Raw genomic sequence first — 44,819 nt, forward strand, 5'->3', positions numbered from 1 at the left:
ACGGTCAGCCAAAACGATATCGCCGTCTTATCATGATGCGTGTCGTTAACCTGGCCCAGCGCGCGAAAGCTGTGTCCGGTATGCACCGCAACGGGAAGTCCGGTGTCGTTAGCCGCGGCCCAGATCGGCTCCATGGGCGGATCGTCGACTCGCACGTCTCCGGTGACGCCGAGGAGCATTACGCCGACAGCGCCGAGCTTTTTGCCGCGCTCGATTTCGCGCACCGATGATTGCGGATCGATGGGGTCGATCACCGTGACCCATTTTAGGCGCTCGGGACATTGGCTGGCGAGGTCGGCGACCCAGCTATTGTAGGCGCGCATCATCGCCACGGCCAACTCCCGATCGTAGGTGACCGGATAGGACAGAAACATTGTCGGATAGATCACCTGAAGCGCGGTGTTTTCCCGGTCCAATTGTTCAAGACGAGCTTTGACCGAGCGCATTTCCGCGCTTTCGACGGGATCATGGGGACTGATTCCCGGCGTGACTTTTGCCGCGACGCCGTTCTTGCTGAGGGGAAAGCCGGCTTGCTGATAAGGCCCGCTGCGCACCGGAAACGAGCGCGTATCGATCATCCAGTAGAGCGGCCCGTTCGGACCGGTCTCTAGAATACTCGGTCTGCGATCCTTCAGTTTAGGATCCCAGTATTTGTCGGAGAACGTCACTTCGGATTCCGATACATGGCCATCCGCGTCCCACGCCTTAATCATTTTCATCTCTTCGTTCAAATTGATCTTCATGCTCCATCGGGTTCAAGCGTGTTTGGTTGAATCTAAAATTCCCCGCTGCTTGCGGCGGGCACAACTAAATGGGGTTTCCAAAGGGGGCGAGCATCCCCTTTGGTCGCGAGCGGGGTTCATACCCCGATCGCGAAATGCCGAGTTGAATTGGAACGTATTTTCGGGGCCGGTGTTTACTCCTACGCTTTTACCTTCGGCAACACCTTCTCGCCAAACAAATCCAACTGCCGCGGATCGGGATCGGCGACGCCGATGATCAGCGTGTCGAGACCTTTGCTGAGAAAATAATTTATCTTCTCGACGCATTGCTCGGGGCTGCCGAGGATGGAGACCGGTTCGACGGCGGTTCGGATCCGGCCGTAGTAGCGCATGGTGTAGTCTTCGACGACTTTGATCGCTTTGGCTTTGTCGTCGTTGATCGCCATGAAAGCCAAGCTGGCTTTTTCAATGTCGTTGGGATTTCTACCTGCTGCCGCGGCGTAGCTGGCGACTTTGTCCCAGGTGACGTGGAAGTCGGCGATGGCTGAGCTGCCGGAGATAAAGCCGTTGGCCCAAGTGCCGGCGCGTTTGAGGGCAGCTTCGGCGCTGCCGCCCGTCCACAGCGGCGGATGGGGTTTTTGCACCGGTCGCGGGCCGACGCTCAAGTTCTCCACGTTGTAAAATTGCCCTTTGTGCGTGACGTTATCTTCGGTCCACAGCCGTTTCATCAGTTGCACTTGTTCGACCGCGCGGGTGCCGCGATGTTCATAAGGAATCTCGACGGCTTTGTAGTCGGGTTCGCGGCTGCCGAAGCCGAGACCGATGGTCACGCGGCCGTTGGAAATAAAATCGAGCGTCGAGATGATTTTCGCTAGATGCGCTGGGTGGCGCGTGTTGCCGAGCAGGACTGAAGTGCCGAGACGAATTTTCTGCGTCGCGCCGGCGGCGGCGGCGAGGATGGTCAGCGGTTCTAAATTGTCATAGGCGATGCGGTCGATGGTCCACATCGAGTCGCAACCCATGGCTTCGCATTTCTTGGCGAAGTTGACGACGTTTTCCGGTTTGGTGAGCGGTGCTGGGTTGACCCAGGCGAGTCCGATTTTGGCCATTGTGTTTTCCTTTCAGTTTAACCGTCGAGTCAAAATAGACCAGGCGATCGACTCTTTTCAAGGAGGATGGTCTGCGATATACGAGACAGCAGAGAAATCGTCTGCCGACTTTAACAGTGGAGGAACCAAGTTATGGACGCGTTTACTTATAAGCTCAAGACGCCAAAGATCACCGGTGGGAGAAGTCACATTCCGCTCGCTGACACTGAAATGATGTCGGTGGGGATTAATTATTATGCGGTGGGACGTATAAACAAACTCCATGCCCATTTCGGCGAGGATCATACGTTTGTTGTGTTGGACGGCCAGGCGACGTTCTACAACAAGGATCATCAGCCCACTGTGCTGAATAAAGGCGAGGCGATCATGTTGCCGGTGGGCACGCTTTACTACTTCGGCAATTCCGGCGATAAGCCGTTGGCGCTGTTGCGCGTGAGCGCGCTCAAGGGCAAGCCGGAATTTACCCGGGTGGACGCTGAAGGTAACAAGCGAACGGAAGTGGAAGATAAATATATTACGGTGGACGGCGAACCGATCCCTGGACAGTTTTGGGAACTGTCGTGATGGTTTGGCGAATTATCGATTGAGGATTGTCGAAGGAGGAATGGCGAGATGCAAGCGTCGACGTTTAAATTAAAAACCAATCTGCTCACCGGCGGACGGAGCCACACGCCGCTGGCAAAGTCCGGCGGCCTGACCATGGGACTAAATTTTTACACGCCGGGACGAAAAAATAAGCTGCACACTCATCCCGGTGAAGATCACGCCTTCGTGGTGATCGAGGGACAGGCAACCTTTTTCGATAAGGACAACCAGCCCACGGTGCTCAACAAGGGCGAAGGCATCATGCTGCCGGACGGTTACTACTATTACTTCGAAAGCACCGGCACGGTGCCATTAGCGATCCTGCGCTCGAGCGCGGCGCGTAAAGATCGGCCCGCCGTGCTGCGCGTCGACGTCAAAGGCGACAAGCGTATGGAAGAGGAGGAAGGTTTCGCGGTGGCGGATGGCGCCGCCATCGAAGGTCAGTATTGGGAGATGAAATAGTCGGTGAAGTCAGTATTGTCGCTACTGCTTGTGTTCGGGCTTGACGCTGGCAGTTCTGCTCACGCCCAATCACCTGCGGAGCGCACGAAGCTCATTGAGGAGGCCAAGAAGGAAGGCAAGGTGGTTTTCTACACCGGCTCTTCGGCCAACGATGGCAATGCGCTCAAAGCGGCGTTCGAGAAAAAGTATCCGTTCATCAAGATGGAATATTTTCGCGCCGGCAAAGATAAACTGCTGGGAAAATATTTAACCGAAGCGCGCAACAACACTTTTCTCGCCGATGTTTACCAGGGCAGCGTCTTTCCATTAGCCACTTTGCAACAGCGCGGCTTGCTGGCGCGCTATCGATCGGCGGAGCGCGAGGCGATTCACGACAGTCTGCGGCCCAAGGACGACTACTGGGCGCCGGTGGTGTTGAACGCCATGACCATTGCCTACAACACCCGGCTGGTCAAAGGCGACGACATTCCCAAAAGCTACGACGATCTTTTATTGCCGAAATGGAAGGGCAAGCTCGGCCTCGATCTCAACAAGACCGAATGGTATGTGGCGATGTTGCAGCTGCTTGGCGAAGAAAAAGGCCGCAAGTACATGGACGCTTTGAGCAAGCAGAACGTCCAAGCGCGCGACGGCAACACCATTGGCGGCCAGCTGCTCGCCGCCGGGGAATATGCCATCGTCGTGTCCCAATATCCGACCAGCGTCGAAGAGATGAAAAAATCCGGCGCGCCGATCGAATGGATCGCGCTGCAGCCACATCTAGTTTACGCGCAGGTGTTGGCGTTGACAGCGAAGAACTCGCACCCGGCGGCGGGAAAGTTGTTTATCGATTACTGCTTGTCGGTCGAAGGCCAGACTGTGCTCAAAGGGCTGAGCCGTATCACCGTGCGCAAAGATGTTTTGCCCAACCCACCGAAACTGATCGAAGGTCATAAGTTGCTAGTCGTCAATCCAGTTGGAGCCGAAGACTACAACCGTTACAATAACGAGTATCACAAATACTTTAGGTGAAAGATGAAAATCACGGACGTAAGAACTATCCGCTTGCGCGCGTCGATACCAACCGAAGGACAAGTGTTCAGCCGCTCAGGTGTGCGCAACACGCGGTCGACGACGCTCATCAAAGTGGAAACCGATGACGGTGTCTACGGTCTTGGTTCCGCGTCGGGAAATGGCGAGTTGATCGAAGTGATCGTCGCCCGAGTGCTGAAACCGCTGCTCATTGGCATGGATCCCACCGAGATCGACGCGATTTGGGACACCGCTTATTTTCGCGGTGGGCATAAAGAGTTCGGCACTCGCGGCATCGGCGTCGTGGCGCTGAGCGGGATCGATGTGGCGCTCTGGGACATTCTCGGCAAAGTGCGCGGCGTGCCGCTCTATCAGCTGCTCGGCGGCAAAGTGCGCGACCAGGTGCCGGTGTACGCCACTGCACTCTACCCAGAAGAGCCGTCAAAAGTTGCCCGGCGCGCGCGCGGCTTTGCCGATCAAGGTTTTCGCGGCGTGAAGATCAAAGTCGGTTTCGATTTGGATCAAGACATCCGCATCGTTCGGGCGGTGCGCCAGGAGTTGGGCAAAGACTTCATCGTTATGACCGACGCCAATCAAGGCTACAGCATCGACGTTGGCATCAAGGCCGCGCAGGCTTTCGCCGACGCTGGCGCTTTCTGGCTCGAAGAGCCGCTGTTCGTCGAAGACATCGCCGGTCACGCGATTCTGCGTGAGCGTGGCAATACGCCCATCGCCGTCGGGGAAAATTTGCACATGTGTTATGCCTTCGAGAATTTCATCCTGCGCGGTGCGGTGGATTTCATTCAACCCGATGTCGCGCGCGCCGGCGGCATTACCGAGATTCGTAAGATCACCGCGCTGGCGGCCAAGCACAAAGTCCCGGTGTCGTTTCACACCTGGGGCGATGGCGTTGCGCTGGCGGCGAGCGTTCATCTTTCGGCGGCATTGCAGGACTGCATCGTCATGGAGCTCGATTACACTTACAACCCGCTACGCGAAGAACTATTGCGCGAGCCGTTCAGAGTCGTGAACGGTTGCCTGATTCCGCCCGACAGACCAGGCTTGGGTATTGAACTCAATCAAGAGGCGCTTCAGCGTTTTGCTTTTTCTGGCGCCGAAGATCTCGCCGTTCGCCAGAAAACATTATCGTAGCGGTTATCCAGTCTCCCAGTCGCCGGCGTATTACATGTGCTGAGAGTTCTTGCCGTTGCACCACGCAGCAACGGATAATTGTCACGCCTGTCCTTTTCGCTTACCCAGTTTTCGCACTTCTGGTAGTGGAAGCGTCATCGCTTGTCGTTGGTTTGCTGGCATAAAGCTTGCGCGCTTTCCATGGGACTCAAATTATCGCCCGTGGGAGGTGTCATGAAATACTCTTTAGCGGTTTTGGCTAAACGGTCAAAATTAGTTTTCGCTTGGATAACGTTACTAACTTTTCTCTCCAGTTCCGCGCTGCCGGCGTTGGCCATCAACGCTAGTCAAGGGGGCGCATTGCCGCAACCTTTGCCACTATTTCCTGCCGACAATTGGTGGAATTTGGATGTCAGTAGCTGGCCGGTGGATTTGAATTCGGCCGGTTATATCAGCTTCATTAATAACGGTGGGACGAGACGATTACATCCCGACTTCGGCGGCGACGCGGGCGGCAATTCGATCTACGGCATTCCCTATGCTGTGATTACCAACGTGACTGATGTTGATTTGAAAGCGGTGGAATTTCTTTATTCCGATGAAAGCGACGGTGTCAATCAGACTACCAATAGCAGTTTCCCTTTTTATCCAATTCCACCTGCGGCGATCACTGAGGCTCATTGGATCGAAGGCGGCAATCCCGGCAACATCGACGAACGTTCTTTTTCCGATCGCCATTTGTTGATCGTCGATCGCGACCGCAATTATCTCTACGAACTTTATAATGTCTTTTATGATTCGGCGCAGGCGAAGTGGCTGGCGGGTTCCGGAGCGTTTTTCGACATGAACACGAATAATCGCCGGCCCGATACTTGGACCTCGGCGGATGCCGCGGGGTTGGCGATCTTGCCGGGACTGGTTCGCTATGATGAGTTCAGCGATCCGACAATGACGGAGATCAAACATGCGTTTCGCGTCACTGTGCGAGCAACCAACGGTTACGTCTTTCCAGCATCCCATCGCGCCGGTTCGACCGCTGGGGCATTGCCCATGGGTGCTCGCCTCCGTCTGAAGTCGAGCGTGGATGTGACTCAGAAAACTAGTAATCCAAATATCCAGAAGATTTTTAGAGCCATGCAGAAGTACGGTTTGATCGTCGCTGACAACGGCACCGACATGTACATTACGGGGACTTACGACACACGTTGGGACAACGGCATTCTCAATCCTGCCTTCAGCAATTTAACAGCAAGCGATTTTGAGGTCGTCCAACTCGGTTACAATCCGACTGCAAGCGCGCCGGCATTGAGTTCGGTCACTATCAATCCAGCGACGGTGACGGGCGGACAAGCAACCAACGGAACGGTGAGTTTGACCAACGTCGCGCCGGCGGGCGGAGTGTCGATTGGTCTTACCAATGCCAATCCGGCCGCGACGGTTGCCAATTCTGTAACCGTGCCGGGAGGGATGACTTCTGCTAATTTCGCGGTGACAACCGTCGCGGTCAGTTCGATAACCGTCGGCAATATCACGGCGACCTACAACGGCACTAGCAAGACGGCATCGCTAGCGGTGAATCCGGTGGCGTTGCCGGTGACGACATTGTCTGCATTGACCCTTAACCCGGCGAGTGTGCGTGGCGGTTTTGCGTCGATCGCTACGGTGACACTCAGCGGGCCGGCACCGACGGGTGGTTTCGATGTCAGTATTTTAAGCGGCAATCTAAGCAAAGCGACGGTTCCATCGACGGTGAAAATTCCAGCGGGTAGCTTGTCGATAAATTTCACTGTGAATACGGCGGCGGTCAGTAAAAAAACTGTCGTTACGATCACAGCTAGTGCTGGTGCGATTAAGAAAAGTGCTACGTTGACGCTCAACAGACGATGAGTCTTTGTTTGTTCACAAAAAAAGCGCGCTGGGTGAGCACTGTCACTCAGCGCGCTTTTTTATATTCTATCCGCGTTTGCCAGTTTCGGTGTTGTGTCACCGCAATAAACTTCAATTCAATCCCCCCTTTTTCCCACTGGCATTTGGCCAGCCGTGGCGTTGCCTAAACGGGTCGACTTGTTATGATGCTGTCTTCCTATGTACGAGCAAGATACGATTGCGGCGATTGCGACGCCTCCGGGAGAAGGCGGTGTGGCGATTGTCCGCGTGAGTGGCATTGAGGCAGAGAGAATTGCCCAGCGCGTATTCAAACGGTCCCATGGCAAAGACGGCAAACTAAAATCGCATATGCTCTATCATGGTAGTATCCGTGATCCGCAGTCGCAAAATGTGGTCGACGAAGTTTTGCTGACCGTCATGCGTCAGCCCCATAGTTACACAGGCGAGGATGTGGTCGAAGTGCATGGCCACGGCGGAGCCATTGTCTCGCGGCAAGTTCTCGGCGTGATTCTCGCTCAAGGCGCACGCCAGGCAGAAGCTGGCGAATTTACCAAACGAGCGTTTCTCAATGGCAAGCTCGATTTGGCGCAAGCCGAAGCGGTGCTTGATCTGATTCGTGCGAAAACCGTCAAGGGCGCCGAGTTGGCGCTCAACCAAGCCAGCGGCGCATTATCTAAATTTGTTAGTGAGCTGCGCGAGGAACTTCTCGATATCTTGGTTCAGGTGGAGGCGGCTATAGACTTTCCTGACGAAGATATCGAACTCCTTCAACGCCCAAAGCTAATCGTAAAAATCTCTACTCTTGCTCGTAAAATTAACGAAATTTTAGCTACTTATGAATGGGGCCGATTGTTCAGAGAAGGTGCCACGGTGTGTATTTGTGGCCGTCCCAATGTCGGCAAGTCGAGTTTGCTCAATGCTTTACTTGGTGCGGAGCGGGTGATCGTAACTCCGATTCCGGGAACCACCAGAGATGTGATAGAAGAGTCGCTGAACCTGGACGGCCTACCCGTGGTAATTTGGGATACCGCAGGGATCCGTGAGAGCGGCGATCAAGTTGAGCAGTTGGGTGTGCAACTATCGCGTAAGCATTTGGCGAAGGCCGACGCGGCGATAGTTGTGCTCGATGGCTCAGAGAATATCACCGCAGGTGACCTGGAGCTACTTGGCTCAGTCATCGGCAAGAAACGTTTGCTGGCGATCAATAAGATGGATCTGCCACGAGCGTTTCCTATCGACAAAATTGGCTGCAATGATTCAGAAGCAATGCTGGTCGATGTTTCAGCAAAGACTAGCGCAGGCATCGACGCGCTGAAATCAGCGCTCCGAGAGATCTTACTGAATCACCAAACGGAGCCCGAGATAGCCATAACCAACGTGCGCCATCGCAGTGAGCTGATACGCAGCGCCGAGTCCTTGGAGCAAGGCGCAAGCGCTCTGGCCACTGGCTTCCCTCCTGAACTCGTCGCAGTCAACTTGAACGAAGCTCGTGAGGCCCTCGAAGAGATCATTGGTATCGTAAACAATGAAGATGTTTTAGAACGTATATTCAAAAATTATTGTATTGGAAAATAGTTATCTATAAAATACAATAAATTGATTTAAATAACATAAAATTACCAGTTGCGACTCTGTTTCACGTGAAACTATGAAAAGCGAACAGATATTCGATGTAATCGTTGTTGGCGCCGGCCATGCCGGAATTGAGGCGTGCTTGGCAGCCGCTAGGATGGGTTGTAGCACGTTGATGCTGACCTTGAATCTCGACCATATTGGTCAGATGTCATGTAACCCCGCAATTGGCGGTATTGGCAAGGGCCATCTGGTTAAAGAAATCGACGCGCTCGGTGGTGAGATGGGGCTGGCTATTGATGAGACCGGAATTCAATTTCGAATCCTCAATACCAAGAAAGGGCCTGCGGTTAGGGCGTCTCGGGCCCAGGCTGACAAGGCGCTGTATCGTCTGCGCATGAAGCGTGTCTTAGAGAACTGTCCAGGGCTGACTTTGCGCCAGGGAAGTGCGGAGGCTCTGCTCGTTGAAGATGGTGAAATAAAAGGTGTTGAAACTCAGATCGGTGAAAAATTCTACGGTCGGAGCGTCATTCTCACTACGGGGACCTTTCTCAAGGGTTTGATCCATATAGGCGATAGAAACTATTCGGCGGGCCGGGCTGGCGATTTCGCAGTGCAAGGATTGAGCGAGTCGATGGTGCGCCTAGGGTTCAAAGTCGGAAGGCTTAAGACGGGAACTTGCCCAAGGTTGGATAGCCGTACGATTAACTACTCTCAACTTGAAGTTCAGCCTGGTGATAACCCACCGCAGCCATTTTCATTCTCCAGTCGCGGCGTAACGCAGCGGCAGGTGCCGTGTCACATCACCTATACTAACAAACAGACCCATGATGTAATTCGCGCGGCGATCCATCGCTCTCCGATGTATTCCGGAGTGATTAAGAGTCGTGGGCCACGATATTGTCCGTCGATTGAGGATAAGGTTTATCGATTCGCGGATAAGGAGCGGCATCAAATTTTTCTAGAACCAGAAGGTTTGGATACAAATGAGGTTTATCCGAATGGATTATCGACAAGTTTGCCATTAGATGTGCAACTTGAAATGGTGCACTCGATTAAAGGCTTGGAGAATGCCGAGGTGATGCGACCTGGCTATGCTATTGAGTATGATTACTTCGAGCCGACCCAGCTTCATCCAACACTGGAAACTAAGCTGGTCAAAGGCCTCTACCATGCGGGCCAAATCAACGGTACTACTGGCTATGAAGAAGCTGCGGCCCAAGGCATCATGGCAGGAATCAATGCAGTGCTTAGCTTGCGGGGTGAGGAGCCTTTAATCTTTTCTCGCGACCAGGCTTATATTGGAGTTCTTATCGACGATTTGGTGACTAAAGGGACCGACAGCGAGCCCTACCGGATGTTTACCTCCCGAGCAGAATATCGACTCTTGCTTCGAGAAGACAACGCCGATCTGCGCTTAACCGAGATAGGCTATAGAATAGGCCTAAACAGCAGTGAGGCTAACGCTCGGTTGATAGATAAGAAGCGGGCGGTGGAGATGCTGATCAGCCACTTGAATCATAATCAGCTAGCATCTAATGCCGAGATTGATGTTCAATTGGACTCGTTCGGATCGGCCTCGCTTAGTGGTCCGGTTGCTTTGTCTCAATTGCTACGCCGGCCGGAAGTCACTATGGAACGGCTCCGTAAGCTAGTTCCCAATATTCCCAAGGTGGCGCCGGATGTGGAAGCGCAGGCCGAAATTCACATCAAGTACGAGGGTTATGTCAATCGGCAACTGGAGATCGTCGAGCGCTTTCAAAAGATGGAGCATGTCCGCTTGCCAGAAGACATCGACTACGCAAAGATCAGCGGCCTTTCGCGCGAAGTCTGCGAGAAGTTAACTCGCATCCGGCCGCGGTCTATTGGCCAAGCTTCGAGAATATCCGGCATCACACCAGCTGCATTGACGCTTCTTTCGTTTTATATGAAGAAGCGAAAGAGTGCGTAGTTTTCTCCGCCGCCAGGTTCTAAAAGCGATCTTATCCGGCCTAGGTTGGGGCCAGTTTCTTTTGTTTCACGTGAAACGGAAGAAAATGCTTCTAATTCCATAAATTGTATGATACAAAATAGCAAATCCGCAATGATTATATAAATCATTGAATTATAAGGTTATTTTAGTTGTTAAGAATAATCGCTATTGCGAATCAGAAGGGTGGAGTTGGTAAGACTACCACGTCGATTAACCTCGCAGCTTCACTGGCGTTGGCCGCCAAACGGGTTCTGTTAGTCGACCTTGATCCGCAGGGTAACAGTACAACTGGGCTCGGTGTCGATCGGTCGCAGCTAATGGCGAGTCTCTATCACGTGCTTGATGGGACGCGATTTATCGGCGAAGTGTTGTGCCAGACCGCTTTACCTCAGTTGCTTCTAGTTCCGGCGACTAAGGATCTGGTTGGTGCGGAAGTTGAATTGGTCAGTGCCGATCGACGCGAGTATCGCTTGAAGGAAGCGCTAACGTCGGTCTCGGCCCATTATGATTATATCCTGCTCGATTGTCCGCCTTCTTTGGGATTACTCACTTTGAATGCGCTAACGGCCGCTGATGCGTTGCTGATTCCAATTCAAAGCGAATACTACGCGCTTGAGGGGCTGAGCGCGATTTTAGAAACCATGAATCTAGTGCAGAAGGTTTTGAATCCAGGTCTGCATTTAGAAGGCATCGTCATTACCATGTTCGACAGCCGTAATCGCCTATCGCACCAAGTCGTCGAAGAAATACGCGCGCACTTTCCTGACAAACTATTTACCACGATTATCCGCCGCAATGTTCGGCTAAGCGAAAGCCCGAGTTACGGCAAGCCGATTTGTTTGTACGATCCGGCCTCGACGGGCGCACAAGATTATCAAGATCTAGCAAAGGAGTTGATTACCCGTGGAGAACACGTTGTCGACGCAGAAGCGGGGCTTGGGTAGAGGTCTCAGTGCGCTGATTCCCACAGCGGCGGAGCCGATCGTCCCAACGCCTCAAGATAGTTCACCGAAAGAAATCGCCGTCGATCGTATCACCGCGAGTCCATTTCAGCCGCGGCGCAGCTTCGATGAAGCGAAGATCGAAGAACTGGCGGTGTCGATCCGCAACCAAGGCATCATTCAACCGCTAGTGGTCCGGCCCATGGGCGACGGCTACCAACTCATCGCCGGCGAACGGCGTTGGCGCGCGGCGATGCGCGCTGGATTAGCGCGAGTTCCGGTGGTCATTCGGGATGCTAGCGATCATGAAGCGCTGCAACTGGCGCTGGTGGAAAATCTTCAGCGCGAGGATTTGAATGCCATCGAAGAAGCGGCGGCCTATCGCCGACTCCAAGAAGAATTTCACTGGAGCCAAGAAGAGATGGCGGACAAAGTCGGCAAGAGCCGCCCCGCCATCGCAAACTCGCTACGCCTGTTGACTCTGCCGGCGGAGGTTCAACAACAGGTGACTTCCGGCAATCTTCCCGCCGGCCAAGCGCGGGCGCTCTTGGGACTGCACACCGAACCGTTGATTATTTCCGCTTGCCGGGAAGTGATCGCCAAAGGATTATCGACGCGCGACACTGAGAAAATGGTGCGCACGTTATTGGTTGGACGCAAACGGCGCGGTCACCTACCTCTGGTCGATCCGGATCTAAAAGCGGTGGTGGAAAACTTGCAACGTTCCCTCGGCACAAAGGTTCGCTTACTACCGAAGGCGAGATCGGCCAAAGGTAAGATTGAAATCGAATACTACACCCTGGTGGATCTCGAACGGATCATTCAAGTAATTACGACGCGCTTTGTTGCTGCTTAGCGGCCAAGTCAATTAGAAGAAGAATTGAAACCGTCGAGAAAACTAACTTTCCAGCAACGGCTTCAGAGCCGACCACTCGGTGACTGGCGGCGAACAAGTGTAGTTGTGGCAAACGTAAACCGTCGCTTTGCCATCGATCTGCATTTTATCTTGTAGCAGTGGCGATATGTTTAAGAGCGGTTCGCCGGGCGGCGCTAACTGAAGTGTCGAGTTAGGTAGATAGAGAGAATGAATGTCAGCTAACATTTCCTCCGTGCGCGAATCTTGCCGCTCGCCGATGACGACAATTTCCTTCGGTTTCGACAAATAAAAATCCAGCGCGCAGAGCAAATGGGCGAAGCCGAAGGGTTGGCTTTCCATGCCGTCGTAGTAAGCGCGCAGAGTTTTTTCGGCACGCTCGCGATACTCTTCTTTCCCGGTGATGTGATGCAAGCGCAACAACAACTGAGTTGACATGGCGTTGCCCGAGGGAACCGACGCATCGAAAATCGTTTTAGCGCGGCTAATTAACTGCTCATGCGACAAACCGGTGAAATAGAAGCCGCCGTCTCGATCGTCCCAGAACTCGCGCACCATGATGTCGCATAACTCAAGCGCGCGCTCCAACAGCGAAGGGTCGAACAACACTTCATAAGCGTCGAGCAAGCCGATCGCGAGAAAAGCATAATCGTCGAGATAACCGAGGAGCTTGGCTTGGCCGTCTTTGTAAGTGTGCAACAAGAAACCATCGCGAAACAATTGGCGAAAAATAAAATCGACGGTGCGCTTGATCGCTTCGTCGTATTCTGGACACGGCGCAACCTTCATCGCCGCGGCGAAACCGGAAAGCATCAAGCCGTTCCACGCCGTGATAATTTTCTCATCGCGAAATGGTTTGACGCGCTTTTCCCTTTCGGCGAACAATCTCTTTTTCACGTCGGCGACGATCGTTTCGATCTCAGCCGGCTCTTTGCGGAAATATTTGCTCGCTTGCTCGACCGTGAGAATCGGGTGAAGTATATTTTTCTCTTCGAAGTTGCCATATTTACTGACGTCGTAGATCCTACCGAATACTTCAGCCGACTCCGCGCCGACGATGTGATTGACTTCGTCTTCCGTCCAGACAAAGAACTTGCCTTCTACACCTTCGCTGTCCGCATCCTGGGTGGAATAGAATCCGCCTTCAGATTGAAGCATTTCGCGAATCAAATAACTGCAAGACTCATTGACGACATTCAGAAACAACGGGTTCTTGGTGATCGTGTAGGCTTGAGCATAGATGCGAACCAGCTGTGCGTTGTCGTAGAGCATTTTTTCAAAGTGCGGCACGAGCCACTTCGCGTCGACCGAATAACGATGAAATCCGCCGCCGACGTGATCGTAGAGGCCGCCTTGGGCCATCTTAGTCAACGTGTGCGTGACCATTTCTAAATAGCGCTCGTTCCGCGAATGGTGATAGTGGCGCAAGAACAGTTCATATACGCCAACGTTGGGAAACTTCGGTGCTTTTCCGAGGCCACCATTTTCGTCGTCGTAGGCGCGGGCGATGCTTTCGACACCCTCGGCGATAACATTTGGCGAGAATGGTTTTTCGCTATGCACCGATTCCGACATGCGCTGCAATGCGGCTAAAATTTCGCCGACGCTTTTTTCGACGTCCACCGGCCGCTCCCGAAAGGCTTGATTGACTCCCATCAAGATACGTGGAAAGCCCGGCATGCCACCACGGTCTTGCGGTGGAAAATAGGTGCCGCCGTAAAACGGCTTGCGTTCAGGAGTGAGAAACATGGTCATGGGCCAGCCGCCGCGACCGGTGAGCAGCTGCACCGCACTCATGTAGATTTCATCTAAGTCCGGCCGCTCTTCGCGGTCAACTTTGATGTTGACGAACAGTTCGTTCATCAGCCCGGCGATTTGTTCATTCTCAAACGACTCGCGCTCCATCACATGACACCAGTGACAAGCCGAGTAGCCGATGCTCAGTAGGATCGGTTTATTCTTCGCTTGAGCTGCGGCAAAGGCCTCTTCGCCCCAGGGAAACCAATCCACCGGATTGTGCGCATGTTGAATCAAGTACGGACTGGTCTCGCCGATCAGCCGATTGGTGTGTTTGTGTTCCATGGAGTCTTGGGAATCAGCGCACTTTCAAGTCGAAGGCCACCGGACCCTTGTCGCCCTTGCGGGTTTGAAACTGCACGGTGTCGCCTTCATTGATGTCTTCGATCTGCACCCGCGGCGCTAAACTGCTGCGATGAAAAAAAACATCTTCGCTGCTATCGTCCGGCTTGATAAATCCGAAACCTTTGTCGCGCATGATTTTTTTGATTACGCCAGTCATTTTATTCTCTCTTCCCTGCGCACGGCGCAGCGTTGGCTTGACAATTCTTGAGCCGCTCCCTAGTTTGAGCTTTCGATTTCATACAACCAAAAGCCGCTTGAGTTCAATTCTTTATTACATTACCGGTCATGGCTTCGGCCACGCCGTGCGCTCCCATCAGGTGATTCGCGCGCTGTTGCATGCCGATGACGCTTTGTCGGTTCACGTTCGCACCAGCGCAGCGCCGTGGTTGTTTGCCAATTCACCGATGCCGGTCAGCCATTCACGCCAATCCCTCGACGTCGGCATTATCCAGCGCGATAGCTTGCGCATGGAGCTTGCCGAGACGCTGGAATCTTGCCGAATGCTTTATGGCCGCGCCAGCGAGTTGATCGAGCAAGAGTTAGCATTTATCAAGGCGCACAAAATTCAACTCATCGTCGCCGACACACCGCCGCTCGCCTTTGAGATCGCGGCACGAGCTGGACTTCCGTCGGTATCGATTACCAATTTTACCTGGGATTTTATTTACCGCGCTTACCTCGATGAACATGCCGATTTTGCTCCGCTGATCGAACAGATGACCGCGTACTATGGTAAAACTTCGTTGGCGCTGACGCTGCCTTATCCTTGCGACACCAGTATGTTCCCGCGCCAGCAAGCCATCCCCTGGGTGGCACGCCGTTCGACGTTAACCAAAGAGAGAGCGCGCGACAAATTCGATTTGCCTCGGCACGCAACCATCGTACTTATAAGTTTCGGCGGTCTCGGTCTCGATCGTATACCGTGGGACAAGCTCAAACAACAACGACAGTTTATCTTCGTCACCACCGGCGCGACGCAACATGCCGAAGATAACGTCGTCGTTCTTGCCGACACGCAGAATTCCTACGAAGACTTAGTCTGCGCGGTCGATTGCATTGTCACCAAGCCGGGCTACGGTATCGTTGCCGATGTGCTCGCTCATCGTCTGCCAATTCTCTATACCGACCGTGGCGACTTCGCCGAATTTCCCAAGTTAGTCCAAGCGCTGCGCGACTGCGCTACTTGCGAACACATTCCTCAGCAGGAACTACTCGCGGGCAATCTAGAACCGTACTTGTCGAGACTCCTGGCTACACCACCGCACTGGCCGGCAGTTGATTTGCGCGGCGCGGAAGTCGCTGCGGCGGAAATCATGGCCATGCTCTAATTGCCGGTTGACAGCGTACAGCGATTCCTCCAGACTCCAGTGCATTATGGCGATTGAAAAAGTCATCCTCGCTAAGCCGCGCGGCTTTTGCGCCGGCGTCGAAATGGCGATCGAAACGGTGGAGCGCGCACTCAAGAAACATGGCGCGCCGCTCTATGTGTTTCACGAGATCGTGCACAATCTGCATGTCGTCAACGATTTCAAAAAACGCGGTGTGACCTTCGTCAACGCCATCGACGAAATACCCAACGGCGCCAATGTGATCTTCAGCGCCCATGGCATCGCGCCGGCGATCTGGCAGCAAGCTAAAAATAAACATTTGCAATTTGTCATCGACGGCACATGCCCGTTGGTGGAAAAAGTCCATCGCGAAGTGCGCAAGTTCGTTCTCCAGGGCTATTGGATTATTCTCGTCGGCCATCGCAATCACGACGAAATCGTCGGCACCGCCGGCGAAGCGCCGGAGCGCACTTTGGTGGTCGGCAATATCGCCGAAGCGAAAGTTCTCAATGTCCCCGATCCTGACAAGGTCGTGGCCTTGACCCAGACGACTTTGAGCATGGACGACACCAGAGAAATCATCGAAGTTCTCAAGCAGCGCTTTCCACAAATGATCACACCGGCGAAAGACGATATTTGTTACGCGACGCAAAACCGTCAGGATGCGGTGAAACAATTGGTGCGCGCGGTGGATTTGGTTTTGGTCATCGGCTCGAAAAACAGCGAGAACTCCAATCAACTGGTCAGCGTCGCGCGCGCCAACGGCACGCCGGCGCATTTGATCGACGATCACCACGCTATCGATCCGCACTGGCTCGAAGGATTGTCCCGCGTCGGCATCACTTCCGGAGCCTCGGTGCCGGAGCAATTGGTCCAAGCGACTGTCGAATTTTTCCGCGCTCAAGGCGCGCAAGTGGAGCAGGTGGGAATGGTCGAAGAGAATATTCATTTCGCTTTGCCGACGGAGATCGCAGCTGTGGCGAATTAGTTGTTATTTAAGGGAGGCCTTATGGCTCGTATCGTGCACATCGCCGTCAAAGTTGACGATCTGGAAAAGGCTACGGAGTTTTACGAAAAAACTTTTGGCTTCGCCGAAGTTCACACCGGCCAGGTGCGCGATCACACTTCGCGCCATCTGACCGATGGCACCATCGATCTGGCGCTGATCAAATATGACAGCGAAGAGTCCGCCGAATCCCGCGCCGCCGGTCTCGGGCCGTGCATCCACCACTTCGGCATTGAAGTCGATGATATGAAAAGTTCCGCTGCGGAGCTGGCCAAGTTCGGTTGTGAAATCATCAGCGCGCCCGGCGTGATCCCGATCAAATTCCGCGCCCCCGGCGGCACCGTGGCGGAAATCTCGCCCAAGGCGCGCTACGAAAAGCTCAAGCAAGTTTCCTAGACGAAGGCATACTATCGGCGTGGCAATATATCAGTAATGCCAATCAGCAAGTTTCGCTTATGAATGAAACTCAAAAGCTGGCGCGCTATGCGCACGAGTTAAAGTTCCGACAGATTCCCAGTGAAGTCATTGCCCGCGCTAAGGACTGCATGCTCGATACCTTGGCGGTGTCGCTCTACGGCTCGACCAAGCCGTGGAGCAAAATGGTCAGCGGTTTCGTTCTCGCTTCTGGGGCCAAGGGCAACTCCACGGTATTCGGCAGCAAGCACAAGGCGCCGGCAGAGCGCGCAGTGTTGGCAAACGGCACCATGGCCCACGCCTTCGAGCTCGACAACGTGCGCCAGCCGGGCGCCGGTGTGCATCCCGGCGCGACGGGTTTTTTGCCCGCATTTGCCGTGGCTGAACAAACCAAGGCGGACGGTAAGGCGTTGCTCACGGCTTTCGTCGCCGGCTGCGAAGTGATGTCGCGCATCGGCGTGGCCGCAGGAAATTCTCTCGAGCGTAGAGGTTTTCACGCGCCGGGATTGACCGGCACCTTCGGCGCCGCCGTAGCGGCGGGCAGATTGTTGGGGTTGAACGAGAAAAAGTTGGTCAATGCTTTAGGCATCGCCGGTTCCTATTCCGCTGGCCTCATTGAATTTTCCCGCTGTCAGGAAGGCGCCATGATCAAACGGCTCCATCTCGGCAAGGCCGGCGAAGGCGGCGTCACAGCGGCGCAATTGGCGGCGCGCGGTTTTGCCGGACCGGAGAGCGTGCTCGAAGGCAAGTTCGGTTTTTGCCAGAGCTTTTCCGATTCGCCCAAACTCGATTATCTCACTTATCGTTTGGGGCGAGTGTGGGAAAGCATGAATATCTGCATCAAGCGCTGTGCGGTTCATATCAATGCCCACGCGCCTATCGAAGCGTTGCAAGCCCTGCGCGCTGAATTCAAATTCAAGCCCGAGGACATTCGCGAGATCGAAATCGGCGGTATCGAAAAGTTAGTGACACACCATGGCAATTATCAGCCCAGCGATTTGATGATGGCGCAATACAGCATTCCCTTCTGCGTCGCCTTGAGCGTTTTTTTCGATCCCACCGATCCGGCCAATATCACCGAACAAAAACTCAGGGACAAAAAAATTGTCGCGCTGATGCGCAAGGTCCGCCTTAAAGTCGACCACGAGATCGAAGCCAAAGGTTGGGACCGCGCGGCGCGGGTGACCGTCGCGCTGGGCAACAAACAGCGCCATTCAAAGTTGGTAATCCACTTCAAAGGCACGCCGCTCAATCCCATGACCGGCGCGGCAGTCGAAGATAAGGCGCGCCAGTTGACCCGAGGAATTTTATCACCGCTCAAATTGGCCCGGCTCGTCGATACCGTGGCCAACTTGGAAAAGCTCGACGATGTGTCGAAGCTCGGTGACTTGTTGCGCATTACATCGTGACGCTTTGCGCTAGCGCACCCCGCCGCCAAAAATATATTTCTAACTCTGATCACTCGGTAAAAAACCTATTGCCCGCTCACTAGGCATTCGCCTTTTTTGTAAGCACCAGTTTTTTCGATTTCCGACACTGTGCTGCAAAATTCTTTTAAAATTAGCTAGACAGAGAAATTGTTTTTGTGGCATAAGCGTTGCTTTGGTCCGTGCGAAGGGCTGTTTTCAAGCTTTGAACGCCTAATTATCTTGCAACAAACGAGGAGGTTGGTTTGTGAAGCCACAAAAACTGGGTTACTTGGCGATGTTTCTTTTAGCGCTATTAATGTTTTGTCAATTTGCCGTTTCGGTTAGCGCCCAAGAGCCTACGGCTCCCGCCGCTGCGCTACCTGCTGTGAATGCTCCAGCAGCAACAACTCCGCCTCCCACCGCGGCGCCCGCGAAGATCGACAAAGCTGACAACGCGTGGATGCTCACCTCGACCGCGCTGGTGTTGATGATGACGATTCCCGGATTGTTTCTCTTCTATGGCGGCTTGGTACGCAGCAAGAATGTTCTCGCCACCATCATGCAAAGCTTCATCCTGGTCGGTGTCGTCACCGTTCAATGGGTGTTGTGGGGCTACTCCGTGGCCTTTGGACCTGACATTGGCGGCTTATTCGGTTCTCTCGCCTGGGTTGGTTTGAATGGCGTCGGCGTAGAGCCCAACGCGGATTACGCTGCCACTATTCCCCATATGACTTTCATGGTTTATCAGATGATGTTCGCCGTCATCACGCCGGCGTTGATCACTGGCGCGATCGCCGAACGGGCCAAGTTCAGTACGTTTCTGGTGTTCATGCTCCTATGGTCGAGCCTGGTTTACGATCCTCTCGCACATTGGGTTTGGGGCGTTAAAGGCTGGATGCGCGAGATGGGCGCGTTGGATTTCGCTGGCGGCACAGTGGTGCATATCAGCTCGGGCGCGTCGGCGTTCGTAGCTGCGATCATGTTTGGCCGGCGCATCAATTACGGTCAAGAAGCGATGCCGCCGCATAATCTCCCGTTCAGTGTCATCGGCGCCGGCCTTCTTTGGGTTGGTTGGTTTGGCTTCAACGCCGGCAGCGCGCTGGCGGCCGATGGCTTGGCGACTTCGGCTTTTGTCGCGACTCATGTGGCCACCGCGGCGGCGGCGCTTGCCTGGATGGCGATGGACTGGCTACGCGGCAAACCAACCATGCTTGGCGCGGCTAGCGGCGCGGTCGCTGGCTTGGTCGCGATCACGCCAGGTGCAGGCTTCGTCAGTCCAATGTCAGCGCTGGTGATTGGCGCGGTTGGCGGCGTGCTTTGCTCCATTGCTTGCAGCCTCAAACCAAAGTTCGGCTACGACGATTCGCTCGACGTTGTCGGGGTGCACGGCGTCGGCGGGACGTGGGGCGCGTTGGCGACCGGACTATTCGCGTCGAAAGCGATCAATGCGGCTGGCAACGACGGACTATTTTTTGGCAACCCCGGACAGCTTTGGATTCAGTTCGTGACTGTCATCGTGACCATTGTTTTTGCGATGGTTATGACTGTCGTCATTCTGGGAATTTTGAAAGCAACCATGGGTCTGCGCGTCGCCAACGATGAAGAGCGCATGGGCTTGGATTTGACCCAACATAATGAGCGCGCCTACGAGTAAACGATCGGTTCCAAGGACTAGTTCTAAACAAAAGAATGTGATAACTGAATTGCGACTTCAAATTATATTCACCCATTAAGGAGAGGAGCAAAGCCAAATGTCAGTCAAAGACGCCCTAGAGATGGCGAAGAAGAATAAGGTAGAGATCGTCGATTTCAAGTTTATCGACGTACCGGGATTGTGGCAGCACTTTTCGATACCGGCGACGGATTTCGACGCCGACAAGTTCGAACAGGGGCTGGGTTTCGATGGATCGAGTATTCGTGGATTTCAGAGCATCAACGAATCCGACATGATTCTCATCCCCGATGCCGACACCGCCATGATGGACCCGTTTAGCGAACACCCCACGTTGAGCTTCGTCTGCAACGTATTGGACGCGATCACCCGTCAGCCCTACTCCCGCGATCCAAGATATATAACTCAGAAAGCCGAGAAATATTTAAAGTCCACCGGCCTCGCCGACATCAGCTACTGGGGCCCCGAGATCGAATTCTTCATCTTTGACAGCATTCGGTTCGACCAGAACCACCACGAAGGTTACTACCACATCGACTCCAGCGAAGGGTTCTGGAACTCCGGCGCTGGCGCCCCCAACCTAGGCAACAAGATCAGATACAAAGAAGGCTACTATCCCGTGCCGCCCATGGATCAGTACCAAGACCTGCGCTCCCAGATGGTCTTGAACTTAGAGAAATGCGGCATCAAGATAGAAGTCCATCACCACGAAGTCGCCACCGCCGGCCAGACCGAGATCGACATGCGCTTTGACACCATGACCCGGATGGCCGACAAGGTGTTGCTGTATAAGTATGTCGTCAAGAACACCGCCAAACAAAGAGGCAAGGTTGTCACCTGCATGCCCAAGCCGCTGTTCCAAGACAATGGTTCCGGCATGCACTGCCACCAGAGCCTGTGGAAGGCCGGCAAGAACATATTCTACGACAAGAAGGGCTACGGCCTGATCAGCGAGACCGCTCGCTACTACATCGGCGGCCTACTCAAGCACGCCCACGCGCTGTGCGCGTTTATCGCGCCGACGACCAATTCCTATCGCCGACTGGTTCCCGGCTACGAAGCGCCGATCAACTTGGTCTACTCGGCAAGAAACCGCAGCGCCTGCGTGCGCATCCCGATGTATTCCACCAGTGAGAAAGCCAAACGGTTAGAGTTCAGAACCCCCGATCCAAGCGCCAATCCGTACCTGGCGTTTCCAGCGATGATGATGGCGGGGTTGGACGGGATCAGAAACAAGATCGAGCCGCCCAAACCGATCGACAAGAACTTGTATGAGTTAGAGCCCGAAGAAGCGGCCAAGGTGAAATCGATGCCGGGGTCGCTGGACCAAGCGTTGGACGCCTTGGAGAAGGATCATGACTTCCTGCTCAAGGGCGACGTGTTCACCAAGGACGTCATCGAGACCTGGCTGGAGTACAAGCGCAAGCATGAAGTTGATGCCATCCGGCTGCGTCCCCATCCTTGGGAGTTCGCTCTCTATTTCGATATTTAAATAGCAACTGCGGCCGCTGGCGTGACCAGCGGCCGCACCCCAATCTAAAACTAGGGGGAAGCGATGAAAAAAATCGAAGCGATCATTAAGCCGTTCAAACTCGACGAAGTGAAACAAAAACTGACCTCGGTTGGAATTACCGGTATGACGATCACTGAGGTTAAAGGCTTTGGGCGCCAAAAAGGTCACACCGAACTTTATCGTGGCGCCGAGTACACGGTGGACTTTTTGCCCAAGGTCAAGATTGAAATTCTCGCCTCGGAAGAGATGACGCCGAAGATTGTCGAGGCGATTCTCGACTCGGCGCAGACCGGCAAGATCGGCGACGGAAAAATTTTCGTCTCCGATGTCGAAGATGTCATTCGCATCCGCACCAACGAGCGGGGCGAAGAAGCGATCAGTTAGTTTTACGCTTTTTTCTCAGAGCCAATTCCGGGCACGCAAAACATCACAGAATGGCCCTGACGCGTTCCCACGCGACGGGGCGTTCTTCTATCGCGACTCGATAGCGACTTTACACTCAAATTGCTTCTAACGTTGATAGGTCTCTACTGAGCTTGTCTTAGCTGTGACAAGAGGCGCCTGCTGCTCGTAGAGTCGCTTAGAATGCTCCAGTTTGTGAGCTCACCGCTGGGGCGAAATTCTGATCGATTAATTCTTTATTGCTCGCTGCAATCGATCCATGCACCCACAAGTGACGAGATTCGTCACAATCGCAATTCTCTTCTCCCATCATCGCACAAATAATTAATCTGAATTTGGCATTCTAGCGATGCTTCTCCTCAGTACGGTAATTCATGTGCAGAATCGCGTCACGCCGTTGCTTTGGCATGTACTCTGCGTATCGGCATTATCACTAAATTCTTTAACGGAGGTTCTCGATGAAAAAATCTCGCATTGTTTTGGCAGCGTTGGCAGTTGGTGCGATGGCATTTACAGCCAACCCTTTGCTGGCGGCAACCACGGTGAGCAGCACATTTTCGGTGACGGCGACGGTGAACGATAAGTGTACGATCAAGACGGGTCCGGCGACCTATGCGTTTGGCGTTTACGATCCGACCGTCGCCACCGATCTCGACACCGGTTCAGGATCAGCCGTGATTAAATGCACCAAGGGGACGACAGCAAGTATTACACTCACCACACCCACCGTGATGACTAATGGTACGGACAACCTAACCCATTCGTTTTTTCAGGACGCTAGCCGTGCTACTGCTTTCGGCACCGTAACTTATAGTTCGACAAGCAACGCCGACCATACGGTAAACTTTTTCGGACGCATTCCGGCTTTGCAGGATGTCACCACGGGTAGTTATACCGGGACATCGAGCTTCAACGTCACCTATTAATAAATTCTTCTCTCACTGCATGGAGAGAGGCGGGCGCTCAGTTAATTCTGGGCGCGCCGCCTTTTTCGCTTTTTTGAATAGCCTGCGATTTCTTATCGCTCCCTCCTTAAGACGCCCGATAACCAAGGAGGATAATTCTTCTTAATAGCGCCTCGATGCAGATAATGGCCAAAAACGGCCATTGCCATCTAAGCGTGAACAATAAAGTCGCTGACTAGCTCAATTCTCCGCTCTACATCCAGTTGAAATTCAAGACCTTACTCAACCCGAGACGGGTTTGGCACATAATCTGCTCAATCGTTACAGTTGGTGTTCAATCACTGCCGTTACGGCTCCGGCTTCGCCTCAATGGCGAGTAAATTTCTTGGAGGAAGTAAATGCAACCTGTCTGGTTCCGACGGCGATCCACCATAGCTTTCGCTTTGGCATTCGTCGCATTAGCGTCCACCCCTTTTGGACTCGCGGCGTCGTTTGAAGTGTCGCCAATTCGCGTCACCTTTCAGCCCAATGAGTCGAGCGCGTTAATGACAGTGCGCAATGACGGTGACGAGAAGCTGCGCCTGCAAGTGAGCGTGATGGCCTGGGATCAAAGTAAGGAAGGCGAAATGGTCCTCAACCCACCGACGACATTATTTTCTATCCGACGTTGCTCACGGTGGAGCCCGGCGCGCAACGCAATCTTCGCGTCGGCAACAAAAACAGCATCGTCCTCAATGAACAAAGCTATCGCATTATCGTTGAAGAATTGCCGTCAAACACCAAACTGCAAGGCGCCGGGGTGCGCATCGTGACCAGGATGAGCATTCCGATCTTCATCAAACCGGCAAAAGCGGAAGTCAAAAATTTGATCGAGCGCATCGCGCTGCGCGGAACGAGCGTAACTTTTGATATTAGAAACTACGGTAACATCCACATACAACCGCGCGAACTGCGCATTAAAGGTACGGGGACCGACGGCAGTGTTCAGCTCGATCGCAAAATTCCCGGCTGGTACATCCTTGCCGGCGGCCAACGGGAGTATCGTCTCGACGTAGCGAAATCCGAGTGCGGCAAAATTAAGGATCTAACTGTTGAAGTGGACATGGATCCGCAACCGTTCAAAGAGACCGTCTCCGTGCCTGCTGGGTCGTGCGCGCGCTAAGGCCAATCGATGGGCAAATTTTTGTAGATCCTAAATGTTGCGCCGACTCTGGATAGCCTTGGTGATGATCGCGATGGCGCTGATGCCCAGCCTTGTATTGAGCGCTGAGCAGCGGGCGCGACTAGAGTTGCGCGTCGATCAGAAACGATTTGGCACTATCGAAGTGGTATTTCGTGGTGAAGATATCTTGGCACGTCTCACCGATCTTAAAGCGGCAAACATCGATTCGTTCGGTGGGCGGGTCGAAACCATTCTTGGCGTCGAGCATGTTTCGCTTAAATCGATGAACCGCGCCTTGTCCTATGAACTCAACGCAACGGATCTCAGTTTGCGACTGACGTTAAAACCGCCGCCGGTAAATTCACAGCTCGCTGCTAAAACACCGGCGCTGGAGCTACCGCCCAGCGACAGCACACCGATCATCGAGAAGAAATCGTTGCAAGTCCTGCGACCGGCGCGCTTGGCTTTAAAAATGGACGGCAAAAGGAGGGGCGATATCAACGTGATATTGCGCGGCCAAGAAATCCTCGTGCGCCTACGCGATTTGACGGCTCTAAGCGTTAACGCAGAGTCGGCGCAAACTGAGGCGATCCGCGGTGAAAGATATGTTTCACTCAAATCGCTTACCGGCCAAATCAGTTACTCGCTTGATTCTTCGGCGCTTACTCTAGCTTTGACCTCCAGGCCAAATTCCGCGGAAACGCAAATCGCCATCGCTACTCCCGCGGCGCCAACGACCGCGCCGCCGCTAGCAACCGAACAGCGGGCGATTTTAGAATTTCGCGTCAACGCTGAAAGTAAGGGCGAAGCGGATGTCATTCTGCGCGGTGAGGACGTGCTCGCGCGGGTGAAAGATTTACAGTCGGTGGGCATGGTTGTGATCGACGGCCGAAAGGAAACCATCGCCGGCGAAAGTTACGTCTCGTTGCGTTCGTTGGCGCCATCTTTAACGTTTGGTATCAATGACAGCGATCTTTCCTTCGATCTTACGCTGGTGCCGGAAGTATTTGGCGCCCATGTCTTGAGTGGTCGCGATTACCGGCCGGCAAAACTGGAACATCGTGAGGACACCAGCGCCTTTGTCAACTACGCGGTCAACGCCAACGATTTCAAAAAGGTCAGCGCCTTCAGCGAGATCGGCTTGACCGTGAAAAATGCGCTGGTCTACAACAGCGTGTCGCGGAAATTGAATGGCGATATCGTGCGCGGCTTGACCAACGTTACACTTAGCGACCGCAACGTCAACGTGCGCACGATGATCGGCGACCGTCTAGTCAACTCCGACTTTCTCGGCAGCAGCATCACTATGGGCGGCCTGAGTTATTATCGTGAATTCGGACTCGACCCCTACTTCATACGCAATCCAGGCCTAAATTATTCTGGCGCGGTGGCGACGCCGTCGACGCTCGACGTTTACGCCAACGGCCGGCTCGTGCGCCGTGTGCCGTTACCGCCGGGACAGTTTCAACTGAACGATCTGCCGGTGCCGACGGGCAGCAACAATGCTCGTTTCGTGATTCGCGATGCCTTCGGCCGCGAGAGAGAATTAGGATCGCAATTTTTTTATTTCACGTCTGGATTGCTCAAGCCCCGCCTGCACGATTTCAGTTACAACGTCGGCTCGCGCCGGGACGATCTTGCCAACAAAAGTTGGAGCTACGATTCACCGGTGTTTCTCGGCCATCATCGCTATGGCTTTTCCGACGCCGTCACCGCTGGTGTGCGGATGGAAGGCGGACGTAGTTTGGTGAGTGGCGGACCGAGCGTTTCGTTCTTGTTGCCGGTGGGTGAGATGGAAGTTACCACGGCCGCGAGTAACGAACATGGCCGCCCTGGCGGCGCAGCATTTCTCGGCTACAGCTACATCGACCGGCGATTTAGTTTGGGCAGCTCGGTCAAAGTGCAGAGCGAAAGTTACGCGACCACCAGCTTGAGTTACAAGAAAGCGCGTTCGTGGTTGGAGTCAGGGGTTTATGTCGCCTTTCCGGTCACCGATCAGACAACTATTAATCTTCGGTACGCCTTCGCAGATTCTGCTCAGAATGGCATGGAGCATCGCGCTCAATGGTTTACAGGAACGCGCTTGACACAGAATCTAACTTTCATAACCGGCACCAGCTTCGATCTAAAAGGCGGCCGCCATTCACTGGGACTTAATGCCGGACTAAGCTTCAACCTCGGCGAAGTCGGCGGCGCGGTGTCCTTTCAACACGACGACGACACCAAGGGAAAAGGCACCTTGGATTTTCGCAAGAGTTTACCCATCGGACCAGGTTACGGTTACGGTTTACAAGCGACGAGCCAAGGCGATCTCGATAGCGTTTTTCAATATCAAACCTCCTTCGGCCGCTATGAAGCCAACTACAATCGGCTCGACGGCCAGAACGGCTCGCGCTTGAGCGCGGCGGGCGGATTGGCATTGATCGACGGCGGCGTGCAGTTCACCCGGCCAGTGCAAGACAGTTTCGCGTTGATCAAAGTTCCCGGCCTGGCCGGCGTCAAAGGTTACTTGAACAATCTCGAAGTGGGCAGCACCGACGCCAACGGCCGGCTGTTCGTGCCCAATCTACTTTCTTACTACGGCAACAATTTGGGAATCTCCAAGAAAGATCTACCCTTCAACTATAACGTTGAAGCCACCGACAAAATCGTATCCGCGCCCTACCGCGGCGGCGCCGTGGTTGAATTTCCCGCCCTGCGCATTCAGCGCGTGCTCGGCAAAACCGTGATCGAGAGCGGCGGTAAGATAACGATTCCAAAATACGGTCAGCTGACCGTGACTGGACAAGGCCAAAGCAGCGAATCACCCTTGGGCAACGACGGAGAATTTTATTTCGAGAATCTCACAAGCGGCCGTTATCAAGCGCAAATCGACACCAAGAATCTGACTTGCGACTTCGCGCTGCAAATCCCGGCCAGCAACGATGAGTCGATTGAGCTTGGAACCCTCCGATGTGTAACGCAATGAACTGGATGCGATGATAAACCGGCGAAAATTATTTCTCACGGTGTTAGTCGTGCTCGGGCTGGTGTTGCCGATAAAATCGGCTCAGGCGGCCTGTACTCTTCGCGGCGCATCCATCGCTTTTGGCACCTACGATCCGATTAGCTTGACGCCTTTGGATACCGCCGGTGCGGTGATCTATCGCTGTGCGGGCAGCGATCACAACATCACGATCACATTGAGCCGTGGCGGCGGAGCAACCTTTGCCACGCGGCGCATGATTAAGGGCTCCGAACAACTTTTTTATAATCTCTATCGGGATGCGGCACGCACGGCGATTTGGGGCGACGGCACCGGCGGTACGCAAAGCTTTTTCATCGGCAACCCACAAGCCAATAACACCGACCTCAGCGTGCCAATCTTCGGCCGCATCCCGGCGGGACAAAATGTCAGTAAGGGCAGCTTCAGCGACACGATTACCGTGACCTTGATATTCTAATGATTGCTATCTCTTGATCGTGTGGCACTTTTTTTGAACGTTTTGTTGTCTAGTAATAAAAAAATCGCATGCGAGTTTCTAAACTTTCCAGTCCGTAAATTTATAAAATCTGTTGCTGAAGGAAGAAGTAGCGGCTGGCGGCGTTGAGGGGGAGGCCGTTGCTCTTAAAATAAGACGACCTCCCCCGATGGAAAATAATGACGAATGCGTACGCTTGTGGCGCTTACTTCTTCTTCTCTACTTCACCTGGCTGCAGGCCCGGTTCGAAGCCGCCGACCTCGTGGTAGACCACTTCTTTTTTCTCTTCGAACGCTCTGACCTGGGGAATCTGTCCCGGTAGACCGAGTTTCTTCCATTCGCCGGCGACCTTGTCGTACATCTCTTTGCGCAGTGCGGTGCGCTTGGAAAAAACCGGCAGGTAGCGATGTTCTTTGCAAGCGTTGATCAGCGCTTTCGAACCGTAAGGGCGCTTCTCCGGTGGATTCTGGGTCGGATCGAGCCAGGTGGACCAAGTGTTGCGCAAAATATCGATGTCGTCGATGGGATTGCAGCGGCTGCTCATGGCCCAAATCACTTGATCCATGTCGGTGGGGTCAACATCTTCATCAACCGCGATGATCCATTTCGTGTAATAAGCGCCGCCGGGAACTTGCGCCGCCAATGCCAGTGCTTGCGCCGCGTGGCCGGCGTAGCGCTGTTCGAGCGCGATCACGGTCATACCGAAGCCGCCGGCGCCGGCGGGATGGGCATAGATTCCCTGAATACCTGGAATGCCGAGTTTATCGAGATCGTCCCAAATTCGTGCCGAGCGAATGATCGAGAAAAAGCCGCTCTGCTCGTTGGACGGATAGTCGGCCATTAGAGCATTGGTCAGAATCGGATTGTTGCGATAGTGCACCGCGGTGATTTCGACCAACGGACAACCCGCTTCCGGCCGGCCATAGTAGCCGGGAAATTCACCGAAGGGACCTTCGCTGCGCACCGAATTGGGCTTGATGATACCTTCGATCATGAACTCGGCGTTGGCCGGCAACAACAGATCGGTAGTCTTGCCTTTGACCACGGGAATCGGTTCGCCTTTGATGCCGCCCAAAAATTCATACTCGGAAACATTTTTCGGAAAAGTTTGCGAGCCGACTACCATGAACAGCGGATCGATGCCCCAAGCGGCCGCCACTTGCACCGGCTTGCCCTGTTGCCATGAGCGCGTGATGTGCAAGCGCGCGTCTTTGCCCGGCGAAAGATAGAGGCCGCATTCGTTTTTGCTCTGCAGCATCATGCGGTAGGTGCCGACGTTCAAGTAGCCGCTGTCCGGATCGCGAGTAATGACGCAGTCGGCGGTGCCGGCATAACGGCCGCCGTCTAAAGGCCAATGGCGCGGTATTGGCAGCTGCGATAAATCGATTTTGTCGCCGGTGAGCGTATTTTGGTACATCGCCGCTTGCGCCGCGGGCACTTCGCGCGGTGGCATGCGGTTTTTCAATTTATCCTTGACCCGGCGAATCAGTTCGACGATCGGTGTGTCATGCGGTTCTTCCATGGTGAGCGCGATGCGCGGAATGCTCGGGCCGAGGATGTTCCACAGCGACTGGGCCTTATAGGAGCTTTTTTCGTAGCCTTTAATATTATCGAACAGGATCGCCGGCGAAGGTTTTTGCTTGGCGACGAGATAACCGATGGCGCTCATCTCCTCATCGCAGCTGACCGAATCTTTGACCCGCACCAAATCGCCCAGCGCTTCGACTTCACCGAGCCACTCGCGCAGATCTTGAATCGGTTTCTTACCCGCCTTTGCGACAACTTCTTCTCGTTTGGCCATGGACCTCTCCTCCGAATGTTTTCCTGCGGCTGTTGGTTAATTTATAAGCGGCCGCCCTTGGGCAGCAGCGAACGGAAATAAGCGAAAGCGTCATAGGAACGGAACATCATGTTTTCTTTCATGTAGTCGATCTCTTTTTGCGGCATGACTTCCGGCTTGCCGACGCAGCTAGCGACGAACTGCATATAGGCCGTCCGCTCCAGGTAAATCGCGTGGACCGTAGCATATTCCAAGCTATCGCCAACCACAACAACGCCGTGGCCCTTGAGCAGCATCGCCATGCGGTCTTTTAGCGTCGCGCAGATTTCTTTGCCGTCTTGCATGGTGTAGATCAAGCGCGGGCTGGGGAAAATCGGCGTTTCCGGCGCGAACACCGCGGCCTGATTGTAAATCGGCAGGATCGGCGTGCCGGCGACGGAAAAAGCGGTGGCCAAGGTTTGGTGTGTGTGGACCACCGAATTCACTTCCGGCCGAGCGTGATAGATTGCCGCGTGGATCATGGTCTCGCGGGGCGGATTTTTGATTTTGGTGACGGCGCGTTTGCTGCCGGCCTTGGCGTAGTTCTGCTCACAAACTTCGAAGTATTGGTCGATGTCGACTTCGATAATATGTTTGGGCGCGACTTCGCCGAGGGGAGCCAACACCGGCTTGATGAAAAATTTTCTTGTTCCGGGAATTCGCGCACTGACATGGCCGTGGTAATCGGCCAAGCCTTGGTGGAACATGATGCGGTTGCCTAGGGCGACTTTCTTTTTGATTTCTTCGAGATCTTTCTTGCTGGTTTTCACTGTTCTTCCCTTTCTCCGTCTAGTTAAACCGCGCGCTGGAGCGGTTGTGGTTCATAAATCGATTTGTCGTCGCTTTCAGCCCAATGGCGGACGTTCATCCAATTCCACTGTTCCGGATAGGCTCGCACCGTGCGTTCAAGCCATTGGACCAAGCGCGCGGTGTTCTCGCTAATTGCCGCATTACCCTTGCCACTCCGTTCGAGAACCAACTCCGGCTCAATGATCAGTTTCAAACTGTCGTCGCCCTGGCGCACCAAATAGGCCGGCACGATCGCCGCGCCGGTGCGTAGGGCAATGGTCGCCGGGCCGCGCCGCGCGATCACGGTGCCGCCAAAAAACCGCACGGCGATGCCGTTGCCTCGGCGAAACTCGTCGGCGATGACAATCGCCACTTGGTTCTGGCGCAACACCGCGCTCAGTTCCCGTAGCGCTTCGCGCCGGGGGCGGGCATGAATCGTTCGTTGCCGGACGCGCAGGCGATAATCATCCAGCAATCCGGCCAAGCCGCGATCGCGCGGCGAGTTCATTAGCACCGCGGTTGGGTAACCTTCGACGGTGAGCCGACTGCCGAGCAGGAAAAAATTTTCCCAGATGGGCGCTGAGCAGCACGACGCCATGCCCTTTAGCCAGCGCGGCATCGAGATTTTCTCGTCCCATCAGGGTGATGGGCGCTTTGATATCCGCCTCGGCCGTGTCGACGGCGCCGGCCAGTTCGACACAAGCACGAAAAATATTCCGTAACGTTCGGCGCGCGGTCGAGTCAATTGCCGAGGGCGCTAAATGATCGCCAAAGGCGATCCGGATATTTCTTAGCGAGCGTTTGCGATAACCGTGAAAACAACGATAAGCGATGGCCGCCAACCGATCCGCTAACCAGAATGCTGTCAGCGGAAATCGTTTTGCCATTCCGCAGCCAATTGTGAAACCGAACCACGTGCTTAAATAAGCGAATTTACCGGTGATCCATTGGAACATTAAATTTGGGATACGCTGGCTTGGCGGCGCCGCTCTAAAGTACGCCAATCTACGATACTTTTTTTTATCTCGCAAGCGTTTCGAGAGTTTCGAACGATCGCTTTGCGGGATTACGTTAGTTAATAAATCTACACGATAACAGCCGCTTAGCCACTGCACTGAAATTTGGCGCAGAAACCGGCCTGTTCCTATCGCAGCCATTGTGTGGTAAAAATTCGGCACCATCGTGAAGCCGGATAAATCTTATGCGGATGATTTTGCCCCCAATCAGAGAACGTCAAGTCATCGACCGGCTGTTGTCGGCGTTCTTCCACGACTACAAGGCGGTGGATTTCAAAAAAGCGATCGCCGCCCTGTGCCGCTTTTATCATCTGAAGAATCCCCGCGTGGAGTGGTTTGAATACATCGATTGGGGTAAAACCGCCGGCAAGACCTATGAGAACGGCCAGATTTATCTGGTCCATCCGGAGAACTGGAAAAAGGGGCGCAAGTACAACACCGAGCGGCGCTGGATCAGCATGGTCTATCACGAGATCGGCCATTATGTTTTTTGGGCCGACGCTGAGAATAAAGCCGACATGTTCTCCTCGCGCATGGTGCGCGGTTTGAATCATCACAAGTGAGGAATGAGATAGAGATTTGAGACAGAGAAAGGCGGAGGGTGTGGCGGTCTCTGTCTCCGTTCTCTATCTCCAATCTCTGTCTTACATCTCTGTCTGGTGAGCCATGGACTACAAAGACACATTGAATCTGCCCAAGACCGGGTTTCCCATGCGCGGCAACTTGCCGCAGAACGAACCCAAACAGGTCGAGAAGTGGGATAAAGACGGAACTTATTTTCAAATTCTTCAGGCCAATCAAGGCAAGCCGCGCTTTCTTCTGCACGACGGCCCGCCCTACGCCAACGGCAACATCCACATCGGCCACGCACTCAACAAGATTCTCAAAGACATCATCGTAAAATACCAGGCGATGACCGGCCACTCGGCTCCCTATGTGCCGGGCTGGGATTGCCATGGCTTGCCCATCGAGTTGCAAGTCGAGAAGAACGTCGGCCGCGCGAAAAAGTTGGCCATGAGCAAGGCGGAAATTCGCCAGCTTTGCAAAGAGTATGCGGAAAAGTACATTGCGATTCAGCGCGACGAGTTCAAACGGCTCGGCGTGCTCGGCGATTGGGACAAACCTTATCGCACGCTGGAACCGCGGTACGAAGCCCAGGAAGTGCGCGAGCTGGGCAAGTTCGTCGCCTCGGGCTCGCTCTATCGTAAGAAGAAGCCGGTTTACTGGTGCGCCTCGTGTGTGACGGCGTTGGCCGAAGCGGAAGTCGAGTATGAAGATCATACTTCGACTTCGGTGTACGTTAAGTTCGCCGTCAATGACGATGGCGGAAGAATGAAGGCGGATGGTAAGACGTACTTCGTCATCTGGACCACCACGCCATGGACTTTGCCGGCCAATCAGGCGATCGCGCTTCATCCCAAGTTTACCTATCGGTTGGTGAAAACCGCGCAAGGTAATTTAGTCATCAATCAGGAATTGATCGACAGCGTTATGCAGGCGATCGGTCTTGCGGCCGGCCAGTATGAAATCGGCGCAGCCGCTTGGACCGGTGCTGAGCTTGAAGGCATCGTTTGTCGCCATCCTTGGCTCGAGCGCGATTCGAAGATCGTGCTCGGCGACTACGTCACGCAGGACCAAGGCACCGGCTGCGTGCATATCGCGCCGGGGCATGGCCAAGAAGACTACGAAGTCGGCATGCGCTACGGCTTGCCGGTGATGGCGCCGGTGGACCCGCAAGGTCGATTCACCGCGGAAGCGGGCGACTTGCAAGGCGAGTCGGTGTTCAAAGCCGATCCGCGCATCGTGCAAAAATTAATTGAGCATAACGCTCTGCTCAAGGAAGATAAACTGTCGCACAGCTACCCGCACTGCTGGCGCTGTAAAAAGCCGGTGATCTTTCGCGCCACTGAGCAGTGGTTTATCTCCATGGAGACCAACGGCCTGCGCGACCAAGCTCTGCGCGCCATCGACGAAGTGAAGTGGATTCCGCCCTGGGGGCGAGATCGGATTCGCGGCATGCTCGAAGCGCGGCCGGATTGGTGCATCTCGCGCCAACGTTCCTGGGGCGTGCCGATCCCGGCGGTCTACTGCAAGAAATGCAATCAAGCGCTGCTGACCGAGGAGATTTGCAATCATGTCGCGGCGATATTCGAAAAAGAAGGATCGGACGCTTGGTTTACTCGGCCGGTGAACGAACTGATGCCGGCGGATTTAAAATGTCCCGAATGCGGCGGTCAGGATTTTTCCCGCGAGGAAGATATTCTCGATGTCTGGTTCGACTCCGGCGTCAGTTACGCTGCGGTGGTTGAACAGGATCCGCGTCTCGGCGGGCGGGCCGACCTTTATCTCGAAGGCAGCGACCAACATCGCGGCTGGTTTCATACCGCGCTGTTAACTTCCCTGGCGACCCGCGGCCGGGCGCCCTACGCGAGCGTTCTCACTCACGGCTTCACATTGGACGGCAAGGGCAGAAAAATGTCCAAGTCGCTGGGCAACGTGATCGCGCCCCAGGAGATCAGCAAAAAGTTTGGCGCGGAAATTTTGCGCTTGTGGGTGTCGGCGGAAGATTATCGCGAGGATGTCAGAATCTCCGACGAGATTCTCAATCGCTTAGTCGAAGCCTACCGCCGAGTGCGCAACACGGCGCGCTTTCTGATCAGTAATCTTTACGATTTCGATCCGGCCAGAGATCGCGTCGAGCGCAGTGAGTTGGACGAGTTGGACCGGTGGATTTTGCAGCGCACGGAAAATTTGCTGGCGCGCTGCCGCGAAGCCTATGAAAAATGCGAGTTTCACGCCGTCTACCACAGCTTGAATAATTTTTGCAGCGTCGATCTGAGCTCCCAGTATCTCGACATCGTCAAAGACCGGCTCTACTGCGAAGGCGCTAAGTCAGTTCCGCGGCGCGCGGCGCAGACCACGCTATGCCGGATTCTCGACGTGCTGGTGCATTTGATTGCGCCGATTTTATCATTTACCGCGGAAGAAATTTGGCAATATCTGCCGGACCCAGCCGCTCCGCCGAAAAGTGTATTCCTGTCGCAAATTCCCGAACCGGATACCAGCTTTGCCGATAGTGCGCTGGCCGAGAAATGGGATCGCATCTTGCGCGAGCGTAGCGAGGTTCTAAAAGCGCTCGAACAAGCGCGCACCAGCGGCATCATCGGCCATTCGCTCGACGCTAAAGTGGTTTTCGAAAATCGCCACGAACAAGCGTCGCTCCTGCCCGGCTTGATGCAAGCGGACCGCACGCGGCTGCAAGATTTGTTGATCGTTTCTCAGGCCAACGATTCGACGGAAAGCGCTAGCTCGAACGGCGCGGAATCGAGCTACGAAGCGACGTCGATCAACTGTCTGATCAAAGTCAGCAAAGCCGACGGCGAAAAATGCGAGCGCTGTTGGAAGTACGATGTCAAAGTCGGCGCCGACAAAAATCACCCGACCGCCTGCCCGCGCTGCGCCGCGGTGCTCAACGGCGGAGCGGTTGCTTGAGCGTGAAGTGGCGCGTTGTTAGCGTTTGGCTTGTAGCGATTATCGTTTTCGATCAGCTGAGTAAGATCGTCGTCGACCGCGCCATGGCGCTGCATCAGACGATTCCGATCGTCGACGGAGTTTTTAATCTCACCTATGTGCGCAACACCGGCGCGGCCTTCGGCATCTTCGCCGGTAGCGCTGAAATGTTTCGCCGGCCGTTTCTAATTGTTGTTTCACTGCTCGCCATCGGTTTCATTTTCACCTTGCTCAAACGTTTGGCTGAAGAAGCCCGCTGGCTGATCACCGCTCTGGCATTTATTCTCGGCGGCGCCATCGGCAACTTGATCGATCGGGTTGTTTACGGCGAGGTCATCGATTTTCTCGATTGCTTCTGGGGAGATTACCACTGGCCGGCGTTCAATCTTGCCGACAGTTTTATCACCGTCGGCGTCACGATCACTTTGATCATTCTGATCCACACGAAGGGCGAAGATCCCTTCACCGCCAATTAAATCTGCGCTTTGAGTATCACAATCGTCGCGCCCCAGCTGCCGGCTTCCAGCGGCGCGTCGTGAAACGCTTCGACATCGCCATGCTTCTCCAGCAGCGCACGAATGATATTACGCTGCACACCCTTGCCCTTGCCGTGGATTAAGCGCACTTCGCGAAAACCGGCTTGCTTGCACTGCTCCAAGTATTCTTCGACGACGCTGGCGATGTCTTTGGGCTGAAACGGATGGAGATCGATATGAGCTTCGACGGGAATGATGACCGGATCGCTAAAGGGCGAGCCATCGTCACCATCGTGGTCGATTTCATCGCGACGCTTGCTCATAAAAAAAAGAGCAAGAATTTTGCTCTTGCCCTCGTATAAATCTAATTTCGTTCCGCAGCTTTCAATCCCAGCGTTTGTCGCCTTTCAAGCGGCCGCCGGCTTTGGCAATCGCCGCTTCGATGATCGAGATGTCGACGAGTTTTTCGTAGCTCGGCTTCTCGGCGACTTTGATCGTCGCCAATTCGACTTGCCGGTTGATGGTCCACTCGACCATGTCTTTGGGCAGGCCATCGTTGACCGGCCAGGCGCCGGCGGCGGCGAGAATGTCGTAGGTCTGCGCCACCGCTTCACTGTCCTGCTGGGTGTGTTTGACGGCGATCTCGACGGTCTTGGCTTTGTTGTTGTAGATAAAGCGATTGGCTTTGATCAGCGCGGTCATGATGTCGACGTAGAGTTGGCGATTCTCTTTAATCTCTTTTTCCGGCGCGATGTAGGCGGCGTAGAGCCACTTGGGCAAAGTCTCCCACAGATTGACAAGAATATTCAGCTCAGGCTTTTTCTTCTTGGCGACCAGCGCTTGATCGACGTGGAGAATCGCCGTGTCGATTTGATTGGCGAGAAGTCCGGCGACGCGTCCTTTGGTGCTGACCGGCACATAGTCGACGTCCTTGGGCGTGAGACCGCAGCTCGCCATCACCGCGCGGCTGATCACTTCGTTGAACGCGCCCACCTCCTGGATGCCGATTTTGCGGCCTTTTAGATCCTTGCAGCTTTTAATGTCGCCCTGGACCAACATCGATTGAGAAAGTTTATGCGAATAGGTGCCGATGACTTTGGTGCCCGCGCCTCGGGCCGCGGCGATGATCGCCGGATCGGAGCTGGTGCCGGTGATGTCGAGTCCGCCGGCGACGCTGCCGCGCAGGGTTTGCGTGCCGCCCTCGAAGGTGACCAATTCGACGTCAATATTGAGGTCGTTGAAAAATCCCATTTCCTTGGCGACGTAGGGTGGAATGTGCACGACGTTGGGCGGCGTGACCGGCACCCCGAAAACGACTTTGCGCTTGCTCTGCGCCTCGGCCAGTTGAAAACTAAATGCCAGAACAAGCCAGGCGACGAGAAAGCAATTTGATTTTTTCATGGAACCCCCTTGTGATTTTCGCTTTAATCTTTTTCGATGGCGTTCCGCCACGGCGCGATGCGCCCTTCGACCCATTTGGCCAACGACATCAGTCCCACACCTAATAGCATAACCACGACGATGGGAACAAAGAGCTTATCGGTTTCAAGGGCGTTGGCGTAGCGCACGATCATGTAGCCCAGGCCGGTCACCGAAGTATAAAACTCGGCGACGATCATGCCAACTAGGCCGCGGCCGATGGCGAGGCGCACGCCGGCGACGATGAACGGGATCGCCGACGGGATGATCAGATGGCGCCACAGTTGCGCTTCGCTGGAACAAAACGAGCGGGCGACTTCTTGGAGATTGCGGTCGACGTTTTTGACGCCTTCAAAGGTGTTGAGCAGCACCGGAAATACCATGAAGGCGAAAACGATGATTACTTTCGCGGGAATTTTAAAACCGAACCACAGGACAATCAGCGGCACCACCGCGACCATCGGCATGGAGTAGAGCGCGTTGATGTAAACATCGGCGGCCCATTCAAAAATTTTGAAGCGCCCCATGGCGACGCCGAGCGCGACGCCAGTGACCACTGAGAAAAACGTCGCGTAGCTGAGCACCACCAGACTCTGCTGCATGTAGCTCCACAGTTCGCCGCTGGCGGCCAATTCGAAAAAAGCGCGGGCCACCGCCGAGGGATAGGTAAATAAAATCGGATTGACGCGCCGGCCGTAAATTTCCCACAGCGATAGCACCGCGGCCAACGAGATCATGCGTACGGCCGACTTAGAGATCATCCTACTTGGCTCCCCGGTTTTTGGTCGTCGAGATCGCCCATGAGCATTTCCCACAGCGCGTTTCTCAGCTCGATGTAGCGCGGATGGGCGCGCACGGAGATGATTTTACGCGGCCGCGGAATTTCAACGGGAATGATTTCCCGAATGCGGCCAGGGCGGCGCGACATCATGACGATGCGGTCGCCGAGCAGAATCGCTTCGTCAATGCTGTGGGTGACGAAGATCATCGCCTTTTTTTCGCTTGCGAGAATGCGCAGCAGCTCTTCCTGCATCATCTCGCGGGTCTGGGCGTCGAGCGCGCCGAAGGGCTCGTCCATCAGCATGAGCGACGGATTGATCGCCAGCGCGCGCGCCAGACCGGCGCGCTGCTGCATGCCGCCGGAAAGTTGGTGCGGATAGGACTTGGCGAATTCTTGGAGTCCCATGAGTTCGAGATAGCGCGCCACAGTTGCTTCGATGGCGGACTTAGAGCCGCCTCTGAGTTCCAGGCCGTAGGCGATGTTTTCGTCGAGCCGCTTCCATGGAAATAGACCGAAGTGTTGGAATACCATCGCGACGTCCGGTCGCGGTTCGGTGACGGCAGCGCCGTCGATCAAAATTTCGCCATGGTCGCGGGCGATCAGACAATCGATGATGCGCAAGAGCGTAGTTTTGCCGCAGCCGCTCGGTCCGAGAATGCACAAACTTTCGAACGGTTCGACGGTTAGATTGATATCCTGCAGCGCCACCACCGCGCCGCCGCTGTAGGTCTTGGTGAGGTTGCGAATTTCAATCTTGGCCATGGAAAACTAAACCGCCGGCGTCTCCAACGCTTGCTTTACTTGCCGCAGAAAACGCGCCGCGCTGGCGCCATCGACGATGCGATGGTCGGCGGACAATGTCGCGGTCATGATGGATTTGATCTCGATGCCATCGCCATCCGTGACCACGCGCGGCGCGACTCGTCCGACGGCTAAGATGGCGCACTGCGGCGGGTTGATAATCGCGATGAAGCTATCGACACCGAGCATGCCGAGATTCGACACCGTGAAAGTGCCGCCTTCGTAGTCGAGGGGAAAGAGTCTTTTGTTTTGCGCTTTGTCAGCGAGCGCGCGGCTTTGCTTGGCTAGTTCGCTCAAGCTTAATTTATCCGCGTTGCGAATCACCGGGACCACCAGTCCTTCTTCCAGCGCCACGGCCACGCCGATGTTGATATCGGCATGCTGCTGGATTCCCTGTTCGGTGAAGCTTGAGTTCATCGACGGAAGATCTTTGAGCGCGCGGGCCGCGGCTTGGAGAATGAAATCATTGATCGACGGGATCGATTCATCGCCGCGATCTTTGGCTTCGTTCCTGAGCTTGGTCACCGCGGTCATGTCGATGTCCATACTGATGTAAAAATGCGGCGCGCTCTGTTTGCTCTGGGTCATGCGCTGGCCGACGATGCGGCGCATGGGGGTGAGCGGCAGCAAGCCGGGCGCTGTTGAAGCCGCAGGCCGCGCGACGTTTTCATTGGCGGCGCGCTGCACATCGGCGGCGAGTATAGTTCCTTCGGGGCCACTGCCACGCAGCGAGCTCAGCTCGATCCCTCGCTCTTTCGCGATGCGCTTGGCTTTCGGCGAAGCGAGAATTCGTCCGCCGCTTGGTGCTGTAGAAAGGTCGCGCATCGTTGTGGTTGTTGTAGTCGCGCGGCCCTCACCCCTGCCCTCTCCCTGGGGGAGAGGGTGACCCTGAGTTATTCCCTCTCCCTTTGGGAGAGGGCTAGGGTGAGGGCTCTGAGGTGCCAATTCACCCGGCGCCAAGATCAGCGCGATCGTCTGACCGACGGGAACTTCGTCACCCGCCTTCGCCGTGACGCGCGATAGAACACCGGAAGCCGCCGCTTCGATCTCTACTGTCGCCTTGTCGGTTTCGATCTCCATCAGCGGCTCGCCTTTGGTTACGCTTTGACCTTCGGCTTTGAGCCACTTGAGCAGAGTGCCGGTTTGCTGCGCCACGCCGAGGGCGGGCATGATCACGTTGGTTGGCATCGTTGCTCAATTACTATTTAACGGCAACTTGATTGGTCCGGAAGTTTATCGACAGGGATTTACCGCGCAGTAGCTTGGTTCCGATAAGAATGTCTTGCCCCTCGGTTGCAACGCTGTAAACCGGTCCCCGTTTACCGTCGAAGTTAATCTCGCCGAGAAATATTTCTTGTTCCACCACGGCGCCCGTCGCGATCTCAAATTTTTCAGTGCCGATGGCGAGCCATTTGCTGTCGGTCAGTAAGCGTCTTGGCACACTCAGATAGCCGTTAAAGCCTGTGTCAATTACAGCGGTAAATTTGATGGGACGGTCGCGCAGAATCAGTTGAATAGAGATAACCGGCTCGCCCTGCCGATTTACGCGACCTTTGAGCATGACTCAACGCGGAGCTTATGGACGGCCGGATAACCGACGCGAAAAAAGTTGAATTTCTTGCCGGGAAATTTCTTCACCGCCCGTAGCGCCACTTGCAGCTCATCTTTGCCAAGCAGATACTCTCCCGACTCCGGCTCGATGGCCAAAATCTGCCCCTTGTGGCGCGGCTCTAATTTCGACCTAAGCCGCTGGTACTGCCGCTCGCCTTTGGCGTGGAGTCGATGAATATGGTTTCGCTGCATCATGTCACGGTTTCTCTTACTGTCTTGTACCACGCAAAATCAGGCTCGTTCAAGTAAAGAGTCGTCCTCTGTCGTCCTCACAGAGTCCAGCCCAGGCGTAAAAAAGTATGATACGTACGTTTACCGCGCAATCTAAAAGCTGCCCCGCAGACGGCAATCGGAACTCTAAAATCACTTGATCACCTTACTCGCCCGGAACAGCACCGACTGCTTAATATCCACGCCGATCTTCTTCGCCGTCTGAAGGTTGATCACGAAGTCAAACTTCATCGGCTGCTCCACTGGCAGATCTGCCGGCTTGCGGCCTTTGAGGATCTTATCGACGAAGTTCGCGGTGTTCCGGTAAACCGCGACGGAATCCGGCCCATAGAACATCAAGCCCCCTTGTTCCGCGAACTGAAAGCCGTCCGAGATCGTCGGTATACGATTTTTGGCCGCGAGTTCCGCAATGCGCGGGCCTTGTCCGAGAGCCGAGATAAACAGCGGTTGAACGATCAAAGCTCCCGCGCGTTCTTTTTTCATCGCCGCGAAGGCGCCTTCGATTTCCTCGACACCCGCTAACACCAACGGCTGAAACCGCATCTTAAAACTCTGGACTGCGTCCTGTGCTTCCTTCACGAATAACTTGTGAGCGGGATCAGGCCCGTAGGCAAGAAAGGTTACGCGCGAAAGCTTTGGCAGAATTTCTTTAAGCAGCCCTAAGCGCTTGCTTGCAAGCTCCGGCAAAATGTTGGTCGTCCCTGTGATGTTTCCACCCGGCTGCGCAAGGCTAGCGACAAAACCGCTCCCGACGGCGTCGGCAACCGCAATCATGACGATAGGGATCGTTTTCGTGGCGTTCTTCGCTGCGGTGACCGCCGGCGTGGCCGGCGCCACGATGATATCCACTTTCATGCTGACTAGCTCGTCTGCGAGCGCAGCGAGACTTTCAGGTTTGCCTGTGGCCCACCGGTACTCGATCGCGATATTCTGACCATCGACCCAACCCAGGTCGCGCAGCCCTTGCACGAATGCCTCATCCCTCGGCGAGGGCTTGGCGGCAAGCGACAGGTAGCCGATCCGCGGAACTTTCTTCGCCTGCTGCGCCTGGGCAAGAGAAGCAGTAGTCAGAAAAAAAGTTGTCAGTTGCCGGATGGCGGTTCTTCTGTTCATGGTTCCATCCCTTCACACATGGCGATCGCGAATCCGCGATCGGTTAACTCGCTTTTTCTGCTGACCGAAATTTTTTTTATTTTCTCGATTTGATTTCAGATCTTCCGTATTTCGCCGCACTTTCGCTAACGATGAAACCAATCTTACGTTGCTTCGGCTCCGTCGGTCTCATGAGCTGGTGGATCGCGTCAAAGACTACCTTGAACTGAGCATCGTACTTTTTCTCCATAGCTTCCAACTTCCGCGCCAGCTCAGCATTAGTAGCGAGTAATTGGCGCAAGCGAACGAAGGTCCGCATGATTTCAATGTTGACATCGACTGCGCGTTTGCTGCGGAGAACGCTCGAAAGCATGGCAACGCCTTGTTCTGTAAAAGCGTAAGGCGGATGGCGCCGGCCACCCCAATCCGAACTTGATATCGCAAATTGCGATTTCAAGTTTAGGTTACCAGCCTGCGCTCTCAAATTGTGGAATTCGCCTTCGCTCAGCTGGAACATAAAATCACTGGGGAAACGATCGCGACTACGCTTGACCGCTTCGTTCAGTCTACCGACGCTTACTCCGTAAAGCAGAGCGAGATCGACATCAAGCAGCACTCTATGGCCGCGAATGAGAAGTATGGCGTGCTCAATTCTCTCGGCTGAAACTTGATTGGTCATCTGGCACCTATTACCTGCTCAATTCTTCACTCTTTCCAGCGCTCCCGGATTATTCAAATTCGACTGCGTCTCGCGCGTGGTCGGCAGTTCGCCGCCGGTGGTGAAATAGTGGGTGCCGGCGACGAGGAGTTTTTCCGACGGGAAGCGCGTGATCACTTCGCAGCCGTCTTTGGTCACGACGACTTCTTCTTCGAGGCGCGCGGCGGACCAGCCGTCGGCCGCGGGCCAATAGGTTTCCAGCGCGAAGACCATGCCTTCTTCGATGACTTCCGGATGATCGAGGGAGACCAAGCGGCTGAAGATCGGTTTCTCCCAGATCGACAGGCCGACGCCGTGGCCGTATTGCAATGCGAAGGCGGCTTCTTCGTTGGCGAAGCCGAACTCTTGCGCCTTCGGCCAGAGCTTGACCACATCCGCCGTGGTGATGCCCGGCTTGACGATGCTGATCGCGGCGTCCATGTAGTCGCGGCTGCGTTTGTAGGCGTCGACCATCGCCGGCGACGCGCTGCCGATAGCGAACGTCCGGTAATAGCAAGTGCGGTAGCCGTTGAAGCTGTGAAGAATGTCGAAGAACGCCGGGTCGCCAGGACGGAGCACACGGTCGGTGTAGACATGCGGATGCGGACTGCAACGCTCGCCGGAGATCGCGTTGACGCCTTCGACATGCTCGGAGCCGAGATCGTAGAGCACCTTGCTGACCACGCCGACGCATTCATTTTCTTTGACGCCCGGCTTCATGAAGCGATACAGCTCGTCGTAGGCGGCGTCGACCATCATGGTCGCGGTGTTGAGCAGCGTGATCTCGTCTTGGGTTTTGATTTTTCTGACTTCTTGCATCAACTGCTGGCCGTCGACGACTTTGATCCCTTGGGCTTGGAGCGCGAACAGCACCGGCATCTCGATCACGTCGACGCCGACCGGCTCGTTCTGTAAATTGAGCATTTCCAATTCGAGTTTAATTTTCTTGGCGAGTTCTTCGGCCAAGCCGGAGCCGGGATGAGTCGCGCCGCGCAAAGTGGAAATGCCAGCGCGGGAGCGCTCGCCCAACCACGGGCAATAGATCTGATGATGGCGCGCCGCCGAGCCGAAGTCCCACAAGATCGGATCGTCATCCTGCGGCAACAAGGAGAAGCGCACCAGTTTATCCATCGCCCAGGTGCCGATATGCGTCGCGGTGATGTAGCGAATGTTGTTCATGTCGAAGCAAAGCAGCGCGCCCAGCTCCGATTTTTTCAGCGCGCTCTTCACTCGCGCGAGGCGCTCTTGGCGCAGCCGCTCGATATTGACGCGCTCTTCCCAATCGACGGCCATCAGGCCGAAGGTTTTAAGTCCCATAAGAAACCTCCATTTCTTAATTCCTGCATTACCCTCGCCTTCTGGGAGACGGAAGGGTGAGGGCAAGGGCGAACGCCGGTCGCCCCTACAAGAGCCCTCACCTCAGTCCTCTCCCAGAGGGAGAGGAAGGAGAAGGGAGCGACGGATAATTATGCAATCGCTACCGCCCGCACATAATCTTTGCCATCGCCGCCACCGACTCCGGCGTCGGCACGGTTTGATCTTCGAGCACCGGCGAGAACGGCACGGGCACGTCCATGGCGCCCATGCGCTTTACCGGCGCGTCGAGATAATAAAATGCGCCGTCGGCGATTACCGACGCGATCTCCGCGGTGACGCCGTAGCGCTCGTAGCCTTCGTCGATGACGATGGCGCGGCTGGTTTTTTTTGCTGATTCGATAATCGTCGCTTTATCGAGCGGCGCCGTACAGCGCACGTCGACGACTTCGGCGCTGATATCGCTTTGCGCTAAAATTTCCGCCGCGGCCAGAGCGACCTGAACCATGCTGCTGGTGCCGACCAGCGTGATGTCGCTGCCGGCGCGCTTCACGTCGGCGACGCCGAGTGGGATCGTGTACTCTTCCGTCGGCACCGGGCCTTTGAGTTGGTACATCATCTTGTCTTCGAAAAAGGCCACCGGGTTGTCGTCGCGGATCGCCGACTTGAGCAAACCCTTGGCGTCGTAGGGCGTTGACGGCACGACGACTTTCAATCCGGGAATATGACTCAACCATGCGTGCAAGCTCTGACTATGCTGCGCCGCGGAGCGGCGCGCGGCGCCGAGAGTTGTGCGCAGGACCATCGGCACTTTGAGCTTGCCGCCCGACATGTAGTGAATCTTCGCCGCCTGATTGACCATCTGGTCCATCGTCAGCGTGATGAAATCGCCGAACATAATGTCCACCACGGGCCGCATGCCGGTCATCGCCGCGCCGACGCCGATGCCGGCGATCCCCGCCTCGGAGATCGGAGAGTCAATCACGCGTTGCGTGCCGAATTCCTTCACCAAGCCCGACAAAACTCTAAACGGCGTGCCCGCCTCGGCGACATCTTCGCCGATGATAAACACCGTCGGATCTCGGCGCATCTCTTCGGCGAGCGCTTCGTTGATCGCTTGAGCGAAGGTGATTTCGCGCGGGGCTGCTTCGACTGACGGTGTTTTTTGAGACGGTGATTTCATGCGGTATAGTTCTCAGTTTGCAATGATCGAGAGTCCTGTCTCAAATGTCGATTGAAAAAATCTGTGGCCATCCTTCGTCATTCCCGCGCACGCGGGAATCCAGGTTCGTTTGATGTAGGGGCGGACCTACGTGTCCGTCCTCGCCTGGATTCCCGTTTTCACGGGAATGACGGAATAGGACAGCCCACGTTGTTAAAGCAGCTATGAAACCGGACACTAGCTGTTCTCCTTCAATCTAAAATCCAAAATCACTTAAGGAACCTCTGAACAACTGCCCTGGAAGCAGGGCAGCGGAGGATAGATCGTTTTTTTCGTAATGAGTTACAGTTTTTGCGAAGTTATATCAGATTACATTTTACTCTCGTGGTTAATAGGGTCCTTAGTTTTGCCTCGATTTGCC

Annotated in this window: 42 protein-coding genes; 23 read left to right on the forward strand and 19 right to left on the reverse strand. The window is 54.7% G+C overall.

What is annotated here, in order from left to right; translation table 11 throughout:
* Window positions 1-743 (reverse strand): hypothetical protein (locus EXR70_10065; GenBank protein ID MSP38822.1); only part of this gene is annotated, 743 nt, incomplete at its 3' end.
* Window positions 744-922: 179 nt separating this feature from the next.
* On the reverse strand, window positions 923-1,831 hold the full coding sequence (locus EXR70_10070) for an LLM class flavin-dependent oxidoreductase (protein ID MSP38823.1): 909 nt from the start codon (window positions 1,829-1,831) through the stop codon (window positions 923-925).
* Window positions 1,832-1,963: 132 nt separating this feature from the next.
* On the opposite strand from EXR70_10070, the gene EXR70_10075 reads away from it, so the two are divergent.
* From EXR70_10075 to EXR70_10115, 9 genes are all read left to right on the forward strand, one after another.
* Window positions 1,964-2,395, forward strand: coding sequence for a cupin domain-containing protein (locus EXR70_10075; protein MSP38824.1), 432 nt, complete (start codon window positions 1,964-1,966; stop codon window positions 2,393-2,395).
* A gap of 48 nt (window positions 2,396-2,443) precedes the next feature.
* Window positions 2,444-2,878: a cupin domain-containing protein gene (locus EXR70_10080; protein ID MSP38825.1), complete on the forward strand. Its 435-nt coding sequence runs from the start codon at window positions 2,444-2,446 to the stop codon at window positions 2,876-2,878.
* 3 nt (window positions 2,879-2,881) lie between these two features.
* Complete coding sequence (locus tag EXR70_10085) at window positions 2,882-3,889, forward strand: extracellular solute-binding protein (protein ID MSP38826.1); 1,008 nt, start codon at window positions 2,882-2,884, stop codon at window positions 3,887-3,889.
* A 3-nt stretch (window positions 3,890-3,892) separates the two neighbouring features.
* Entirely contained in the window at window positions 3,893-5,041 is a 1,149-nt protein-coding gene (locus EXR70_10090; protein MSP38827.1) for a mandelate racemase/muconate lactonizing enzyme family protein, read from the forward strand.
* A 213-nt stretch (window positions 5,042-5,254) separates the two neighbouring features.
* Window positions 5,255-6,907 carry a hypothetical protein gene (locus tag EXR70_10095; protein MSP38828.1) on the forward strand — a complete coding sequence of 551 codons (1,653 nt, stop codon included), beginning with the start codon at window positions 5,255-5,257 and terminating at the stop codon, window positions 6,905-6,907.
* A 198-nt stretch (window positions 6,908-7,105) separates the two neighbouring features.
* Window positions 7,106-8,482, forward strand: coding sequence for a tRNA uridine-5-carboxymethylaminomethyl(34) synthesis GTPase MnmE (gene mnmE / locus EXR70_10100; protein MSP38829.1), 1,377 nt, complete (start codon window positions 7,106-7,108; stop codon window positions 8,480-8,482).
* Window positions 8,483-8,555: 73 nt separating this feature from the next.
* On the forward strand, window positions 8,556-10,430 hold the full coding sequence (mnmG, locus tag EXR70_10105) for a tRNA uridine-5-carboxymethylaminomethyl(34) synthesis enzyme MnmG (GenBank protein ID MSP38830.1): 1,875 nt from the start codon (window positions 8,556-8,558) through the stop codon (window positions 10,428-10,430).
* 170 nt (window positions 10,431-10,600) lie between these two features.
* Window positions 10,601-11,395, forward strand: a complete 795-nt coding sequence (locus tag EXR70_10110; GenBank protein ID MSP38831.1) for a ParA family protein — start codon at window positions 10,601-10,603, stop codon at window positions 11,393-11,395.
* Window positions 11,367-12,248, forward strand: a complete 882-nt coding sequence (locus tag EXR70_10115; protein MSP38832.1) for a ParB/RepB/Spo0J family partition protein — start codon at window positions 11,367-11,369, stop codon at window positions 12,246-12,248. The genes EXR70_10110 and EXR70_10115 overlap by 29 nt, the downstream gene beginning before the upstream one ends.
* Window positions 12,249-12,290: 42 nt before the next feature.
* Here EXR70_10115 and EXR70_10120 read toward each other — a convergent pair whose 3' ends face one another.
* On the reverse strand, window positions 12,291-14,348 hold the full coding sequence (locus EXR70_10120) for a thioredoxin domain-containing protein (GenBank protein ID MSP38833.1): 2,058 nt from the start codon (window positions 14,346-14,348) through the stop codon (window positions 12,291-12,293).
* A gap of 13 nt (window positions 14,349-14,361) precedes the next feature.
* Window positions 14,362-14,565: a cold shock domain-containing protein gene (locus EXR70_10125; protein ID MSP38834.1), complete on the reverse strand. Its 204-nt coding sequence runs from the start codon at window positions 14,563-14,565 to the stop codon at window positions 14,362-14,364.
* Here EXR70_10125 and EXR70_10130 point away from each other — a divergent pair.
* The 11 genes from EXR70_10130 to EXR70_10180 all read left to right on the forward strand — a co-directional run bounded on the left by EXR70_10130 (window position 14,540) and on the right by EXR70_10180 (window position 27,662).
* Window positions 14,540-15,736, forward strand: coding sequence for a hypothetical protein (locus tag EXR70_10130; GenBank protein ID MSP38835.1), 1,197 nt, complete (start codon window positions 14,540-14,542; stop codon window positions 15,734-15,736). The two genes, EXR70_10125 and EXR70_10130, sit on opposite strands and share 26 nt — an antisense overlap.
* Before the next feature lie 46 nt (window positions 15,737-15,782).
* Entirely contained in the window at window positions 15,783-16,724 is a 942-nt protein-coding gene (gene ispH, locus EXR70_10135) for a 4-hydroxy-3-methylbut-2-enyl diphosphate reductase (protein ID MSP38836.1), read from the forward strand.
* A 21-nt stretch (window positions 16,725-16,745) separates the two neighbouring features.
* The gene (locus EXR70_10140; GenBank protein ID MSP38837.1) at window positions 16,746-17,138 is read left to right on the forward strand and encodes a VOC family protein; all 393 of its coding nucleotides are present in this window, start codon (window positions 16,746-16,748) and stop codon (window positions 17,136-17,138) included.
* Between the two features lie 59 nt (window positions 17,139-17,197).
* Entirely contained in the window at window positions 17,198-18,565 is a 1,368-nt protein-coding gene (locus EXR70_10145; protein MSP38838.1) for an MmgE/PrpD family protein, read from the forward strand.
* Between the two features lie 316 nt (window positions 18,566-18,881).
* The gene (locus EXR70_10150; protein MSP38839.1) at window positions 18,882-20,219 is read left to right on the forward strand and encodes an ammonium transporter; all 1,338 of its coding nucleotides are present in this window, start codon (window positions 18,882-18,884) and stop codon (window positions 20,217-20,219) included.
* 97 nt (window positions 20,220-20,316) lie between these two features.
* On the forward strand, window positions 20,317-21,729 hold the full coding sequence (gene glnA / locus EXR70_10155; protein MSP38840.1) for a type I glutamate--ammonia ligase: 1,413 nt from the start codon (window positions 20,317-20,319) through the stop codon (window positions 21,727-21,729).
* A gap of 63 nt (window positions 21,730-21,792) precedes the next feature.
* Window positions 21,793-22,134 (forward strand): P-II family nitrogen regulator, encoded by a 342-nt coding sequence (locus EXR70_10160; GenBank protein ID MSP38841.1) that lies wholly within the window; start codon window positions 21,793-21,795, stop codon window positions 22,132-22,134.
* A 476-nt stretch (window positions 22,135-22,610) separates the two neighbouring features.
* Entirely contained in the window at window positions 22,611-23,078 is a 468-nt protein-coding gene (locus EXR70_10165) for a hypothetical protein (GenBank protein MSP38842.1), read from the forward strand.
* Window positions 23,079-23,706: 628 nt separating this feature from the next.
* Complete coding sequence (locus EXR70_10170; GenBank protein MSP38843.1) at window positions 23,707-24,219, forward strand: hypothetical protein; 513 nt, start codon at window positions 23,707-23,709, stop codon at window positions 24,217-24,219.
* A gap of 34 nt (window positions 24,220-24,253) precedes the next feature.
* Window positions 24,254-27,187: a fimbrial biogenesis outer membrane usher protein gene (locus tag EXR70_10175; protein ID MSP38844.1), complete on the forward strand. Its 2,934-nt coding sequence runs from the start codon at window positions 24,254-24,256 to the stop codon at window positions 27,185-27,187.
* Between the two features lie 10 nt (window positions 27,188-27,197).
* Window positions 27,198-27,662: an SCPU domain-containing protein gene (locus tag EXR70_10180; GenBank protein ID MSP38845.1), complete on the forward strand. Its 465-nt coding sequence runs from the start codon at window positions 27,198-27,200 to the stop codon at window positions 27,660-27,662.
* A gap of 223 nt (window positions 27,663-27,885) precedes the next feature.
* Here EXR70_10180 and EXR70_10185 read toward each other — a convergent pair whose 3' ends face one another.
* Genes EXR70_10185 through EXR70_10200 form a run of 4 tightly spaced genes read right to left on the reverse strand, consistent with a single transcriptional unit; the run spans window position 27,886 to window position 31,469 of the window.
* Window positions 27,886-29,481, reverse strand: coding sequence for a UbiD family decarboxylase (locus EXR70_10185; protein MSP38846.1), 1,596 nt, complete (start codon window positions 29,479-29,481; stop codon window positions 27,886-27,888).
* Between the two features lie 41 nt (window positions 29,482-29,522).
* Window positions 29,523-30,269, reverse strand: a complete 747-nt coding sequence (locus tag EXR70_10190) for a class II aldolase/adducin family protein (GenBank protein ID MSP38847.1) — start codon at window positions 30,267-30,269, stop codon at window positions 29,523-29,525.
* A 23-nt stretch (window positions 30,270-30,292) separates the two neighbouring features.
* Window positions 30,293-30,907, reverse strand: a complete 615-nt coding sequence (locus tag EXR70_10195) for a hypothetical protein (GenBank protein MSP38848.1) — start codon at window positions 30,905-30,907, stop codon at window positions 30,293-30,295.
* Window positions 30,753-31,469, reverse strand: coding sequence for a hypothetical protein (locus EXR70_10200; protein MSP38849.1), 717 nt, complete (start codon window positions 31,467-31,469; stop codon window positions 30,753-30,755). Before EXR70_10200 ends, EXR70_10195 begins: the two co-directional genes overlap by 155 nt.
* Before the next feature lie 26 nt (window positions 31,470-31,495).
* Here EXR70_10200 and EXR70_10205 point away from each other — a divergent pair, with 26 nt between their 5' ends.
* The 3 genes from EXR70_10205 (at window position 31,496) to lspA (ending at window position 35,290) form a co-directional block, all read left to right on the forward strand.
* The gene (locus EXR70_10205) at window positions 31,496-31,867 is read left to right on the forward strand and encodes a hypothetical protein (GenBank protein ID MSP38850.1); all 372 of its coding nucleotides are present in this window, start codon (window positions 31,496-31,498) and stop codon (window positions 31,865-31,867) included.
* A 103-nt stretch (window positions 31,868-31,970) separates the two neighbouring features.
* Window positions 31,971-34,796: an isoleucine--tRNA ligase gene (locus EXR70_10210; protein MSP38851.1), complete on the forward strand. Its 2,826-nt coding sequence runs from the start codon at window positions 31,971-31,973 to the stop codon at window positions 34,794-34,796.
* Window positions 34,691-35,290, forward strand: coding sequence for a signal peptidase II (lspA, locus tag EXR70_10215; protein MSP38852.1), 600 nt, complete (start codon window positions 34,691-34,693; stop codon window positions 35,288-35,290). Before EXR70_10210 ends, lspA begins: the two co-directional genes overlap by 106 nt.
* Here lspA and EXR70_10220 read toward each other — a convergent pair.
* The 11 genes from EXR70_10220 to EXR70_10270 form a co-directional block, all read right to left on the reverse strand.
* Complete coding sequence (locus EXR70_10220; GenBank protein MSP38853.1) at window positions 35,287-35,613, reverse strand: DNA mismatch repair protein MutS; 327 nt, start codon at window positions 35,611-35,613, stop codon at window positions 35,287-35,289. The genes lspA and EXR70_10220 overlap by 4 nt on opposite strands.
* Before the next feature lie 61 nt (window positions 35,614-35,674).
* Window positions 35,675-36,766, reverse strand: coding sequence for an ABC transporter substrate-binding protein (locus EXR70_10225; protein MSP38854.1), 1,092 nt, complete (start codon window positions 36,764-36,766; stop codon window positions 35,675-35,677).
* Window positions 36,715-37,470, reverse strand: a complete 756-nt coding sequence (locus EXR70_10230) for an ABC transporter permease (GenBank protein MSP38855.1) — start codon at window positions 37,468-37,470, stop codon at window positions 36,715-36,717. The genes EXR70_10225 and EXR70_10230 overlap by 52 nt, the downstream gene beginning before the upstream one ends.
* Entirely contained in the window at window positions 37,467-38,252 is a 786-nt protein-coding gene (locus EXR70_10235; protein ID MSP38856.1) for an ABC transporter ATP-binding protein, read from the reverse strand. The genes EXR70_10230 and EXR70_10235 overlap by 4 nt, the downstream gene beginning before the upstream one ends.
* A gap of 6 nt (window positions 38,253-38,258) precedes the next feature.
* Window positions 38,259-39,479: a 2-oxo acid dehydrogenase subunit E2 gene (locus EXR70_10240; GenBank protein MSP38857.1), complete on the reverse strand. Its 1,221-nt coding sequence runs from the start codon at window positions 39,477-39,479 to the stop codon at window positions 38,259-38,261.
* 13 nt (window positions 39,480-39,492) lie between these two features.
* The gene (locus tag EXR70_10245) at window positions 39,493-39,852 is read right to left on the reverse strand and encodes a hypothetical protein (GenBank protein ID MSP38858.1); all 360 of its coding nucleotides are present in this window, start codon (window positions 39,850-39,852) and stop codon (window positions 39,493-39,495) included.
* Window positions 39,834-40,097: a hypothetical protein gene (locus tag EXR70_10250; GenBank protein ID MSP38859.1), complete on the reverse strand. Its 264-nt coding sequence runs from the start codon at window positions 40,095-40,097 to the stop codon at window positions 39,834-39,836. The genes EXR70_10245 and EXR70_10250 overlap by 19 nt, the downstream gene beginning before the upstream one ends.
* Before the next feature lie 168 nt (window positions 40,098-40,265).
* Window positions 40,266-41,246 (reverse strand): ABC transporter substrate-binding protein, encoded by a 981-nt coding sequence (locus EXR70_10255; protein ID MSP38860.1) that lies wholly within the window; start codon window positions 41,244-41,246, stop codon window positions 40,266-40,268.
* Window positions 41,247-41,322: 76 nt separating this feature from the next.
* Window positions 41,323-41,904, reverse strand: a complete 582-nt coding sequence (locus tag EXR70_10260; protein ID MSP38861.1) for an ORF6N domain-containing protein — start codon at window positions 41,902-41,904, stop codon at window positions 41,323-41,325.
* Window positions 41,905-41,922: 18 nt separating this feature from the next.
* Window positions 41,923-43,239 (reverse strand): aminopeptidase P family protein, encoded by a 1,317-nt coding sequence (locus EXR70_10265; GenBank protein MSP38862.1) that lies wholly within the window; start codon window positions 43,237-43,239, stop codon window positions 41,923-41,925.
* A gap of 160 nt (window positions 43,240-43,399) precedes the next feature.
* Entirely contained in the window at window positions 43,400-44,419 is a 1,020-nt protein-coding gene (locus EXR70_10270; protein ID MSP38863.1) for an alpha-ketoacid dehydrogenase subunit beta, read from the reverse strand.
* Between the last annotated feature and the right edge of the window lie 400 nt (window positions 44,420-44,819).

This window comes from Deltaproteobacteria bacterium, assembly GCA_009692615.1.
Lineage (GTDB): Bacteria > Desulfobacterota > Binatia > UBA9968 > UBA9968 > DP-20.

What these genes read in the sequence shown, in the direction of transcription:
- EXR70_10090 (MSP38827.1), top strand. Translation starts at nt 3,893, where the DNA reads ATGAAAATCACGGACGTAAGAACTATCCGCTTGCGCGCGTCGATACCA.
- EXR70_10240 (MSP38857.1), bottom strand. Translation starts at nt 39,479, where the DNA reads ATGCCAACCAACGTGATCATGCCCGCCCTCGGCGTGGCGCAGCAAACC.
- lspA (MSP38852.1), top strand. Translation starts at nt 34,691, where the DNA reads ATGCGAGCGCTGTTGGAAGTACGATGTCAAAGTCGGCGCCGACAAAAA.
- EXR70_10165 (MSP38842.1), top strand. Translation starts at nt 22,611, where the DNA reads ATGAAAAAATCTCGCATTGTTTTGGCAGCGTTGGCAGTTGGTGCGATG.
- EXR70_10270 (MSP38863.1), bottom strand. Translation starts at nt 44,419, where the DNA reads ATGAAATCACCGTCTCAAAAAACACCGTCAGTCGAAGCAGCCCCGCGC.
- EXR70_10120 (MSP38833.1), bottom strand. Translation starts at nt 14,348, where the DNA reads ATGGAACACAAACACACCAATCGGCTGATCGGCGAGACCAGTCCGTAC.
- EXR70_10140 (MSP38837.1), top strand. Translation starts at nt 16,746, where the DNA reads ATGGCTCGTATCGTGCACATCGCCGTCAAAGTTGACGATCTGGAAAAG.
- EXR70_10095 (MSP38828.1), top strand. Translation starts at nt 5,255, where the DNA reads ATGAAATACTCTTTAGCGGTTTTGGCTAAACGGTCAAAATTAGTTTTC.
- EXR70_10195 (MSP38848.1), bottom strand. Translation starts at nt 30,907, where the DNA reads ATGCCGCGCTGGCTAAAGGGCATGGCGTCGTGCTGCTCAGCGCCCATC.
- EXR70_10265 (MSP38862.1), bottom strand. Translation starts at nt 43,239, where the DNA reads ATGGGACTTAAAACCTTCGGCCTGATGGCCGTCGATTGGGAAGAGCGC.
- EXR70_10070 (MSP38823.1), bottom strand. Translation starts at nt 1,831, where the DNA reads ATGGCCAAAATCGGACTCGCCTGGGTCAACCCAGCACCGCTCACCAAA.
- EXR70_10205 (MSP38850.1), top strand. Translation starts at nt 31,496, where the DNA reads ATGATTTTGCCCCCAATCAGAGAACGTCAAGTCATCGACCGGCTGTTG.
- EXR70_10175 (MSP38844.1), top strand. Translation starts at nt 24,254, where the DNA reads ATGTTGCGCCGACTCTGGATAGCCTTGGTGATGATCGCGATGGCGCTG.
- ispH (MSP38836.1), top strand. Translation starts at nt 15,783, where the DNA reads ATGGCGATTGAAAAAGTCATCCTCGCTAAGCCGCGCGGCTTTTGCGCC.
- EXR70_10235 (MSP38856.1), bottom strand. Translation starts at nt 38,252, where the DNA reads ATGGCCAAGATTGAAATTCGCAACCTCACCAAGACCTACAGCGGCGGC.
- EXR70_10150 (MSP38839.1), top strand. Translation starts at nt 18,882, where the DNA reads ATGTTTTGTCAATTTGCCGTTTCGGTTAGCGCCCAAGAGCCTACGGCT.
- EXR70_10260 (MSP38861.1), bottom strand. Translation starts at nt 41,904, where the DNA reads ATGACCAATCAAGTTTCAGCCGAGAGAATTGAGCACGCCATACTTCTC.
- EXR70_10080 (MSP38825.1), top strand. Translation starts at nt 2,444, where the DNA reads ATGCAAGCGTCGACGTTTAAATTAAAAACCAATCTGCTCACCGGCGGA.
- mnmE (MSP38829.1), top strand. Translation starts at nt 7,106, where the DNA reads ATGTACGAGCAAGATACGATTGCGGCGATTGCGACGCCTCCGGGAGAA.
- mnmG (MSP38830.1), top strand. Translation starts at nt 8,556, where the DNA reads ATGAAAAGCGAACAGATATTCGATGTAATCGTTGTTGGCGCCGGCCAT.
- EXR70_10185 (MSP38846.1), bottom strand. Translation starts at nt 29,481, where the DNA reads ATGGCCAAACGAGAAGAAGTTGTCGCAAAGGCGGGTAAGAAACCGATT.
- EXR70_10075 (MSP38824.1), top strand. Translation starts at nt 1,964, where the DNA reads ATGGACGCGTTTACTTATAAGCTCAAGACGCCAAAGATCACCGGTGGG.
- EXR70_10180 (MSP38845.1), top strand. Translation starts at nt 27,198, where the DNA reads ATGATAAACCGGCGAAAATTATTTCTCACGGTGTTAGTCGTGCTCGGG.
- EXR70_10245 (MSP38858.1), bottom strand. Translation starts at nt 39,852, where the DNA reads ATGCTCAAAGGTCGCGTAAATCGGCAGGGCGAGCCGGTTATCTCTATT.
- EXR70_10250 (MSP38859.1), bottom strand. Translation starts at nt 40,097, where the DNA reads ATGATGCAGCGAAACCATATTCATCGACTCCACGCCAAAGGCGAGCGG.
- glnA (MSP38840.1), top strand. Translation starts at nt 20,317, where the DNA reads ATGTCAGTCAAAGACGCCCTAGAGATGGCGAAGAAGAATAAGGTAGAG.
- EXR70_10225 (MSP38854.1), bottom strand. Translation starts at nt 36,766, where the DNA reads ATGGGTCGAAGGGCGCATCGCGCCGTGGCGGAACGCCATCGAAAAAGA.
- EXR70_10230 (MSP38855.1), bottom strand. Translation starts at nt 37,470, where the DNA reads ATGATCTCTAAGTCGGCCGTACGCATGATCTCGTTGGCCGCGGTGCTA.
- EXR70_10160 (MSP38841.1), top strand. Translation starts at nt 21,793, where the DNA reads ATGAAAAAAATCGAAGCGATCATTAAGCCGTTCAAACTCGACGAAGTG.
- EXR70_10200 (MSP38849.1), bottom strand. Translation starts at nt 31,469, where the DNA reads ATGGTGCCGAATTTTTACCACACAATGGCTGCGATAGGAACAGGCCGG.
- EXR70_10125 (MSP38834.1), bottom strand. Translation starts at nt 14,565, where the DNA reads ATGACTGGCGTAATCAAAAAAATCATGCGCGACAAAGGTTTCGGATTT.
- EXR70_10130 (MSP38835.1), top strand. Translation starts at nt 14,540, where the DNA reads ATGATTTTTTTGATTACGCCAGTCATTTTATTCTCTCTTCCCTGCGCA.
- EXR70_10145 (MSP38838.1), top strand. Translation starts at nt 17,198, where the DNA reads ATGAATGAAACTCAAAAGCTGGCGCGCTATGCGCACGAGTTAAAGTTC.
- EXR70_10255 (MSP38860.1), bottom strand. Translation starts at nt 41,246, where the DNA reads ATGAACAGAAGAACCGCCATCCGGCAACTGACAACTTTTTTTCTGACT.
- EXR70_10220 (MSP38853.1), bottom strand. Translation starts at nt 35,613, where the DNA reads ATGAGCAAGCGTCGCGATGAAATCGACCACGATGGTGACGATGGCTCG.
- EXR70_10210 (MSP38851.1), top strand. Translation starts at nt 31,971, where the DNA reads ATGGACTACAAAGACACATTGAATCTGCCCAAGACCGGGTTTCCCATG.